Annotated in this window: 50 protein-coding genes and 3 tRNA genes (1 of these 53 cut by a window edge); 32 read left to right on the top strand and 21 right to left on the bottom strand. The window is 73.6% G+C overall.

Annotation, left to right across the window (positions count from 1 at the left end; genetic code table 11):
- Window positions 1–165: 165 nt before the first annotated feature.
- Window positions 166–384 (bottom strand): hypothetical protein, encoded by a 219-nt coding sequence (locus ACFY7E_RS08035; RefSeq protein WP_389481975.1) that lies wholly within the window; start codon window positions 382–384, stop codon window positions 166–168.
- Between the two features lie 495 nt (window positions 385–879).
- On the opposite strand from ACFY7E_RS08035, the gene ACFY7E_RS08030 reads away from it, so the two are divergent.
- Genes ACFY7E_RS08030 through ACFY7E_RS08020 form a run of 3 tightly spaced genes read left to right on the top strand, consistent with a single transcriptional unit; the run spans window position 880 to window position 4,886 of the window.
- The gene (locus tag ACFY7E_RS08030) at window positions 880–3,027 is read left to right on the top strand and encodes a helix-turn-helix transcriptional regulator (protein ID WP_389481973.1); all 2,148 of its coding nucleotides are present in this window, start codon (window positions 880–882) and stop codon (window positions 3,025–3,027) included.
- Between the two features lie 3 nt (window positions 3,028–3,030).
- On the top strand, window positions 3,031–4,026 hold the full coding sequence (locus ACFY7E_RS08025; RefSeq protein WP_389481971.1) for a hypothetical protein: 996 nt from the start codon (window positions 3,031–3,033) through the stop codon (window positions 4,024–4,026).
- On the top strand, window positions 4,023–4,886 hold the full coding sequence (locus tag ACFY7E_RS08020) for a DUF6339 family protein (RefSeq protein WP_389481969.1): 864 nt from the start codon (window positions 4,023–4,025) through the stop codon (window positions 4,884–4,886). The genes ACFY7E_RS08025 and ACFY7E_RS08020 overlap by 4 nt, the downstream gene beginning before the upstream one ends.
- 15 nt (window positions 4,887–4,901) lie before the next feature.
- Here ACFY7E_RS08020 and ACFY7E_RS08015 read toward each other — a convergent pair whose 3' ends face one another.
- The 5 genes from ACFY7E_RS08015 to ACFY7E_RS07995 all read right to left on the bottom strand — a co-directional run bounded on the left by ACFY7E_RS08015 (window position 4,902) and on the right by ACFY7E_RS07995 (window position 10,577).
- Window positions 4,902–6,494 carry a DNA cytosine methyltransferase gene (locus ACFY7E_RS08015; protein ID WP_389481966.1) on the bottom strand — a complete coding sequence of 531 codons (1,593 nt, stop codon included), beginning with the start codon at window positions 6,492–6,494 and terminating at the stop codon, window positions 4,902–4,904.
- A 46-nt stretch (window positions 6,495–6,540) separates the two neighbouring features.
- The gene (locus ACFY7E_RS08010) at window positions 6,541–7,527 is read right to left on the bottom strand and encodes a DNA cytosine methyltransferase (protein ID WP_389481964.1); all 987 of its coding nucleotides are present in this window, start codon (window positions 7,525–7,527) and stop codon (window positions 6,541–6,543) included.
- Window positions 7,520–7,966: a very short patch repair endonuclease gene (locus ACFY7E_RS08005; RefSeq protein ID WP_389482238.1), complete on the bottom strand. Its 447-nt coding sequence runs from the start codon at window positions 7,964–7,966 to the stop codon at window positions 7,520–7,522. The genes ACFY7E_RS08010 and ACFY7E_RS08005 overlap by 8 nt, the downstream gene beginning before the upstream one ends.
- A 70-nt stretch (window positions 7,967–8,036) precedes the next feature.
- Entirely contained in the window at window positions 8,037–9,035 is a 999-nt protein-coding gene (locus tag ACFY7E_RS08000) for an SEC-C metal-binding domain-containing protein (protein WP_389481962.1), read from the bottom strand.
- 135 nt (window positions 9,036–9,170) lie between these two features.
- On the bottom strand, window positions 9,171–10,577 hold the full coding sequence (locus ACFY7E_RS07995) for an MFS transporter (RefSeq protein WP_389481959.1): 1,407 nt from the start codon (window positions 10,575–10,577) through the stop codon (window positions 9,171–9,173).
- Window positions 10,578–10,677: 100 nt separating this feature from the next.
- On the opposite strand from ACFY7E_RS07995, the gene ACFY7E_RS07990 reads away from it, so the two are divergent.
- The 5 genes from ACFY7E_RS07990 to ACFY7E_RS07970 all read left to right on the top strand — a co-directional run bounded on the left by ACFY7E_RS07990 (window position 10,678) and on the right by ACFY7E_RS07970 (window position 15,443).
- The gene (locus ACFY7E_RS07990) at window positions 10,678–11,202 is read left to right on the top strand and encodes a winged helix-turn-helix transcriptional regulator (protein WP_389481957.1); all 525 of its coding nucleotides are present in this window, start codon (window positions 10,678–10,680) and stop codon (window positions 11,200–11,202) included.
- Between the two features lie 85 nt (window positions 11,203–11,287).
- Window positions 11,288–11,602, top strand: a complete 315-nt coding sequence (locus tag ACFY7E_RS07985; RefSeq protein ID WP_389481954.1) for a DUF6412 domain-containing protein — start codon at window positions 11,288–11,290, stop codon at window positions 11,600–11,602.
- A 120-nt stretch (window positions 11,603–11,722) separates the two neighbouring features.
- Window positions 11,723–12,463 carry a YidC/Oxa1 family membrane protein insertase gene (locus ACFY7E_RS07980; RefSeq protein ID WP_389481951.1) on the top strand — a complete coding sequence of 247 codons (741 nt, stop codon included), beginning with the start codon at window positions 11,723–11,725 and terminating at the stop codon, window positions 12,461–12,463.
- Between the two features lie 137 nt (window positions 12,464–12,600).
- Window positions 12,601–13,458 (top strand): fumarylacetoacetate hydrolase family protein, encoded by an 858-nt coding sequence (locus ACFY7E_RS07975; protein WP_383433416.1) that lies wholly within the window; start codon window positions 12,601–12,603, stop codon window positions 13,456–13,458.
- 221 nt (window positions 13,459–13,679) lie between these two features.
- Entirely contained in the window at window positions 13,680–15,443 is a 1,764-nt protein-coding gene (locus ACFY7E_RS07970) for a choice-of-anchor A family protein (protein ID WP_389481948.1), read from the top strand.
- On the opposite strand, the gene ACFY7E_RS07965 is transcribed toward ACFY7E_RS07970, so the two are convergent.
- Together ACFY7E_RS07965 and ACFY7E_RS07960 are read right to left on the bottom strand one after the other, a co-directional pair.
- On the bottom strand, window positions 15,415–15,879 hold the full coding sequence (locus ACFY7E_RS07965; protein ID WP_383433588.1) for a heme-degrading domain-containing protein: 465 nt from the start codon (window positions 15,877–15,879) through the stop codon (window positions 15,415–15,417). The genes ACFY7E_RS07970 and ACFY7E_RS07965 overlap by 29 nt on opposite strands.
- Window positions 15,880–15,893: 14 nt before the next feature.
- The gene (locus tag ACFY7E_RS07960; RefSeq protein WP_389481945.1) at window positions 15,894–16,985 is read right to left on the bottom strand and encodes a Gfo/Idh/MocA family oxidoreductase; all 1,092 of its coding nucleotides are present in this window, start codon (window positions 16,983–16,985) and stop codon (window positions 15,894–15,896) included.
- Between the two features lie 167 nt (window positions 16,986–17,152).
- On the opposite strand from ACFY7E_RS07960, the gene ACFY7E_RS07955 reads away from it, so the two are divergent.
- From ACFY7E_RS07955 to ACFY7E_RS07895, 13 genes are all read left to right on the top strand, one after another.
- Window positions 17,153–18,202 carry an ROK family protein gene (locus ACFY7E_RS07955; protein ID WP_389481943.1) on the top strand — a complete coding sequence of 350 codons (1,050 nt, stop codon included), beginning with the start codon at window positions 17,153–17,155 and terminating at the stop codon, window positions 18,200–18,202.
- Window positions 18,203–18,389: 187 nt separating this feature from the next.
- Window positions 18,390–19,622, top strand: coding sequence for a hypothetical protein (locus tag ACFY7E_RS07950; RefSeq protein WP_389481941.1), 1,233 nt, complete (start codon window positions 18,390–18,392; stop codon window positions 19,620–19,622).
- 107 nt (window positions 19,623–19,729) lie between these two features.
- Window positions 19,730–20,488: a GntR family transcriptional regulator gene (locus ACFY7E_RS07945; protein WP_389481939.1), complete on the top strand. Its 759-nt coding sequence runs from the start codon at window positions 19,730–19,732 to the stop codon at window positions 20,486–20,488.
- Window positions 20,489–20,623: 135 nt separating this feature from the next.
- The gene (locus tag ACFY7E_RS07940; protein ID WP_389481937.1) at window positions 20,624–21,745 is read left to right on the top strand and encodes a TIGR03364 family FAD-dependent oxidoreductase; all 1,122 of its coding nucleotides are present in this window, start codon (window positions 20,624–20,626) and stop codon (window positions 21,743–21,745) included.
- Between the two features lie 5 nt (window positions 21,746–21,750).
- Window positions 21,751–22,434: a phosphonatase-like hydrolase gene (locus tag ACFY7E_RS07935; protein WP_389481935.1), complete on the top strand. Its 684-nt coding sequence runs from the start codon at window positions 21,751–21,753 to the stop codon at window positions 22,432–22,434.
- Window positions 22,431–23,483 carry an ABC transporter ATP-binding protein gene (locus ACFY7E_RS07930; RefSeq protein WP_389481933.1) on the top strand — a complete coding sequence of 351 codons (1,053 nt, stop codon included), beginning with the start codon at window positions 22,431–22,433 and terminating at the stop codon, window positions 23,481–23,483. Before ACFY7E_RS07935 ends, ACFY7E_RS07930 begins: the two co-directional genes overlap by 4 nt.
- Window positions 23,476–24,330, top strand: coding sequence for a 2-aminoethylphosphonate ABC transporter permease subunit (locus tag ACFY7E_RS07925; RefSeq protein ID WP_389481931.1), 855 nt, complete (start codon window positions 23,476–23,478; stop codon window positions 24,328–24,330). The genes ACFY7E_RS07930 and ACFY7E_RS07925 overlap by 8 nt, the downstream gene beginning before the upstream one ends.
- On the top strand, window positions 24,317–25,114 hold the full coding sequence (locus ACFY7E_RS07920; RefSeq protein ID WP_389481930.1) for an ABC transporter permease: 798 nt from the start codon (window positions 24,317–24,319) through the stop codon (window positions 25,112–25,114). Before ACFY7E_RS07925 ends, ACFY7E_RS07920 begins: the two co-directional genes overlap by 14 nt.
- Window positions 25,115–25,158: 44 nt before the next feature.
- Window positions 25,159–26,217, top strand: coding sequence for a 2-aminoethylphosphonate ABC transporter substrate-binding protein (locus tag ACFY7E_RS07915; protein ID WP_389481927.1), 1,059 nt, complete (start codon window positions 25,159–25,161; stop codon window positions 26,215–26,217).
- A 133-nt stretch (window positions 26,218–26,350) separates the two neighbouring features.
- Complete coding sequence (locus ACFY7E_RS07910) at window positions 26,351–27,895, top strand: alkaline phosphatase family protein (RefSeq protein WP_389481925.1); 1,545 nt, start codon at window positions 26,351–26,353, stop codon at window positions 27,893–27,895.
- An 81-nt stretch (window positions 27,896–27,976) separates the two neighbouring features.
- The gene (locus ACFY7E_RS07905; RefSeq protein WP_383433380.1) at window positions 27,977–28,756 is read left to right on the top strand and encodes an HAD-IIA family hydrolase; all 780 of its coding nucleotides are present in this window, start codon (window positions 27,977–27,979) and stop codon (window positions 28,754–28,756) included.
- 110 nt (window positions 28,757–28,866) lie between these two features.
- Window positions 28,867–29,490 (top strand): hypothetical protein, encoded by a 624-nt coding sequence (locus tag ACFY7E_RS07900; protein ID WP_389481922.1) that lies wholly within the window; start codon window positions 28,867–28,869, stop codon window positions 29,488–29,490.
- 2 nt (window positions 29,491–29,492) lie between these two features.
- Window positions 29,493–30,152 (top strand): class F sortase, encoded by a 660-nt coding sequence (locus tag ACFY7E_RS07895; protein WP_389481920.1) that lies wholly within the window; start codon window positions 29,493–29,495, stop codon window positions 30,150–30,152.
- An 84-nt stretch (window positions 30,153–30,236) separates the two neighbouring features.
- Here ACFY7E_RS07895 and ACFY7E_RS07890 read toward each other — a convergent pair.
- Window positions 30,237–30,310 (bottom strand) — tRNA-Lys (locus tag ACFY7E_RS07890).
- Window positions 30,311–30,495: 185 nt separating this feature from the next.
- Between ACFY7E_RS07890 and ACFY7E_RS07885 the strand changes: the two genes are divergently transcribed.
- The 5 genes from ACFY7E_RS07885 to ACFY7E_RS07865 all read left to right on the top strand — a co-directional run bounded on the left by ACFY7E_RS07885 (window position 30,496) and on the right by ACFY7E_RS07865 (window position 36,852).
- Entirely contained in the window at window positions 30,496–31,887 is a 1,392-nt protein-coding gene (locus ACFY7E_RS07885; RefSeq protein WP_389481918.1) for a peptidoglycan-binding protein, read from the top strand.
- A 26-nt stretch (window positions 31,888–31,913) separates the two neighbouring features.
- Window positions 31,914–33,995, top strand: a complete 2,082-nt coding sequence (locus ACFY7E_RS07880; protein ID WP_389481915.1) for an SPFH domain-containing protein — start codon at window positions 31,914–31,916, stop codon at window positions 33,993–33,995.
- A 165-nt stretch (window positions 33,996–34,160) separates the two neighbouring features.
- Window positions 34,161–34,754 carry a lytic polysaccharide monooxygenase gene (locus ACFY7E_RS07875; protein WP_383433367.1) on the top strand — a complete coding sequence of 198 codons (594 nt, stop codon included), beginning with the start codon at window positions 34,161–34,163 and terminating at the stop codon, window positions 34,752–34,754.
- Window positions 34,755–34,957: 203 nt separating this feature from the next.
- Window positions 34,958–36,259: a sensor histidine kinase gene (locus ACFY7E_RS07870; RefSeq protein WP_389481913.1), complete on the top strand. Its 1,302-nt coding sequence runs from the start codon at window positions 34,958–34,960 to the stop codon at window positions 36,257–36,259.
- Window positions 36,175–36,852, top strand: coding sequence for a response regulator (locus ACFY7E_RS07865; protein WP_383433362.1), 678 nt, complete (start codon window positions 36,175–36,177; stop codon window positions 36,850–36,852). Before ACFY7E_RS07870 ends, ACFY7E_RS07865 begins: the two co-directional genes overlap by 85 nt.
- A gap of 58 nt (window positions 36,853–36,910) precedes the next feature.
- Here ACFY7E_RS07865 and ACFY7E_RS07860 read toward each other — a convergent pair.
- Together ACFY7E_RS07860 and ACFY7E_RS07855 are read right to left on the bottom strand one after the other, a co-directional pair.
- A tRNA-Lys gene (locus ACFY7E_RS07860) sits at window positions 36,911–36,984 on the bottom strand.
- A gap of 88 nt (window positions 36,985–37,072) precedes the next feature.
- On the bottom strand, window positions 37,073–37,831 hold the full coding sequence (locus ACFY7E_RS07855; RefSeq protein ID WP_389481910.1) for an IclR family transcriptional regulator: 759 nt from the start codon (window positions 37,829–37,831) through the stop codon (window positions 37,073–37,075).
- A 509-nt stretch (window positions 37,832–38,340) separates the two neighbouring features.
- Here ACFY7E_RS07855 and ACFY7E_RS07850 point away from each other — a divergent pair.
- On the top strand, window positions 38,341–39,411 hold the full coding sequence (locus tag ACFY7E_RS07850; protein ID WP_389481908.1) for an LLM class flavin-dependent oxidoreductase: 1,071 nt from the start codon (window positions 38,341–38,343) through the stop codon (window positions 39,409–39,411).
- 254 nt (window positions 39,412–39,665) lie between these two features.
- Window positions 39,666–41,363: a glycosyl hydrolase family 18 protein gene (locus ACFY7E_RS07845; RefSeq protein WP_389481906.1), complete on the top strand. Its 1,698-nt coding sequence runs from the start codon at window positions 39,666–39,668 to the stop codon at window positions 41,361–41,363.
- Window positions 41,364–41,550: 187 nt separating this feature from the next.
- Here ACFY7E_RS07845 and ACFY7E_RS07840 read toward each other — a convergent pair whose 3' ends face one another.
- Entirely contained in the window at window positions 41,551–43,416 is a 1,866-nt protein-coding gene (locus tag ACFY7E_RS07840) for a putative bifunctional diguanylate cyclase/phosphodiesterase (protein WP_389481904.1), read from the bottom strand.
- A gap of 326 nt (window positions 43,417–43,742) precedes the next feature.
- Here ACFY7E_RS07840 and ACFY7E_RS07835 point away from each other — a divergent pair, with 326 nt between their 5' ends.
- On the top strand, window positions 43,743–45,026 hold the full coding sequence (locus tag ACFY7E_RS07835; protein ID WP_389481902.1) for a M6 family metalloprotease domain-containing protein: 1,284 nt from the start codon (window positions 43,743–43,745) through the stop codon (window positions 45,024–45,026).
- Between the two features lie 79 nt (window positions 45,027–45,105).
- Here the strand turns inward: ACFY7E_RS07835 and ACFY7E_RS07830 are convergent.
- From ACFY7E_RS07830 to ACFY7E_RS07800, 7 genes are all read right to left on the bottom strand, one after another.
- A tRNA-Lys gene (locus ACFY7E_RS07830) sits at window positions 45,106–45,179 on the bottom strand.
- Window positions 45,170–45,793: a hypothetical protein gene (locus tag ACFY7E_RS07825; RefSeq protein WP_389481900.1), complete on the bottom strand. Its 624-nt coding sequence runs from the start codon at window positions 45,791–45,793 to the stop codon at window positions 45,170–45,172. Before ACFY7E_RS07825 ends, ACFY7E_RS07830 begins: the two co-directional genes overlap by 10 nt.
- 251 nt (window positions 45,794–46,044) lie before the next feature.
- Window positions 46,045–46,401, bottom strand: coding sequence for a hypothetical protein (locus tag ACFY7E_RS07820; protein WP_389481898.1), 357 nt, complete (start codon window positions 46,399–46,401; stop codon window positions 46,045–46,047).
- Between the two features lie 132 nt (window positions 46,402–46,533).
- On the bottom strand, window positions 46,534–47,865 hold the full coding sequence (locus ACFY7E_RS07815; RefSeq protein ID WP_389481895.1) for an AAA domain-containing protein: 1,332 nt from the start codon (window positions 47,863–47,865) through the stop codon (window positions 46,534–46,536).
- Between the two features lie 72 nt (window positions 47,866–47,937).
- Window positions 47,938–49,527 carry a hypothetical protein gene (locus ACFY7E_RS07810; RefSeq protein WP_389481893.1) on the bottom strand — a complete coding sequence of 530 codons (1,590 nt, stop codon included), beginning with the start codon at window positions 49,525–49,527 and terminating at the stop codon, window positions 47,938–47,940.
- Between the two features lie 37 nt (window positions 49,528–49,564).
- Window positions 49,565–50,716 carry a hypothetical protein gene (locus tag ACFY7E_RS07805; RefSeq protein WP_389481890.1) on the bottom strand — a complete coding sequence of 384 codons (1,152 nt, stop codon included), beginning with the start codon at window positions 50,714–50,716 and terminating at the stop codon, window positions 49,565–49,567.
- Window positions 50,649–51,521, bottom strand: a complete 873-nt coding sequence (locus tag ACFY7E_RS07800) for a phosphatase PAP2 family protein (protein ID WP_389481888.1) — start codon at window positions 51,519–51,521, stop codon at window positions 50,649–50,651. The genes ACFY7E_RS07805 and ACFY7E_RS07800 overlap by 68 nt, the downstream gene beginning before the upstream one ends.
- Window positions 51,522–51,665: 144 nt before the next feature.
- Here ACFY7E_RS07800 and ACFY7E_RS07795 point away from each other — a divergent pair, with 144 nt between their 5' ends.
- On the top strand, window positions 51,666–52,262 hold the full coding sequence (locus ACFY7E_RS07795) for a histidine phosphatase family protein (protein WP_389481885.1): 597 nt from the start codon (window positions 51,666–51,668) through the stop codon (window positions 52,260–52,262).
- Window positions 52,263–52,304: 42 nt separating this feature from the next.
- On the opposite strand, the gene ACFY7E_RS07790 is transcribed toward ACFY7E_RS07795, so the two are convergent.
- Window positions 52,305–53,603, bottom strand: coding sequence for a tetratricopeptide repeat protein (locus ACFY7E_RS07790; RefSeq protein ID WP_389481883.1), 1,299 nt, complete (start codon window positions 53,601–53,603; stop codon window positions 52,305–52,307).
- 224 nt (window positions 53,604–53,827) lie between these two features.
- Here ACFY7E_RS07790 and ACFY7E_RS07785 point away from each other — a divergent pair, with 224 nt between their 5' ends.
- Window positions 53,828–54,289 carry a hypothetical protein gene (locus ACFY7E_RS07785; protein WP_389481881.1) on the top strand — a complete coding sequence of 154 codons (462 nt, stop codon included), beginning with the start codon at window positions 53,828–53,830 and terminating at the stop codon, window positions 54,287–54,289.
- Window positions 54,290–54,354: 65 nt separating this feature from the next.
- Complete coding sequence (locus ACFY7E_RS07780; RefSeq protein WP_389481879.1) at window positions 54,355–55,218, top strand: spermidine synthase; 864 nt, start codon at window positions 54,355–54,357, stop codon at window positions 55,216–55,218.
- Between the two features lie 17 nt (window positions 55,219–55,235).
- Here the strand turns inward: ACFY7E_RS07780 and ACFY7E_RS07775 are convergent, their stop codons facing one another.
- Window positions 55,236–55,727 carry the 3' portion of a hypothetical protein gene (locus tag ACFY7E_RS07775; RefSeq protein ID WP_389481877.1) on the bottom strand. 138 nt of this gene lie beyond the right edge of the window, so 492 of the gene's 630 nt are visible here — the last part of the coding sequence; its start codon lies off the right edge, out of view; its stop codon occupies window positions 55,236–55,238.

The raw sequence follows: 55,727 nt of genomic DNA, 5'->3' as shown, positions 1-55,727 counted from the left end.
CCCCCCGGGGGGGGGGGGGGGGGCCGGGGGGGGGGGGGGGGCGCCGGGGGGCGGGGGGGGGGGGGGGGGGGGGGGGGGGGGGGGGGGGGGGGGGGCCCCCCCCCGCGGGGGGGGGCCCCCCCCCCCCCCCCGCCCCACCGTCCCTGCTGCGTGGAGGGGGACGGTTCAGTCGTGCTCGTCGGTTCCGAGAAGGAGGTCGTCGAACCCGTAGAGCTCCTTGAGCTCCTTGCGCGTCGTCTCCCACTCTTCGATGATTCGTGTCCTTTCCTTGTCGTTGCACGCCTGCGCCAGTTCCGAGGAAAGGGCGCTCAGCTCACGTCCGGACAACGAAAGGTTCGAGGTGGCACACTTGTGCGACTCCGTGTCCCCCGGGTCTTCTTCCACGGGTCGATCACCGTCCTGTTCTTTCCGCCTGCATCGGTCGTCACGAACGACGCATAATTTGCGTGGGCGCGTTCGATCGTCACCCATTTTCCGGGGCCGAGACCTCGGGTCGATTCGTGATCAACGTTAGGGGATTCAACCTCGGCGGCGCCACCCGGAATCATGGATTCCTTTTGTGAATCCTGCGGAAGAACTGTCGGACGGGGAAAATCTTCTTGTTGACGGCAGAGCTCTCCCCTTGCGTCGGCTTCTCGCCCTGCTGCACTTTAGGGGGAACCCTCGGTTCAGGCAAGCCTCTTTTCCGTTTCCGGACAAAGGCCCCGAAGGGCTCGAAATATAACCGAAACAGGACGAAGCAGGAAGATAATGCGACGGGGGTGGTGAGACATAGGGAGATGTCGGCGGGATAACGTCAAGCAGCAATTGACCAGGCCGGATGTGTCAAATTAGTCTGTCCACGTCTGCAGGAACAGCGGAGAAGTGGGTGGTCGTCGCATGGAGACCGGTGAGGAGTTCGGGCCCTGGCTGGCCCGTCAGCTCAGGCTCGCGGGGAAGACACAGGCGGAGCTGGCGGAAGAGCTGGGACTGACCCGCGCCGCGGTCTCGGCCTGGATCACCAAGCGGTCCGTCCCTCGGCCGACCGTGATGGAGGAGATCGCCAAGGCGCTCGGCACGGACATCGGCACGGTGCACACGCGCACCACCGACACGCAGGCGGGTCTTCCCGTCACCTGGTACCACCGGCCCGGCTATCCCGATGGTGGTCGTGACGGCGGCAACGCCGCCGCCTTCGCGTTCGACGCCGATGTCCAGGTGCTTGCCCGGGAGACCTGCCAGAACAGTCTCGACGAGCGGCTCACGGAGAACGGCCGCCCGGTCCGGGTGCGCTACACCATCCACGAGCTGATCGGTGAGGCGCTGGAGGCCTTTCGCAAGGCCGTCCTCTGGGACGACCTCCACCCTCACTACACCGCGGTCTCGGAGTCGGCCTCCCACCAGAAGGTCGGCCGGGTGGTGGACGCGGGGGTCCGAGACATGTTCGAGAAGGGCCGGCTGGTCCTGCTCCGGATCGATGACTACAACGCCTCCGGTCTCACCGGGGACGACTACGACGACGGCAAGTTCGCGGCCGTCGTCCGCCGTCAGTTGGAGAGCCTCAAGTCGGGTCGTGGAGCCGGTGGTTCGTTCGGTCTGGGCAAGGCGACGCTCTGGGCGACCAGCGCACTCGGCATGGTCCTGATCAACTCCACGCTCTCGGTCCCCCACGAGGGGCGGACCGAGCGCCGCCTCATCGGACGACTCGAACTGCCCTGGCGTTCCGTCGACGGTGAGTCGTACGCGGGCCCCGCCTGGTTGGGGCGCCCCGACCCGGACAGTCCGGGGGCCCAGGTGGCTCGCTCGTGGTGGGCGGACGAGGAGACGGTCGAACGCCTCTACCTGACCCGCGACAACGACGAGCCGGGCACCTCCTTCCTCATCGTCGGCGCCCACGACGTGGCGAGCCTCGACCAGAGCGCTCCCGACCGCGATGTCGACGACGAGGACGGGGACGGCATCGACGACGACGGGACCCGCGACATCAGGGCCATGCATCGACGGTTGGTCGAAGCGCTGGAGAGGGACTTCTGGGCGGCCATGACCGGAGGCGGAAGCAGGCTCCCGCTCCTGGAGACCTCGGTTCGCACGCTACGCAACGGACAGGTGGTCCTGGAGGAGGAGAAGGTCGATCCCATCCGATCCCAGCCCTCCCGCACCAGGGCGCTGCGCTCCTTCTACGAGGGAACGACCGTGGACCGGCTCACCGAGGCCGGTCAAGTCGCCCTCCGTCATGTTCCGTTCAAGCTTCCATTGACCGGCGGGCGCCGTGGCACGCTCGGCACGCATCCCGCCGTACTCCTCGTCACGGAGGCCGAGGACGAGGACGGCGTCCCGAACCAGGTCCACTCGCTGCGCGGCAACCGGATGACCATCAAGAAGTCCGGTGTCGCCGGCCTTCCCCTGGGTGTCAATTCCTTCCAGGCCGTCCTTCTGACGGGGCACGCGGCCGGGGAGACGGTTCCCTTCGCGGAGGAGGCCGAGGAGTTCCTGCGGGCGGCCGAGCCGCCCGAGCACGACCGCTGGGGTCAGACGGAAGAACTCACCCTGCGCTGGTCGCACACCGCACACCACCGCATCGCCCGGCTGACCACCGAGGTCAACTCGGCGGTGAAAGAACTGGTCGCCAAGCCGAAGCGAGCAGGTGGCGAAGGGGGCGCGAAGCTCCGGAAGGCGCTCACCGTCGCCCGCAAGGCCGCGCCCAGGCGCGGCACCGGAACGACCCTGCCGGAGTTGGACGGGCTGAACGCCTCCATCGGCGAGGCGGGGGAGTGGCGGATCACTGCGGAGGTGAAACTGCCCCGTGCGGACGAACTGCCGGCCATGACACCGGTGGTCCTGCTAGACGTGAGGTCGGGCGGCCGCCCCCGACTCGACTGGGCGGAACTCGTCGCGGTGGAGGGCTGCGAGGTCGAGGACGGTGTGCTCCGCTTCTCCCCCGGCGCTCGGCGAGCCGTCTTCAGCGGCGCCACCGATGTCACCAGTCATCCGGTCCGCACTGCGCTCACCCGACTCGTTCTCGAACTACGCACCGGCAAGGGGGAATGAGACATGAAGTTCTACCCGTACAAGCGGCTCAATCGTCCGATCACCCTTCGGGTGACCTCGGCCTCGCTCAAACTGCCCGACGGCACGCGCGACCACTTGGACACGTCGGCGTACTCCACCCAGCAGCGAACCGTTGCCCTCGGTGTGGCACAGCACGAGGACTGGGTGTCGGCCAGGATCGGTCTCTCCGCCACCCTGCCGCCCGGTGCGAACGTCCCCGACGCCCCGTGGAGCGAGCTGCGTGTCCTGGCGGTGCTCACCGACGGCGAGACCAATGTGCACACCGCCTTCGACCTCAAGCAGGACACCCCGGAGGGCAAGGAGTGGTCCGGGGTTGTCGAGGTCTTCCGTGACGACCACGTCGGTCGCGCCAGGCTCGCCGTCCAGGCCGTCGCCACGATCGACGACGTGCGGGGCCGGTCGCTGGCGGAGACCGACGACGACTGGACCGTCGACGTGGTCGCGGAGGAACCGCTCGGTGGTTTGGGCCTCGACGTGAAGCAGGTGAGCTTCTCGAAGACTTCACGGGAGTGGCTGCACGCCTACTCCGACGCTCCCTGGATAGTGGACGCCTCGGGTCGTCTGCCGGCGGTTCTGGTCAACTCCGACATCGAGGGCTTCTCGGACCTCCTCGGCGCCGAGAGCGGAGGCATCGAGAGCAAGGTCCACGAGATGCTCGTCTCCCAGATGGCCACCGACGTGTGGACCGCGGTGTTCCACAGTGCCGTGGGCGACCTGGAGGTGGAGCCCGACGGATCACCGGTCTTTCCCACCGACTGGCAGGGCGAGGTGCTCCGCGAGATGCTCCCCGACGTGATTCCGGACGTCCGCCCGGAGGAGGCGCTCCGCCGGGTCCACCGCCGGCGCACCGGTGACGCGGGATGGGTGGAACTCCAGACCCGCATCCACTACGCGGCCGTGCGGCGCGCCGGCGCGAACAAGGCACTCACCAACGCCCTGCGCGGGCTTCAGCAGCTGAATCGAGGGGACAAGGCATGACGATCGGGAAACCGCACCACGTTCCCCAGCGGCTCGGTCTGCTGTCCGCGACGGCGGCCGACCCCTTCCTGACGGAGGACCTGCTCACTGGGGTCCGGGGCCACGAGGGCGTGAACCTCGCCAAGGTCGTCGAACCGTTGGCGGAGGACGACACCCGCTGGGAGGTCGAACCGCTCCGGAGCCTGCTGGAGGACGCGATGCACGAGTTTGGTGGCAGCAAGACCCGGGCCGACGGCTGGCTGGCGCCCCGACTGCATGCGACGCTCCGCCTCACCCGGCGGGAGGCGGCGGACCGCAGGCTGTGGACCCACTTCGCCCTCGCCGTCGCCCCGGACTATGTGGCCTGGCGGCACGCCTCCACGAGCACGTCGAAGATCAACTCGGAACGCTTCAAGGGCGCCCCCGACCGGCAGTGCTTCTCACGGCTGTGGTGGGCGGCGGAGATGTTCCGCAACGGAAGCGACTACTCTCCGGTCGAGACGGCCTGCGGCACCCAGGAACTGATCCACTCCGCGCTGCGGCGGGGTCTCGTCGACCACCGACCCACCGCCCAGGCCCTGGTGGGAGTCCTGAAGCGGGGAATCGCCACCGGCCGTGAGATCGAGGGCCTCATGGTGGCGATCAGCGCTGCCGGAGCGACTCTCGTCTACGACGCTCTGGCCGAGGACGAGCCGCGTGACCCCGAGGCGTTGCGCCAGTGGATCGCGGAGGCAGAGAAGGCACCCTCGGTCCCGCGACACACTCTGCCCAAGGGGCCCCAGGAGGAGCCCGTCTCGGAGGAGACGGTGCGGAGACTCACCGACTACTTCGTCGAGCTCTTCGAGACGGCTCCGGTCAGGGGCCGAGCGCCTCAGGCCTGACGGAGACCGAAGGGGTCACCTGCCGGTGAGCGGGTGACCCTTGAGGTCGGAATGCTCCAGAGGTTTCACCGGTTGCCGGGGCTTCCAGTTCTCCAGCTTCTCGATTCTCCGGTTCATCCTCTCCCGGGCCTTCTTCTCGTCCGGTTCGTATTCCAGCACGTGCAGCAGTATGTGCAGGGCGAGCCGGGGGGGCACCGCGTTGCCGATCTGCTGGGACACGTCGTTCCCGCTCCAGGGGTACGCCCAGGGGAACGTCTGGAGCACCCCCGCCTCGGCAGTGTTGAAACGGCCGAGCTTGCCGTCGAGATCCTTGTCCGTCCCCTTGTGGACCACGCGATTCCGCGACACCTTTCCCGTGATTGTGGAGGAGGGGGTGTCGTGGTCACGCCGGCCACGGGCCTCCGGCACGCCTCCGGTTCCGTAGTTGGAGACGACACTGAAGGCGGGGCGCCGGTGCACCTTGCCGCCCGAGCGCTTCTCCACGTGATTCAAGGCGGCCTCCATGGAGATCCAGTGCTCCCGTTCCTCCCCGGGCTCCTCGTCACAGGCGGCCGGTTCCGCCGAGAACAGCGGGTCCATCTGATCCACCTTCGACAGGCGGACGAAGGAGCCCCGCCGATGGTAGAGCTCGTGGGTCTCACGCACCTTCGGCAGGCTGCCGGGCTCGGGCCCCTCAGGGAGGCCGGGGCGATCGAGGCGAGCCATCAGCACCGCACGCCGTCGGGTCTGGGGGACGCCGAACGCCTCGGTGTGCATGAGCTGCGTCGCGGTTCGGTAGTGAAGGGAGGCCAGGACCTCGACGTACCGCTCCCACACCAGCATCACCGCCGGTACCTGTTCGAGGACGACGGCCTCGTACGGGTTCGATCCGGGTCGCCGGCACCGCTCGATGATCCACCACAAGGGCTGAAGAACGAGCCCCGTCCGCTCGTCGCCCAGTTTCTCCAGTTTGTCCTTGAGCTCGGAGAGCTGATGGTCCAGGTCGCCGAAGACCTTGAGCAGATTCCTCAGCTCGCCGTCCGTGAGCTCGAAGGCCTGCGGCTCCTTCAGCTTCTTCAGGAACTGCTTGATCTCCTCCGCCGAGTTCCCCAATTGCTCCAGCCGGTTCCTGATGGCTTTGCGCGCCCCGACCCTGAGCCGCTCCACGCCGTGCTTCTCGTCCCTGACGGCCTGGGCCTCGAGCTCCTTGCGCCGGAGCTCCTCGTGGATCTTCCGCCAGGTCCGAAAGACCTGCAACCAGGCCTCCGGGTCGCCGGAACGCCCCTCGGTGGCACGTACGACCTCGTGCAGCCGCCCGATGTATTCCAACACCTGGTCCAGAGCCCTACGACCCGCGCCGTGCCCGGCGACGGTGAACGTCTGGCAGGGAGGTCCTCCGGTCAGCACCTGGGCGCGCGGGAAGAAGGCGGCACGGTACGTGCGGACGTCACCGTGGAAGGTGTCCATACCGGCCGCGCCGCGGGTGGCGCACGCTCCCGCGTCCCATTCGATGCCGGTCACCCGGTATCCCAGAGCGTCTGCCGCCACATCCAGCCCCCCCGGGCCCGCGAAGAGGTCCAGGATATGGAAATCCGCAGGTGGGGAGTCTTCCGTTTCGATGTGGCTCATGGGCCTGAAGTCTAGCCGGCGCGCAGAGGTGGACGGGACGCCTCGTCTACAGCCTGTGGACAAAGCCCAGAGCGGTCGCCAAGGACGCGCCGAGTGCCCGACCCACCGGTGGAGGAGTGGCGTGGCCGATCTGTCGGTACCGGGCCGTCTTCCGCCCCGTGATGCGCCAGTCCTGTGGAAAGGACTGCAGAAGGGCCGCCTGGTCGACCGTGATCTTCACCATCCGCGCCGGATCGTCCGACCGGGGCCATGCGTACTCCGCCCCCGGCACCTCGTCCGCCGGTGCCCCGGCGTTCACCCCCATGCGGGCCCAGGCGCGCTTCGTGCCGGACGGGCCGAGGTCGGCCCCGCCACGATTCTCCGAGCCTCCGACCAGGGTGGGTGCCACGACCGACGCCTGGAACGCCCAGGCGTCGGCGTCGCGCCAGCCCCGGGACCGCATGGAAGGAAGGAGTGCCCGACCGACCGGGACGTGCTCGTCCACCGTCGGCTCCGGCGGGGCGAACGCGTGGAACCACTCGTCCTTGAGTGCCACGAGGATGCCCTGCCTGCGTTCCTGGGGCACGCCGAAGTCCGCCGCGTTCAGCACGAACCAGTGGAAGCGGTAGCCGAGGTGGGTCAGCTCGGCCTCGACGAACTTCCGGATGTCCGCGTAGGTCGGCGAGTCGACGAGGGCGGGCAGGTTCTCCAGCAACAGGGCCCGCGGTTGGATCGAGTGGAGCAGGAGGATCGTAGCGGTGAGGAGTCGCAGTTCCTGGTCGCTGTGCGCGCGTCCCACGGCGGCCGAGGCCTTCACCCGTGGCAGGCCGGCCGACAGGAGGTCGACGTCGAGGGCCTCCGGGTGCTCGTCCGGAAGGAAATCGACGAGATCCTCGCAGACCACGTTCCAGTGCGGTCTGTTGGCCAGGAGCGTCTCGCACGCCTGGGGCTTGTTGTCGAGGAGGAGGACGGGGGAGAAGCCCGCCCCCTCCAGCCCCGACGCCAGTCCGCCGGCGCCGGAGCAGACATCTACGAAGCGGAGTCGATCAGCCATCGGTCGCCCTCTCGGTCCCTCGAAGGTCCTGTAAGAGTGCCTTCCGACTCGACCGGACCCGGCCGCTCTTCTTCCGGTCCACCGCCGCGCGCACCGTCGTCGAGATCTCCTCCGTCGGCGCGTGTTCCCAGAACCGCAGCACCGTCCACCCCAGCGCTTCGAGGTGCTGCGTCGTCTCGCGGTCGCGGGCCATGTTCTTGTCGAGCTTCGCCCGCCACCATTCGGCGTTGGACTTCGGCTGTGTCGCGTGCTGGGGGCAGCCGTGCCAGAAGCAGCCGTCCAGGAAGACGGCGACCCGGGTCGGGCCGAAGACGATGTCGATCGTGCGGCGGGGCATGCCCGGGACCGGGACGTTGACGCGGTAGCGCAGGCCGGAGGCGTGCAGGAGTCGGCGTACCGCCAGTTCCTGGGCGGTGTCGCGGGAGCCCTGGCGGCTCATGCGGGCCGAGACTGCGGGGGAGGACGGAACGGCTTCGGTCACACCCGCATTCTGCCGGACCGGTCCGGCGTCACTCCGACCCGTGACACTTCCCGTACGTCTCCCCCGACCCGCACCAGCACTCCGCCCCCCGCGCCGGCGGCCAGGCCGTGGCTCGGCCCCGGGCTGCCAGGGTGGTGGCGTACTGGGGGAGGAGGTCGGCGTTCGAGGGATGGGTGGACTCCGAGGCGGCGAAGGCCTCGTAGGAGGGGACCGTGGCGCGGACGATGCCCAGGTTGGGGGTGCCGGCGGTCGCCAGTTCGCGCAGGGACGCCTCGATGTCCGTCAGGTGTGCCTCGTAGGTCGGGTACTCCGTCTCCAGCTCCGGGTACGACGCGAGGAGCTCGTCCAGTTCCCGTTCCGGCCAGTGGAGGACCGCGACCGGGAAGGGGCGGGAGAGGGCCGTGCGGTAGGTGCCCAGCTCGGAACGGAGGCGGGCGATCTCGGCCTGGAGTTCCGCCGGGTCCTCCGAGCCCAGGGCCCAGAGGCGCTTCGGGTCGTGCAGCTCGTCCAGCGGGACCGCCGCCGTGTGGAGCCGGTCCGCCAGGGCGTCCCAGTCGTCGTGCGGCAGCGCCAGCATGCGGCGGATCCGGTGCCGGGTCGTGATCAGGGACCGGGTCGCGTGGGGGAGGTCGTCCGAAGGGACGGCCAGGAGTCTCGCCGCTTCCGTCAGGGTCGCCTCCGCCTCCTCCAGCTCGTCGTGGGCCTCCAGCGTCTCCGCCGCGATCTCCCACGGCGCCGCGTCCGACGGCCGGGTGGCCCGGAGTCCCTCGATGATCGCCCGGGCCTCGGCCTCGTGCCCGTACTCCCACAGGTTCGCCGCCTTCAGCGCCCTGATCAGGTGCGGGTCCGCGGGCTCGGACGACAGGAGGTCGTCGTAGAGGGCCGTCGCGCCCGGGCGGTCGCCCGCCAGCTCCAGGTGGGCCGCCGCCCGGAGGCAGAGGGGCTCCCGGTCGCCCGGGTACTGCGCGGCGGTGCGCAGCAGGCGCTCGGCTTCGGTGATGTGGGCTGCAGGCGTGTCGGGGCGCATGCGTCCCACCGTACTGCTGGGCGGCCCCGGAGAGTTGGTGCGTCCGTGCTTGTCGTGCCCTGGGGGAGGGGCGGGGGGCGTGGCGTTGTTCCGTTCCGCCCGTTTCCGCCCGCGGGCCGTCGTTCCTTCCAGGGGCTACTTTCTCGCCAGTACGAGCGTCAGCGCCGCCCCCGTCAGCGCCAGCGCCGCCGACGCCGCGAGTGCCGCGTCCGGGCCCGCCGTCGCCAGGGCGAGCGTCAGGGCCACCCCGGCCGAGGAGCCGATGTAGCGGGCGGTGTTGTTGGCGCCCGAGCCCATCGCCGCCCGTTCCGGCGGTACGGAGTCGACCGCGAGGCGGGGGAGTGCCGCGTTCAGGAGGCCGCTGCCCGCGCCCGCCACCAGCAGGCCCGGGAGGAGGCGCCACGCGGTCGCGTGGTCCTCCAGGGCTCCCAGGAACGTCAGTACTCCCGCCGCCGACAGGGCGAACCCCAGGGTCAGTTGGTGCGCGGCGGAGAGCCGGGCGGCGAGGCGGCGGGTCTGGAGGGCCGCCACGAACGACGTCCCCGACCAGAGCAGGAACAGCCACGCCGTGCCCAGCGGTGACATCCCGGCGCCGGTCTGGAGCAGCGTCGGCACCACGCTGAACAGGCCGATCACCGCCAGGCCCGTGAAGAGCGCCCCCAGCGTCGACGCCAGGAACGCCGGCCGCCGCAGCAGCGCCAGGTCGATCATGGGGTTCCTCCGCCAGGTCTCCACCGCCGCGAACAGGGCCGTCAGGGCCGCCGAGGCCAGGAGCAGGAGGCCCACCGGCGCGCGCAGCCAGCCCTCCCTGCCCAGGGTGAGCGCCGTCAGCAGGGCCGCCAGGGCGAGGCCGAGCGTCAGTGCCCCCACGACGTCCGGGCGGGGCGTCGCGGCGTTCACCGCTTCCGCCCTCCCCGGCAGCAGGCGCGCGCCCGCCGCCGCCGTCACCAGGGCTCCCGCCCCGAGCACCCCGTACGCCAGTCGCCAGTCCACCGGGCTCAGCGCGCCCGCCAGGAGGGGGCCCAGGGCGATGCCGCCGCTCACCGACGCGCCCCAGATTCCCGTCGCCCTGATCCGGTCCCGGCCCGCCGGGTACGCGTGGGCGAGGAGCCCCAGGCTGCCCGCGAGGACGGCCGCGCTCGCCGCTCCCTGGGCGATCCGGGCCGCCGTGAAGGTGATCGTGGAGCCCGCGAGGGCGCCGAGCGCGGTGGTGAGGCCGAGGGCGAGCGTGCCGAGGAGGAAGACCCGGCGCCGCCCGTACGCGTCGGCCAGGCCGCCGGCCACCAGGAGGAGGGCGGCGAGGCCGAGCGGGGTGCCGTTGAGCAGCCAGGCCTGGGCGGAGGGCGGCGTTCCGAAGGCGGCCGCCACGGCGGGGAGGGTGGGCATCGGGGCCGTGTAGTTCATCAGCGCGACGGCGGTCGCGGTCGCCGTCACCGAGAGCACGGCGCCCGGACGCGCCTCCCGGGGCGGAGACGGGGACGGGGAGGGAGAGGGAGAAGGAGGGGGAGTGAGGGCTCGGAGTGAGGGCGTTCGGCGTGGCACGGCGGGTCCTCCACCTGTCGGCAGCTCTGTCGGTTCAATGAGCGAACTCAAGGTAGCAGTTCAGTTCGTTCAATGAACCCGCTTCGGTACGATGGGTCCCATGGCCCTCGGCAAGGACTACGCCCAGCAGCAGTGCTCCATCGCCCGCGCCCTCGAAGTGGTCGGTGAGCGCTGGACCCTCCTCGTCGTGCGCGACGCCTTCTACGGAGTCCGGCGCTACAGCGACTTCCTCGCCCACCTCGGCGCCCCCCGCGCCGTCCTCGCCGCCCGCCTCCAGGCCCTCGTCGAGATAGGCGTCCTCGAACGGCGGCGGTACCGGGAGTCGCCCCCGCGCGACGAGTACGTCCTCACCGAACGCGGCCTCGCCCTCTGGCCCGTCCTCTGGACGCTCGGCTCCTGGGCCCGGACCGAACTCCCCGGCACCCTGCCGATGCGCCACTTCCACCACGCCGTCTGCGGCACCGAACTCGGCCCCGGCGGCGCCTGCCCCGCCTGCGGCCTCCCCGTCCCGCCCGCCGACGTCGAGATGCGGCCCGGCGCCGGGCTCGACCCGGACCCCGCCGACCCCGTCGGCCGCGCCCTCCTGCGGCCCCGGCGCCTCCTCGTACCCCTGGAGACCACCTGAATCACGGAGGCGGGGGCGCGGGAACTTCCCCCTCCCGCCGCGCGTCTTCACGGAGAGGAACCGGCGGTACGGAGGAGGTGACGGGATGACGGACAAGGCCTCGGCCCCGCGGGTCGTCGCGCCGCTGTTCTTCCTGCTCGCCCTCGCCGGACTGCTCCTGTCCGACGGGGCCGGTGCCCTCGCCGGAGCCGGTGTCTCCGCCGCCGTCGCCCTCGCCGCGGCCTCCCTCGTCCGCGCCCTGTCCGGCGCCCGTACGGCTCCGGCCGTGCCGCCCGCCGCCGTCCGCACCGCCATGCGCGAGCGCGAGCGGCGCACCGCCTTCCTGCCGCAGCGCGACCCCGACGCCGCGGGCCGCCGCAGACCCCGGGCTCCCGGCCGTCCCCTCCCGACGGCCGCGTAGGGAGCCTCGCGCACCTCCGGTACCTCTCCCGGTACCTCCCCCGACCTCCCTCGCGGATCCGTCATGCCGAGAAAACGCACCTCTCCCCGGCACGACGAGACCCCCCCGGAGGGCTCCCCCATGTCCGCGCTCATGTCCCTTTTCGCCGCCCTGGTCGAGCGGCTCGCCGAGCTGCTCCAGCCGCTCTTCGCCACCACCGCCACCGCCGCCGCGATCGTCCTCTTCACCGCGCTCGTACGGCTCGCCGTCCACCCGCTCTCCCGGGCCGCCGCCCGCGGCCAGAAGGCCCGCACCCGCATCGCCCCGCAGCTCGCCGCGCTCCGGAAGAAGCACGCCGAGAACCCCGAGCGGCTCAAGAAGGCGGTCCTGGAGCTGCACGCGAAGGAGAAGGTCTCGCCCTTCGCCGGCATCATGCCGAGCCTGCTCCAGGCGCCCGCCTTCCTCCTCATGTACCACCTGTTCGCCGGCGACCGGATGGCCGGGCACGCCCTCCTCGCCGCCCCGCTCGGCGACCGCTGGGCCGACGCCCTCTCCCACGGCGGCCCGTTCGGCCCGGCCGGGCAGGTCTACCTCGTCCTGTTCGCGATCGTCACCGCCGTCGCCGCCTTCGGCTACCGCCACACCAAGCGGCAGCTCGCCGCCCAGCCCCTGGACCTCGGGCAGCCCACCCCCGGCGCCGGTGCGATCACCAGGATCATGCCGCTCCTCTCCTTCGCCACCCTCGTCACGGTCGCCGTCGTCCCGCTCGCCGCCGCCCTCTACGTCGTCACCAGCACCGCCTGGACCGTCGTCGAGCGCGCCTTCCTCCACCGCCTGCCTCAGGAAGAGGCGTCCGGCGCCGCCGTTGCTACTCGCCCGTAAGGGTCCACTGCGTGGGCGGGGGCTTGCCGAGCGGCCCTTTCTCTTGGAGGATCGACCAATCCTCCGATGGCCGCACTCCATCGGCCGGGGCACCTCGGGGCCCTCCCCGGGCCCACCTCGACCACAGGGAGAAGACCATGAAGCTGCTGCGTGTCGGCCCGCCCGGAGCCGAACGGCCCGCCCTCCTCGACCAGGGCGGAACCCTCCGCGACCTTTCCGCCCTCGTCGACGACGTCGACGGCGGCCTGCTCGCCGACGCCGCGGCCCTCGACCGGATCCGCGCCGCGGCCGGAGCCGGGGTGCTGCCCCCGCTCGACGCCACCGGACTGCGCGTCGGCCCGCCCGTCGGCCGGATCGGCAAGGTCGTGTGCATCGGCCTCAACTACCACGACCACGCCGCCGAGACCGGCCAGGCCACTCCCGCCGAGCCCGTCGTCTTCCTCAAGGCCGCCGACACCGTCGTCGGCCCGGACGACACCGTGCTCGTACCGCGCGGCTCGGTGAAGACCGACTGGGAGGTGGAGCTGGCCGTCGTCATCGGCCGCACCGCCCGCTACCTGGAGACCGACGAGGAGGCCCTCGCCCACGTCGCCGGGTACGCGGTCGCCCACGACGTCTCCGAGCGCGAGTTCCAGATCGAGCGCGGCGGCACCTGGGACAAGGGCAAGAACTGCGAGACCTTCAACCCGCTCGGCCCCTGGCTCGTCACCGCGGACGAGGTGCCCGACCCGCAGGCGCTCTCCCTCCGGCTCTGGGTCAACGGCGAGCTCAAACAGGACGGCCGCACCTCCGACCAGATCTTCCCCGTCGCGGAGGTCGTCCGGTACGTCAGCCGGTTCATGACCCTGTACCCGGGCGACGTCATCAACACCGGCACGCCCGCCGGCGTCGCCATGGGGCAGCCGGAGCCCAAGCCGTACCTGCGCCCCGGCGACGTGGTCGAGCTGGAGGTCGAGGGGCTCGGCCGGCAGCGCCAGGAGCTCAAGGGGGCCTGAGGCCGGCGGGGGAGGGGCGGCGCTCCCGGCCCGCCCCTCCCCGATCCCTGATCCCCGATCCCCGATCCCTGATCCCTGATCCCCGACTCCCGACCCCCGGTCGGCCTCATGGCGTCACTGACCCGTCGTCAGGCCGCCGCTCTGGGCCCTTCCGTTGTGAAAATCGCGGCGCCCCGCGTGGGGTGTCGCGATTTTCATACGTATTTTGCATATTGCCCGATATGGAACGAATTTCGCACGCGCGGAGTCGGGACCGGCGCCGTCTCGCCCTCATCGCCGCGTCCACGGTCGCGGCCACCGCCCTCGTCGGCACCCTGGCCGTCAGCGGCCACGCCGACCCGCTGCCGGGCGGTCTCGGGCCCTGTCTGCCGGGCAACTGCCCCGCCACGTACCCCGACCTCAACAGCGGCCCCGTCCAGTACCGCGACAACAACATCAACATCTTCGTCGGCGGTGACTTCCTCGTCCGCGAGGCCGCGGCCGAGGCCGAGGGCAAGGTCGTGGTCCTGGGTGACTTCGACATGAACAAGCGCGTGGGCGCCTCCGCCGTCTACAACGTCGGCATCGTGGGCGGCGGCTCGCGCGTCCCGCCCGACAACGGCACCGACTTCCTCACCGTCGGCGAGGACGTGACGGTCGCCGCCGGGCAGCGCCTGCTCACCGAGGAGGGCTCGGTCAGCGGCGTCACGCGGTACGGGGGCACCCGCTCCGGCACGGTGAACCCGGACCCGGTGCAGGACGACGACGCGGCCGCCCCGTACCTCTCGCTCCGCGACCAGCTCACGGACGCGAGCCAGTGCTACGCCTACGTCGGCGGCGCCCACCGCGCCACCACCGGCACCGCCGTCAACAGCGGCATGGAGACCCTCTTCACGGGCGACGGCTCCTCGGAGCTCCAGGTCTTCGACGTCGACTTCGACCTGGAGTCCGCGAGCGGCGGGCAGCAGAACATCCGCTTCGAGGGCGTCCCGGCCGGAGCGACCGTCCTCGTCAACGTCTACGGCGCCGACCGCACCGTCGACACGTACATCAACCAGCTGCCGAACGGCCTGCGCGAGCGGGTCCTGTGGAACTTCCCGGACGCCGCGGCGGTGACGTTCGAGGGGACGGCCCAGTTCGCGGGCAGCGTCCTGATCGGCAACCAGGCCAGCACGGCGACCGTGACCATGCCGGGCACGAACGGCCGCTTCTTCACCACCGGCAACCTGACGCACGCGTCGGAGACGACCGGCGGCGGCGGGCAGGAGATGCACGCCTATCCGTTCAACGGGGACCTGCCGTCCTGTGCGGATCCGACGCCGACTCCTACGCCTACGGATCCGACGCCCACCCCTACGCCGACGCCGACGGATCCCACTCCGACGCCCACGGAGCCGACTCCGACTCCGACGGATCCGACGCCGACTCCGACGGATCCCACTCCGACGCCTACGGATCCCACCCCCACGCCGACGGATCCCACTCCGACGCCTACGGACCCGACGCCGACGCCCACGGATCCCACCCCCACGCCGACGGATCCGACGCCGACGCCTACGGATCCCACCCCCACGCCGACGGATCCGACGCCGACCCCCACGGACCCGACGCCGACTCCGACCGAGCCGACCCCCACCCCCACCGACCACACGAGCGGTGGTTCGACGGACGGCGGTTACGGCGACGACACCGGCGGCTCCGGGAACTCCGGCGGTCACGGCGACTCCGGTGGCACCGGCGGTCCCGGCGGGCACGGCGACTCCGGCGGTTCCAACGGGTCCGGTGGCCACAGCACCTCGGGCGGTCACGGCACCTCCGGCGGGCACGGCAACACCGGTGGTTACGGGGACTCCGGCGGCGACCACGGTCCGCACGGGCCGAACGGCGAGCTCTCCGAGACCGGTGCCGGTACCGGGAAGATCGTCATGGGCGCCACCGCGATCGCCCTCGCCCTCGGCGGCGGCGTCCTCGTGATGATCAGCCGGCGTCGGCGCCGTACGCACTGAGCAACCGCTCCAGCGCCTCGACGACCAGGGCGTGATCCTCGGCCTGCGGCAGCCCCGAGACCGTGACCGAGCCGATCACCCCCGCGCCCTCGACCCCGATCGGGAACGACCCGCCATGGGCGGCGTACCGGTCGGGGTCGAGGCGCGAGGACGCCTCGAACGTCGTCCCCTTGGCCCGGAACCGGGCACCGACCAGGAAAGAGCTCTCGCCGTACCGTTCCACCACCCGCCGCTTGCGGTCGATCCACGCGTCGTTGTCCGCGCTGGACCCCGGCAGCGCGCAGTGGAACAGCTGCTGCGCCCCGCGCCGTACGTCGATCGCCACGGGCGCCTGCCGCTCCCGGGCCAGGGAGACCAGGAGCGTGCCGAGCGTCCAGGCGTCCTCGTACGTGAAGCGGGGGAGGACGAGCCGGGCCTCCTGGGCCGCCAGTTCCATGACCTCGGAGCTGCTCACAGTGTCACCGTGATCCCCTCGCGGGCCGACTTCCGCGCCGCCTCCAGGACGGCGAGGGCGTCGGCGGCCTCGAGTGCCGTGACCGGGTTCGGTCCGGTGCCGCGCAGGGCGGCGGCGACGGCCGCGTAGTACGCCGGGTAGGCGCCCGGCAGCGACTCGACCGGGTCGCCCCCGCCGGTCAGCGGCGACTCGCCGGCGCCGAGCCGGCCCCACAGCTCCTCCGGCTCCACGCCCCACGCCGAGCCGGGCTCCGGCCGCAGCCCGTCGCGCAGGGCGGCCTCCTGGGGGTCGAGTCCGTACTTCACGAAGCCCGCGCGCTGTCCGAGCACCCGGAACCGGGGGCCGAGCTGGGCGGTGGTGGCGCTCACGTACAGGTGGGAGCGGACCCCGTTCGCGTGGGTGAGCGCGAGGAAGGTGTCGTCGTCGGCCTCGGCGCCCGGCCGGCGCACGTCCGACTCGGCGTACACCGAGACCACCGGGCCGAAGAGGACGAGGGCCTGGTCGACGACGTGGCTGCCCAGGTCGTACAGGAGCCCGCCGATCTCCTCCGGCGCCCCGGACTCGCGCCAGCCGCCCTTCGGCTTCGGCCGCCACCGCTCGAAACGGGACTCGAAGCGCTGGACCTCGCCGAGCGCGTCCTCGTCCAGGAGCCGGCGCAGAGTGCGGAAGTCGCTGTCCCAGCGGCGGTTCTGGAAGACCGACAGGAGCAGGCCCCGCTCCTCGGCGAGGGCGGCGAGGCCGCGTGCCTCGGCGGCGGTCCCGGCGAGCGGCTTGTCCACGACGACCGGCAGGCCCGCCTCCAGGGCGGCCGTGGCGACCTCGACGTGCGTCTTGTTGGGGGAGGCGACTACGACCAGGTCCAGCTCCTCCGCCCCCGGCGCCCACAGCTCCTCGGGCCCCGCCGCCACCCGTACGCCCGGGTGGGCGGCGCGGGCCTCGGCGGCCCGCTCGGGGTTGCCGGTGGTGACGGCGGCGAGGACGAGGTCCTCGGAGGCGGCGATCAGCGGGGCGTGGAAGACGGAGCCCGCGAGGCCGTAGCCGACGAGTCCGACGCGGAGGGGGGTGCGGGGGGAGTCGGTGCCAGTCATGCTCCTCACTTAAGCAACGCCGTTGCCAAAGTGCAAGCGACCCTGACAATGGGGGTGTGAAGAAGGACCAGGATGGAGCGAACGCACCGGAGTCGGAGTCGGCGTCGGGACCCGTACCTGTGCCGACGCCGGGCCCCGTACCTGCGTCGACGCCGGGACCCGTACCCGTGCCGGTGCCGGGACCCGCGCCCGCGCCGCGCAGCCGCAACGCCGCGCTCGTGCTCGATCTGCTGCGCACGGCGGGGGAGCGCGGGATCAGCCGTCTGGAGCTGGCCGAGCGGACCGGGCTCACCCCGCAGGCCGTCAGCAAGATCACCGCGCGGTTGCGGGCCGAGGGCCTCGCGACGGAGGCGGGCCACCGGGCCTCGACCGGCGGCAAGCCCCGTACGGTCCTGCGCCTGGTGCCCTCCGCCGCGCACGCCGTCGGCGTCCACCTCGACCGCGACGAGCTGACGGTCCTCCTGACCGACCTCGCGGGCACGGCCGTGGCCCTCCGCCGCCGCCCGGTGGACCTGGGCGCGGGGGCCGGACCGGTCCTGGACGCGGTGACGGAGGAGGTGCGGGCGGTCCTGGGGGAGGGCGGGCGTGTCCTCGGTGCCGGGGTCGCCATGCCCGGCCCCCTGGACCGCCGGGCCGGGGTGCCCGGCCGGGTCACGGGCTTCCCCGAGTGGGCCGGCCACCCGGTCCGCGAGGAGCTGGCCCGCCGCCTCGGCCTCCCCGTCGTCCTCGACAAGGACACCAACGCCGCCGCCCTCGGCCTGGCCCTGCGGCCCGGCGCCCCCGGCTCCTTCGCCTACGTCCACCTCGGTACGGGCCTCGGCGCCGGCCTCGTCCTCGGCGGCGCGCCGCTGCGCGGGGACAGGACCGGGGCGGGCGAGCTGGGCCACCAGACCGTCCAGCTCGACGGGCCGCCGTGCGGCTGCGGCGGGCGCGGCTGCCTGGAGGTCCTGTGCCTGGCGGCGGTCGCGCGCGGCGAACGCGCCGGGGCCGCGCGGATCCTGGGGGCCGGCGCCGCCAATCTCGTACGGCTCCTCGACATCGACCAGGTCCTCCTGGGCGGCCGGGCGGTGCTCGCCGCGCCGGAGGTGTTCGCGGACGGGGTACGGGAGGTCCTCGCCGGCCTCGGTCTGACGGCCCCGGTGGGCGTCGTCGCGGAACGGGACGCGGTGGCGGAGGGCGCGGCGTGGCTGGTCCTGGCGCCGGTCTTCGGGAAGTAGGCGGCCCCCCCCGCCCCCGCCCCCTCGGTCCGGTCGATCGGATGGTCGGACTGTCGGAAAGTAGGCTGATCGGGCGGATTCCCGGCCCTTCCGGAGGAGCCTCCGGCGTCGCTGCCGACCCGCCCGCTCCCCGTGTGGCAGCGTCGCGGACGTCCCCCTGCCCGCGAGCAGCAAAGGCACCGGCACCATGGCATCCGCACCCCTGCGCCTGCGCGGCGTCCGCGCCGTGACCGTGGCGACCGCCGTGGCCGCCCCCTTCGCGCTCGCGGCCTCCGCACCGGCGACGGCCGTTCCCGAACCGGGGGCGACGGCGGCCGTTCCCGCTCCGGTGGCGACGGCCCCGGGCCCGGGCGCGGGGGCGGCCGCCCCCGAACCGCCCGCCGCCCCGCCGCCCCCCGTCGCGCCCCTCATCCCCGCCCCCGACCCGCTCACCCCCGGCTGCGGCACCCCGGACGACGGCGCCTTCCCGCTCGACACCCGGATCCACGGCGGCCCGGCCGACTACGCGGCGGGCGGGCCCTTCCAGGACTGGCGGCTCGATCTCACGAACACCACCGGGTCGCCCTGCTCCGGCGTCCACCCGGTGCTCGTCCTCACCGACCGCGACCGGGTCCTGCGACCGGAACAGATCCGCTTCGAGTTCTACGACGCCGGGGCCGCGCGCTGGCACCCCGTGGCCTTCGAGGAGACCTCGGAGGCCGAGAACGTGGGCGTGTTCACCGACTTCGGCGGCTTCGCCGTCCCGGCGGGCGAGACCCTCACCGTCCCCGTACGCCTGGCCTTCGGCGCGGGGGCGGCCCCCGGCGAGGTCGTGGTCAACGCGGCGATCGTCCAGCGCCGGGGCGCGGACGGGGACTGGATCGGGGACTCCGGCGACTACCGCCTGACCGTCGGCCCGCCCGACCCGGACGCCCCGACCGAGCCCCCCGGCCCCACCGCGCCGCCCGCGACCACCGCCCCGGCCGAGCCCGCCGCACCGCCGACGGGCAAGGAGCGGCCGACGGGTACGGAGCCGCCGACGCGTACGGGGCCACCGAAGACGGCGGGGCCGTCGGAACCGGTCAGGTCCGCCGCACCGGCCGGATCGCCGTCCCCCGGCAGGCCGACCGGCTCCACCCCGCCCTCGGCGTCCACCGCTCCCGCCCCCTCCGCCGCCCCCACCCGACCGGCCTCGCCCGGAGAGACGCCGGAGGAGACGCCCGGAGAGACGCCGGAGGAGACGCCCGGGGAGGCACCGGGGGACGCCTCCGCCACCACACCCCCCGACGCCCCTGCCTCCGCCCCCGTCCCCGTACCCGAACTCGCCCACACCGGACGCGCGTCGGACGCGAGGGCGCGCGCCCTCGCCGCCTTCGCCGCCGCCCTGGTCCTCCTCGGCGCCGCCCTCGTCCGCGCGGGCCGCCGCCACCGGCGCTCCTGAACCGCGCTCCCGCGAACAACCACCACGAACCCCGTCGGAAGCCGCCCCCACCCCCGCGCCACCCTCCGTACACCTCCCCGTTCACCCCCGTCTGCGACCATCCCCCGGTGAACTACCAGAGCACTCCCGGCGCCCCCGTCCGCTCCGGCGTCCCCGAGCACGGGCGCGTCCCCAAGTACTACGCCGTCAAGGCGAAACTCGCCGTGATGGTGGACGAGTTGGGGGAGGGCGGGCTGCTGCCCACCGAGCGCGACCTCGCCGTCCGGTACGAGGTGTCCCGTGAGACCGTCCGGCAGGCGATCCGCGAACTCCTCCTGGAGGGGCGGCTGCGCCGCCAAGGCCGGGGCACGGTCGTCGCGGGCCCCAAGCTCGAACAGCCCCTCTCGCTCGCCAGCTACACGGAGGGCGTGCGCCGCCAGGGCCGCCGCCCCGGCCGCAGCCTGATCTCGCTCGACCGCTTCCCCTGCCCGGAGGCGCTCGCCCCCGAGGTCGGCGCCGGGCCCGGCGAACCCGTCTGGCACATGGAGCGGGTGCTGCTCGCCGACGACGAGCGGGTCGGCCTGGAGAGCACGTACGTCTCCGAGGCCCGCGCCCCGCGCCTGGACACCGACTTCGACCCGGACTCGTCCTTCTACGCCTACCTCCACGACCGGCTCGGCATCGTGTTCGGCGACGCCGACGAGCGCATCGAGACCGTGCTCGCGACCCCGCGCGAGGCCCTGCTCGTCGGCACCCCGCCCGCCCTCCCGATGCTGCTGATCCACCGCGTCTCCCGGGACACCGCCGGGCGGCCCCTGGAGCGGGTGCGCACCCTCTACCGGGGCGACCGCTTCAGCTTCACCACCCACCTGGGCCGCCAGGAATGACGACGGAGCCCCTCGTCCCGGAATCCCGCCACATCACAGAACGATAACGGGTCTGGTCCAAGTTTGGCGGCCCGTTCACCGTCCCGTCGTCCACCGGCCCCGTCCGGGCCACCCGCCCCCGCGACCGTCGTCGGCATGAAGGTGATCGTCGTAGGAGCCGGCGTGGTGGGAACCATGCACGCCTGGCACGCAGTGGAACGCGGCCACGAGGTCGTACACATCGAGCGCGAGGCCGAGGCGCGCGGCGCCTCCCTCCGCAACTTCGGGCAGATCTGGGTGAGCGGTCGCGCCGGCGGGGAGGAGCTCGACACCGCCCTGCGCGCCCGCGAACTCTGGGAGGGCATCGGCGCCCGCGTCCCCGGACTCGGCTTCCGGGCCATCGGCTCCCTCACCCCCGTGCGGAACGCGCTCGAACTCGCCGTCGCCGAGGCCGCCCTGGCCCGCCCCGACGCCGCCGCCCGGGGCTACGAGCTGCTCACGGCCGACGAGGCCCGCGCGCTCAACCCGGTCCTGCGCGGGAAGTTCGAGGCCGCGCTCCGGTGCGAGCGGGACGCCGCCGTCGAGCCCCGCACCGCGCAGCTCGCCCTCCGCGAGGCCCTCCTCGCCACCGGCAGGTACACCTTCCTGCCGAACAGGGAGGTCCGCGACGTCGTCGGCGAGCACGCCGTCCGCGACGACCGGGGCGAGGTCCACAGCGGCGACGCCGTCGTCCTCTGCACCGGCGCCTGGCTCTCCGGCCTCGTCCGCGAGGTCGCCGGCGAGGTCCCGGTCCGCCGGGTCCGCCTCCAGATGATGCAGACCGACCCGCTCGGCGAACCGCTCACGACCTCCGTCGCGGACGCCGACTCCTTCCGCTACTACCCGGCCTACGCCTCCGGCGCCCTCGACGCGCTGAACGCGGGCCAGGCGCAGGACCCCACCGCCGCCGCCCACCGGATGCAGCTCCTCATGGTGCAGCGCCTCGACGGCGGACTGACCATCGGCGACACCCACGAGTACGAGCACCCCTTCGCCTTCGACACCCTCGAAGACCCCTACGAGCACCTCACCCGCGTCGTCGAGTCCTTCCTCGGCCGCCCGCTGCCGAAGATCAGGCGCCGCTGGGCCGGGGTGTACGCGCAGTGCGCCGACACCACCCGGGTCGTGCACCGCCAGAAGGTCCGCGACGGCGTGTGGCTGGTGACCGGGCCCGGCGGCCGGGGCATGACCTGCTCGCCCGCCATCGCCGAGACGACCGCGAACGAACTGGGCTGGTGAACCCCATGAGCACACACCTGATGAACCTCGTCGTCCTCGACATGGCCGGCACCACCGTCGCCGACGACGGCCTCGTCGAGCAGGCCTTCACCGTCGCCGCCGAACGCCTCGGCGAGGACCCGGCCGCGATGATCGGCCACGTCCGCGCCACCATGGGCGAATCGAAGATCTCCGTCTTCCGCCACCTCCTCGGCGGCGACGAGCGGCGCGCCCAGGAGGCCAACCTCGCCTTCGAGCAGGCGTACGAAGAGCTCGTCGCCGACGGCAGGATCGCCCCGATCCCCGGCGCCGCCGAGACCATCGCCGCCCTCCGGGACCAGGGCAGGACCGTCGTCCTCACCACCGGCTTCGCCCGGATCACCCAGGACGCCATCCTCGACGCCCTCGGCTGGCGCGACCTCGTCCCCCTCACCCTCTGCCCGGCCGACACCGGCGGCCGGGGCCGCCCGTACCCCGACATGGTCCTCGGCGCCTTCCTGCGCACCGGCGCCGTCGACGACGTGCGCCGGACCGTGGTCGCCGGCGACACCTCGTACGACATGCTCTCCGGCGTCCGCGCCGGCGCCGGGATCGTGGCGGGCGTCCTGACCGGCGCCCACGGCGAGACCGCGCTGAAGGAGCACGGCGCCACCCGCGTCCTCGCCTCCGTCGCCGAACTCCCCGAGCTGATAAGGGAGTACGAGGCGTGACCAGCGGCATCCGCTTCGACGCCGTCTCCGTCGCCTACGGCTCCACCACCGTCCTGGACTCCCTGGACCTGACGGTGGAGCCCGGCGAGGTCATGGCCCTCCTCGGGCCCTCCGGCTCCGGCAAGACGACCGCGCTCCGGGCCGTCGCCGGGTTCGTCCGGCCGGTCTCCGGGCGGGTGTTCATCGGGGACCGGGACGTCACCGACCTGCCGCCGTACCGGCGCGGGATCGGCATGGTCGTCCAGCAGTACGCCCTCTTCCCCCACCTCAGGGTGGACGCCAACGTCGCCTTCGGCCTCAAGGCCCGCAAGGTGCCCAGGGCCGAGATCCCCGAGCGGGTCGCGGAGGCCTTGGAGATGACCGGCATGGCCGACTACGCCCGCCGCCACCCCCGGGAGCTCTCCGGCGGGCAGCAGCAGCGCGTCGCCATCGCCCGCGCCCTCGCCGTACGCCCCGACGTCCTCCTCCTCGACGAACCGCTGTCGGCGCTCGACGCGCAGCTGCGCTCCGGAATGCTGGCCGAACTGGCCCGGCTCCACCGCGAACTGCCCGACGTGTCGATCCTGTACGTCACCCACGACCAGGTCGAGGCGCTGACCCTGGCCGACCGGATCGCCGTCATGGACCGGGCCCGGCTCCGGGACTGCGGCACCCCGCAGGACCTGTACCGCAGGCCCCGCACCGAGTTCACGGCCTCCTTCGTCGGCAACGCCAACCTGTTGCCGGTGACGGTGGACGCGGACGGCGTGACCCTGGGCGGGACCGCGCTGAAGGTGGAGACCGGGGGAGCGGCGCCGGGCGCCGGGGCCACCCTCTGCGTCCGCCCCCACCTCGTCGGCCTCGGCGACGGCCCGAACGCGCTCCGGGGCCGGATCGCCGAGGTCCAGTGGCGCGGCTCCACCCACCGCCTGTACGTGGAGGTGGCGGGCCACCGGATGAAGGCGGACGTCCGCGAACTGCGGGAGACGCCCCCGCTCGGGACCGAGGTCACCCTGCACTTCGCGCCCGAGGACGCGGTGCTGCTCACGGCGGGGGTGACCGATGGCTAGCGCCGTCACCACGGCCGCCCCGGCCGCGCCCCGTGCGCGAAAGGCGCGCACCGCCCCCGCCTGGGTCTGGGCCCTGCCCCCCGTCGCCGTCCTCGGCCTCGTCTTCCTCTACCCGCTCGCCCTCGTCGTCCGGGAGTCGCTGGCCCCCGGCGCGTACGCCGCCGTCCTCGGCTCCGCCTCCTTCTGCGAGGCCCTCGTCACCACCGTGTGGATCGCCGTCGCGGCCACCGCCGGCTGTCTGGTCCTCGGCTTCGCCCTCGCGCTCGTGATCGCGTTCGTGCCCTTCCCCGGCGCGAAGGCGGTGGCGAAGTTCATCGACGTCTTCCTCTCCTTCCCGTCCTTCCTGATCACGCTCGCCCTGCTGTTCCTCTACGGCACGGTCGGCATGGCCAACGGCATCTGGACCGACGCCACCGGCGCCGCCACCGGGCCCTTCCGATTCCTGACCACCCCGTGGGGCGTGCTCCTCGCCGAGATCACGTACTTCACCCCGTTCGTGATGCGCCCGCTGCTCGCCGCCTTCTCGCAGATGGAGACGGCCCAGCTGGAGGTGGCGTCCTCGCTCGGCGCCCGGCCGCCGCGGATCGTCCGGCAGGTGATCCTGCCCGAGGCGCTGCCCGCGCTCGCCGCCGGCGGCAGCCTCGTCCTCGTCCTGTGCCTCAACGAGTTCGGGATCGTCCTCTTCACCGGCGCCAAGGGCGTCACGACCCTCCCGATGCTCGTCTACGGCAAGGCGATCCTGGAGTCCGACTACGCCGCCGCCTGTGTCGTCGCCGTCGTCAACGTCGCCCTCTCCACCGGCCTCTACGCCCTCTACCGGGGGGTGAGCCGCCGTGCTGGTGCATAGCCGTGCGGGCCGGTGGACGGCCTGGGCCCTGTTCGCCGTCCTCTTCGTGCCGCTCTTCGCCCTGCCGCTCCTCGTCGTCCTCGCCGCCTCGTTCTCCACGCACTGGTCCGGCGCCTTCCCCTCCGGACCGACCACCGCCCACTACGCGGCGGCCGTGCGCGGCGAGTCCCTCCAGGCCCTGACCACCAGCCTGGTCACGGCCGTCACCGCCAGCCTGATCGCGCTGACCGCCGGCACCTGGGCGGCGCTCGCCTCGGCGGCCCTGGGGAAGCGGGGCCGCCGGATCGTGGACGCCCTCTTCATGCTGCCGGTCGCCGTGCCGTCGGTGGTGGTCGGCCTCGCCGTCCTCGTCGCCTTCTCGCAGCCGCCGGTGCTCCTCAACGGCACCCGCTGGATCGTGGTCCTGGCCCACACCGTGCTCGTCACCGCCTTCGCCCACCAGTCGGTCTCGGCCGCGATCCGGCGCCTGGACCCGATGTACGAGCAGGCGGCGGCCGGACTGGGCGCCCGCCCCTCGTACGTCCTGCTCCGGGTGAAGCTCCCGCTCCTGCTGCCGTCCCTGAACGCGGCCGCCGGGCTCTGCTTCGCCCTCTCCATGGGCGAGCTGAGCGCCACGATGATGCTCTACCCGCCGGACTGGCTGCCGCTGCCGGTGCTCATCTTCACCGCCACCGACCGCGGCTCCCTCTTCACCGGCTCGGCGCTCGCCGTGGTCCTCATGGCCACGACGCTGCTCGCCCTGCTCGCCGTCTCCCGCGTCCGCACCGAAGCCTCGTACCGCTGAGCCCCGTACCGCCGAGCCCCTCACCATCAGGAGAGAACAACGCCATGCTTACGCACGTCAGGCCGTTCGCCGCCGTCACCGGCGCCCTCGTCCTCGCCGCCTCCCTCACCGCCTGCGGCGGCTCCACCGCCGCCTCCGACGAGAAGGTCGTCACCGTCTACAGCGCCGACGGCCTCAAGGGCGAGGCGGGCGACGGCTGGTACGACAAGGTCTTCGAGGACTTCGAGAAGCAGACCGGCATCAAGGTGAAGTACGTCGAGGGCGGCTCCGGCGAGATGGTGCAGCGCGCCCTCCGCGAGAAGAGCAACACCCAGGCCGACGTCCTCGTCACCCTGCCGCCCTTCATCCAGCAGGCCGGCTCCAAGGGGCTGCTGCAGGCGTACGCGCCGCAGGGCTCCGACCGGGTGGACGGCGCCGACAAGGCGGCCGACGGCACCTGGACCTCCGTCGTCAACAACTACTTCGGCTTCGTCCACAACAAGAAGGAGCTGCCGACCGCCCCCAGGACCTGGGAGGAGCTGCTCGACAGGAAGTACGAGAACCGGCTCCAGTACTCCACCCCCGGCGTCGCGGGCGACGGCACCGCCGTGCTCATCAAGGCGATGCACGACTTCGGCGGACGCGAACCGGCCATGGAGTACCTGAAGAAGCTCCAGGCCAACAACGTCGGCCCCTCCTCCTCCACCTCCAAGCTCGCCCCCAAGGTGGACAAGGGCGAGCTCCTCGTCGCCAACGGCGACGTCCAGATGAACTTCGCCCAGTCCAAGTCCATGCCGAACCTCGGCATCTGGTTCCCGGCCAAGGGCAACGGGAAGCCCACCACCTTCGCCCTGCCGTACGCCGCCGGCCTGGTGAACGAGGCCCCGCACGCCGAGAACGGCAGGAAGCTCCTCGACTTCCTGCTGAGCGAGGGCGCCCAGCGCCAGGTCAGCGCCGTCGGCGGCGGCTTCCCGGCCCGCGAGGACGTCAGGCCCACCGACGCCAACGCCCTCGCCCTCGCCAAGCTCCTGGAGGGCGTCGAGGTCTTCGAACCGGACTGGGCCGACATCGACGCGAACCTGACGGCGTACGTCGACGCGTGGAAGTCCGCCACCGGAAGCTGAGAGTTCACCGCACGGCCCTGGAACACCTCCGCAGATCGCGGAAGGATAACGGGTACGGACCCAACGCCCCTGAGACGTCAGGGGCGTCGAGTCGTCCCGACTCCCTTCCGCCCCTTCCACGGAGGACCCCGACATGCCGCTCACCGGCATCTCCCGCCGCACCGTGCTCGCCGCCGCCGGCGCCACCGCGGCCGTCGCCGCCACCGGACTCGCCACCGCCCCCGCCGCCTCGGCCGCCACGACCGCCGCCCCGACGCTCCCCGAGGGCACCAGCAAGGACAAGGTGCTCGTCGTCGGCATGGACGGCCTGCGGTACGACCGGATCGACGCCGCCCAGGCCCCCACGCTCAAGTCCCTGATGGCGAACGGCACCTACGGCCGCTCCCTGCTCTACGCCAACCCGATGGCCGCCACCTCCTCCGGCCCCGGCTGGTCCACCATCTCCACCGGCGTCTGGCCCGACAAGCACGGCGTGAAGGACAACACCTTCACCGGCAAGAACTACGGCACGTACCCCGGCTTCCTCGCCCGCCTGAACCAGGTCCGCCCCGGCCTCTCCCTCTTCGCCGCCGTCGACTGGCCCGAACTCGACACCCACGGCACCGTCACCCCCGGCGCCGACGCCAAGCTGGTCTACAACAACAACTACGTCGTCAACGACAAGGTGATCACCGACATCACCGAGGACGTCCTGCGCAACCAGAACCCCGACGTCCTCTTCGTCTACTTCGGCGAGACCGACGAGATCGGCCACAACTACGGCGCCGCGCACGCCAAGTACCTCGAAGCCATCGACGTCCAGGACGCCTACCTCGGCCGGCTCCTCGCCGCGATCGAGGCCCGCCCGTCGTACGCCACGGAGCGCTGGACGGTCATCGTCGCCACCGACCACGGCCACACCGACGCCGGCGGCCACGGCGGCTCCAGCGTCGAGGAGCGGCGCACCTTCGTCCTCGCCCGGGGCCCCGGCATCGCCGCCGGCGCCCGCCCCATCGACACGCGCCTGGTCGACGTCGCCGCCACCGTCTTCCGCCAGCTCGGCATCGTCCCCGACCCGTCCTGGGGCCTGGACGGCAAGCCGGTCCAGGAGCGCTCCACCGACCCCTTCGACACCCTGTACGGGTCGCTGACCGGCCGCGTCGACGAGACCGGCATCCCCGCCGGGGTCCTCGGCTTCACCCGCACCGCACCCAGCGGCTGGTCCGTCATCAACAACGCGATGGGCACCGGCGGCGTGACCGAGTGGCGCGGCTGGTCCTTCGCCACCGACGAGTTCTGGTCCCGCTCCCAGCGCGACCAGTCCCGCGAGCTGAACGTGCGGGCCCGGGGCGTCTTCGCCGTCGCCGACTCCGACGAGTGGGCCGACACGACCTTCTCGGGGACGTACGACTCCACCCTGGTCACGCCCGCGCACGACGTCTCCGGCGCGTCCTCGGTCACCCTCGGCTTCACCACCCTCTACCGCCAGGAGGGCTCCCAGACCGCCCAGGTCCTGGCGAGCTTCAACGGCGGCACCCCGACCGTCGTCAAGAGCTACACCGCCGACGTCCTCTCCCAGCCCCAGTCCCTCACGGTCCCGGTCCCCTCCGGCGCCTCCACCGTGAGCTTCCGCTTCCGCTACACCGGCTCCAACAACTGGTACTGGACGATCGACGGGGTCAAGATCACCGCATCCTGACTAGGCTGGGGGCGTCGCCACAGCGCAGTCGCGGCGCCCCCCAGCACCCCGCACGACATGCACGGCAGGAGTCCCGCACCCATGGCAGAGCGCAAGCCGATCGAATCCTGGCTCACCGACATGGACGGCGTCCTCATCCACGAGGGCGTGCCGATCCCCGGCGCCGACGCGTTCATCAGGAAGCTGCGGGAGACCGGGAAGCCCTTCCTGGTCCTCACCAACAACTCGATCTACACCGCCCGCGACCTGCACGCCCGCCTCGCCCGGATGGGCCTCGAAGTCCCCGTCGAGAACATCTGGACCTCCGCCCTCGCCACCGCCAAGTTCCTCGACGACCAGCGCCCCGGCGGCACCGCGTACGTCATCGGCGAGGCCGGCCTCACCACCGCGCTGCACGACATCGGCTACGTCCTCACCGACCACGACCCCGACTACGTGGTGCTCGGCGAGACCCGTACGTACTCCTTCGAGGCGATGACCAAGGCCGTCCGGCTCATCAACGCCGGCGCCCGCTTCATCTGCACCAACCCCGACGAGACCGGCCCGTCCCTGGAGGGCCCGCTGCCCGCCACCGGCTCGGTCGCCGCGCTCATCACCAAGGCCACCGGCAAGGAACCGTACTTCGCGGGCAAGCCGAACCCGCTGATGATGCGCACCGGGCTCAACGCGATCGGCGCCCACTCCGAGTCCAGCGCCATGATCGGCGACCGGATGGACACCGACATCCTGGCCGGCCTGGAGGCGGGCATGCAGACCTTCCTCGTCCTGACCGGTCTGACGACCACGGCGGAGGTGGACCGCTACCCGTTCCGCCCGTCCAGGATCGTCGACTCGATCGCCGACATCGTCGACCGCGTCTGACCGGCCGACCGCGTCCGACCGGCGGGAAAGGGCCCGCTCCGCACACCCGGTCGGACCCCTGCGGATGCGAGAAGCGCCGGAACGGGTGACCCTTCCACCAGGAGGTCACGATGCGTTCAGGTCCCATTGCTCTTCGTGCCGCAGGGGCGGCCTTGGTCCTCGTCCTCGCGCCCGCGGCCGGCGGCGCGTACGCCCACGACGGGGTGCGCGTCACCGTCACCCCGTCCACCGCCTCGCCCGGCGACGACGTGGACGTCCGGGTCGAGGGCTGCGAGGGCACCACCGGTGCCGCGAAGTCCCGGGCGTTCACCGCCGACGCGAAGCTCGTCGGCCGGGACGGCGGGAAGCACCCGTTGCACGGCGACGCCGCCCTCCGGTCCGGGCTCGACAGCGGTACGTACGAGGTGAGCGTGGTCTGCGACGGCCACGTGCACCACGACGCCGGCAGTGTCCGGGTCGAGCGCCACGGGCCGACGCACCGGCCCACCCACGAGCCGTCCCACCACGCGACCCCGGTCGCCCCGGTCCGCGCGGGCGGGGGAGGCACCGCCGCCTTCGCCGCGCCCGCCGCCCCCGGCGTCGCCCAGACGGCCGGCGAGGACGGCCTCGGCACCCCGTACACCGTGCTCGGCCTCGCCATGGCCGGCGTCGCCGCCGTGGCGGTCGCCGTCCGCAGCACCCGCCGGCGCGACGAGGGCTCCTCCGGCACGGGTACGCACACGGGCACGGAGTGACGGTGTCGTCCGGCACCCGCCCGGCGGGCGCCGGGCGACTGATCACCGGCCCGGCCTGGGCCCTGCTCTTCCTCGGGTTCTGGCTCTGGGGCGGCGGGGCGGTCGGGGGCTCCCCGGGCGGCCCGGGGCCGACCACCGGCGACATCGCCGCCGTCGGCCGCCCGGCCGGGTCGGAGCTGCCCCCGGCCCGCGCGCCCCTCGCGCCCGCCGCGCCCCGGCGGGTCGAGGTCCCCTCCCTCGGCGTCGACGCGCCCGTCGTGGCGCGCGGCCTGGACGACACGGGCGCCATCGACCCGCCGCCCTTCGAGACGCCGAACGCGGTGGGCTGGTTCGGCTCCGGCACCCGGCCGGGCACGGCCGGGGCGGCGCTCTTCGTCGGCCACGTCGACACCGAGACCCGCCCGGCCGTCTTCTACGGCCTGAGCGCGGCCCGCCCCGGCGCGAAGGTCCTCGTCACCCGGACGGACGGCTCGGTCGCCGAGTTCACGGTCGACGACGTGCGGGTCTTCCCCCGCGAGGGCTTCGACGCGACGAAGGCCTACGGCCCCCGGGAGCCCGGCCGCGCCGAACTCCGCCTGATCACCTGCGGCGGCACCTTCGACCGCGAGACGGGCGCCTACACGGCGAACGTGGTGGTGTCGGCGTACCTCACGGGAGGCTGAGAACCCTCTCGACGACGAGCTCGACAACGGACTCTCGACAACGATCAAGGCCCCTCACCATCGGTGAGGGGCCTTGACTGTGCGTGCGCCGCCAGGGACTCGAACCCCGGACCCGCTGATTAAGAGTCAGCTGCTCTAACCAACTGAGCTAGCGGCGCCTGCTGACAGAGAGAACTCTACCCGACGCGAAGACGTGCTCCTGACCAATAACGGCCGTCCCCGGCCTGTCGGACGGTCGTATCGGTCCTTCGATCCGTCAAAATGTTATTTATACGGACAGTTGCCGCACGGACGCCCCAAACGACGGTCGAAAAGATCTTTCACGAGTGTGGAGGGGAATCGCATGAGCGTGCCGGTCTTCGAAGAGTTCGAGCCAGCGGCCGACTGCGCCTGCCCGGGCTGCGCCCGACAGCGGCGTGACCTCGCCCTCGGCCTGCCGGTCCGGGCCGGCGGCCACCCGGCGGCCCACGGCGCCCGCCGCGCCCTGGTCCTGGTGACGGCGGCGGGCGTGGTCCTGGGCGGCGGCGGGACCGGCGCGGCGACTGTGCTCTCCCGCGCGCCGGACGCGCCGGGGGACACGGGGATCCCGGCACCGGCGGGCGGGACGGCGGAGCCCGGCCCCGACCCCGCCTCCGCCGTCGACACCGACACGCCGCAGGGCGGGTGGGGGCCGCTGCACGGCGCGCCGGGCCCCGGATCCCAGCCCGTACCGGCCGCCACCCCGACGACCGGCCAGGTCGCGACCGACACGCTGCGGCCGACGACCCGCACCGAGATCGTCAACCGCGCCAAGCTGTGGGTCGACGCGCGGGTCCCGTACTCCATGGAGAAGTACTGGACGGACGGCTACCGGCAGGACTGCTCCGGCTACATCTCCATGGCCTGGAACCTGCGCGCCAACGAGTGGACCGGCAGCCTCGACCGCTTCGGCGAGAAGATCGACCGGGCCGACCTCCAGCCCGGCGACATCCTGCTCTTCCACAACCCGGCCGACCCGACCCGGGGCTCGCACGTCACGATCTTCGGCGGCTGGACCGACCACACCCGCACCTCCTACACCGCGTACGAGCAGACCAAGCCGCAGACGCGGAAGAAGACCACGCCGATGGCGTACTGGGAGAACTCCGACCGGTACGTGGCCTACCGCTACAAGGGCGTGGTGAGCGGCGACGGCACCGGCGCCGGGGGCGGGGAGACGGCCGGGGTGCCGCCGTTCCCCGGCGCGGCGCAGTTCGGGCCGGGCAGGAAGAACACGCACGTCACCCGGCTCGGCCGGCTGCTCGTCGCGCGCGGCGGCAAGAAGTTCTACGCCGTGGGACCCGGTCCGAAGTGGACCGAGGCGGACCGGCGGGCGACCCGGGCGTTCCAGGAGGCGCAGGGCTGGCGGGGCAGGGAGGCGGACGGCATCCCGGGGCCCGACACGTGGGAGCTGCTCGTGACCGGGAAGGGCCGGAGCATCGGCGGTTCGAGTGGTTCGGGCGGGCCGAGCGCGCATGCGACGCCCTTTCCCGGGCGTGGCTCCTTCCGTCCGGGCCGATCCAACGCATATGTGGAGAAGCTGGGCGAACAACTGGTGAAGCGGGGCTTCGGCAAGCACTACCTGTCGGGACCCGGTCCGCGCTGGACGGAGGCGGACCGCCGCAACGTCGAGGCGTTCCAGCGGGCACAGGGCTGGCGCGGCGGAGCGGCCGACGGCTACCCGGGCCCGGAGACCTGGCGGCGCTTGTTCCGATGACCCCGAGAGCATGAGGTGGATCCCGAATGACGGCACCGACCCCGACCCCCGCGGACTCCGGCGCGGCGGCCTCGCGCGACGCGGCCCGCACGGCGAGACGCCTGACGGACGGCACCCTCCCCCGCACGTCCCCACCCCGCACCCCACCGGGCGACCTCTTGACGCCGCCCGCGCCCGCGCCCGCGCCCTCGACCTCGACCCCGGCACCGGACGAGGCGGCGGCCCGGGTGCCGGAGCCCCCGGCCGCCCCGGTCGCCGACGCCTCACCGAACTGGGACCCCGAAGCACTGGCGACCACCGCCCCGGCTGAGCCGGACGCCCCGGCGACGGACACCTCGCCGGACCGGGCGGCCGGTGCTCCGGCGAATCCGGTGGCGGGTACTCCGGTGAGTCCGACGGCGGACGAGCCGACGCCCCCGGTGGTCGGCGTCTCACTGGTACGGGCGACCGCCGCTCCGGTGGCGGAGGCCCCTTCGGAGCCGAGGGGAGGCGCTCCGGAGAGCCGGACGGTCGATGCTCCGGCGGCCCCGACGCCCGACGCCCCGGCGGTGCGGGTGACCGTCGCCCCGGTGGCGGCCCCGACCGCCGTCGCCGCGCGGGAGAAGACCCCTGCCTCCCCGCAGGAAGCGGTCACCCCGGTCGCCCCAGTCGCTCCGGCGACCAAGGCCCCCACCCCCACGAAGGCACCCGCACAGGCCGGTACGACCCCGGCACCGACCAAAGCACCGGCCCCGGCCCCGGCCCCGGCCAAAGCACCGGCACCGGAACCGGCCCCCACCCCCACCTCCACCCCCGACCCCCCCGGCGGGACCACCGTTCCCGACTTCGGGCGGATCAAGGGTGCCCGGGTCGCCGTCGTCGCCCTGCCCGTCGCCGGCGTGGTGCGGGTGGCACGGCGGAGGAACGTGATCGGGGCCGAGACCACCGGCTCCATCCCGGTGCACCTGCTCTTCCGGGACGAGCCGGAGACCGGCGCCCCCGGCGCCCCCGGCGCGAAGGACGACGACGGGGGACCCGACACCGTCGCCATGGCCCCGCCCACCGCTCCGGGGAAGGCCCGGGGGCCCGGCGTCCCGGGCCCGGCGAAGACCCCGGCCCCGGGCCGTACCGAGCGGGCGCCCGCGCCCCGGCCCCGTGCGGTGGCGAAGAGCAGGGCCAGGCACGCGGCCCCGCCCCCCTCCTCCCGTCCGGCCCCCACCGCCGACCCCGCTCTCGTCGAGCGTCCCGGGGCGGTGCTGCCCGGATGGGTCGGGGTGGTCGGCGGGGCCCTGGCGCTCGCCTGGTGCGCGGTGGTCGTGTGGTGGACGGGCGCGGTGCCCGACGAGGCGGCGCGGATGCTGCGGCTGCCGGTCCGCCCGTACCACGGCGTCCACCTCGGCCAGTGGGCCCTGCTCGCCCTCGGGATCGTGGCCGTCCTCTTCGCGCTCGGCGGCCTCGGCCGCGGCCGGGTCGGCTACGCCTGGGTCCTGACGCTGTTCGGGGACTACCGCGGCACGGTCCGCCGCACCGGTCTGATCTGGGTCAGCCCGCTGCTGCTGCGCCGCCGGGTGGACGTACGGCTCCGGCACTGGCGCAGCGAGCCGCTGCCGGCCGTGGACGCGCGGGGCACGGCGCTCGACGTGGTCGTCCTGGTGGTCTGGCGGGTGCGGGACACGGTCCGGGCGTCGCTCGGGATCGACGGCCACGAGGAGTACCTGCGGGAACAGGTGGAGGCGGCGATGGCCCGGGTGCTCTCGCAGCTCCCGGCGGACGCGTTCCACGAGGACGCCCCGACGCTCCGGGACGCGGAGGCGGTCGGCGAGGCCCTGACGCGGATGCTGTCGGCGGAGTGCGCGCCGGTCGGCCTGGACGTCTTCTCGGCGCAGCCGACGCGGATCGAGTACGCCCCCGAGGTCGCGACGGCGATGCGGCGCAGCCGGATCGCGGCGCTCGACGCGAAGCACCGGGACAGCGTCCTGACGTCGGTCGTGGACGCGGTGGACGACGTGGTCCACCGGCTGACCAGTCGTGGTCTGGTGGAGCTGGACGACTACGAGCGCAAGGCGCTGGTCAAGGACCTGACGGTGGCGTTCTACACGGGAAGGGCGTCTTCCGCCGAGGGGGCCTGAGGGGATGGACAGGGCCAAGTTAGGTCCATACCTTGTTACTTGGTCCAGACCAAAATGCGTCATCGCCGTACGGCAAAGAACAGGGAAACACCCGCACCACCCGCACCACACGCACGCGTGCAGCACGACCGACGGAACTCCCCCACGTTCTCCTGGAGCGACAGCATGCGCAAGAAATCGATAGGGGCGACGCTGGTGGCGCTCGGCGTCGCCGGCGTCACCCTCCTCGGCACCGGCAGCGCCGGCAGCCACGGCTACACCGACTCGCCGATCAGCCGTCAGAAGCTCTGCGCCAACGGCACCGTGTCCAACTGCGGCAACATCCAGTGGGAGCCGCAGTCGGTCGAGGGGCTCAAGGGCTTCCCGGCCGCCGGACCCGCCGACGGAAAGATCTGTGCCGGCGGGAACGCCCCGTTCGCCCAGCTCGACGACCCCCGGGGCGGCACCTGGCCGGCGACGAGCGTCACGGCGGGGCAGAGCTACAACTTCCGCTGGCAGTTCACGGCCCGCCACCGCACCACCGACTTCAAGTACTACATCACCAGGAACGGGTGGAACCCGAGCCAGCCGCTCACCCGGGCGGCCCTCGACCCCCAGCCGTTCCTGACCGTCCCCTACAACAACCAGCAGCCGCCGTCGACCCTCTCGCACTCCGGGAACCTCCCGGCGGGCAAGACGGGCCGCCACCTCATCCTGGCGGTGTGGACGGTCGCGGACACCGCGAACGCCTTCTACGCCTGCTCGGACGTGAAGTTCTGACGGCCCGGCGGACGTAGGACGGATCCACGGGAGCACGGCCTCCGCGCCCCCGTGGATCCGGCACCCCGGGCGCCGCCCCGGGGCCGGGGCGCGAGCCGCACCCCGGCCCCGGAGGCGGACCCGACCCCACCCCCGGCCCTGCCCCCCTCCCACCCCCCGACCCCATGGCCCCGCCCCCGCCGCCCCGCCTACCGTGGGTGCCCATGGAACCCCGTACGCCCTGGCAGGCGCTCGCCCGGCCCCGCCTCCTCCTCGGCCCCTGGCCGTGGCGGGCCGTCGCGTACCTGGCCACCGGCGCGCTCGCCGGGGCCGCCGCCGGTCTCGCCCTGCTCGTCCTCGGCGTCTTCTCGCTGGTCCTCGTCGGGCTGCCCCCGCTCCTGCTCTCCGGCCCCGTCCTCGGCGCGCTCGAACGGTTCCGGCTCCGGCTCGTGGACCGCGACCCGGCCCCCGACCCGCACCGCGTCCCCGCCGCTCCCGGCCTCGCCGCCTGGCTCCGGCTGCGGGCGGGGGAGCCGGCGACCTGGCGGGAGTTCGCGTACGCCCTGCTGCTCGCCACCGTCCTGTGGCCGTTCGACCTGGTCGTCCTCGCCGTCGGCGCCGGCCTGCCCCTGGCCCTGATGTGCGTCCCCGTCCAGTTCGCCGCCGACGGCCACGAGGTCAAGGTCGTCAAGGCGTACCTGGTCACCTCCTGGCCCGGGGCCCTCGCCACCGCGGTCCTCCTCGTGGCCCTCGCGTATCCGCTCACCGCCGCCGCCGGGGCCCGCGCCGCCCTCGCCCGCGCCCTGCTCGCCCCGCGCGACGCCCCGGCGGGCGGGATCGGCGAGGTCATCGCCTCCCGGGCCCGGCTCGTCGACGCCTTCGAGGCCGAGCGGCGCCGCATCGAGCGCGACCTCCACGACGGGGCCCAGCAGCGCCTGGTCGCCCTCACCATGACCCTCGGCCTCGCCCGCCTCGACGCCCCGCCGGGTCCGCTCGCCGACCGGCTCGCGAAGGCCCACGCGGAGGCCGGGCGGGTCCTGACCGAGCTGCGCGAGCTGATCCACGGCATCCACCCCCAAGTCCTCACCGACTACGGTCTCGGCCCCGCCCTCGCCGACGCCGCCGATCGCTCCGCCGTCCCCGTGGACACCGACGCCGAGCTGCCCCGGCTGCCCCGGGCCGTGGAGAGCGCCGGCTACTTCGCGGCCTGTGAGGCGCTCGCCAACGTCGGCCGGCACAGCGGCGCCGGCCGGGCCCGGATCACCGCCCGGCACGCGCACGGCGTCCTGCGGCTCGACGTCGAGGACGACGGGCGGGGCGGGGCGGACCCGGCCCGGGGGAGCGGCCTCACCGGCCTCGCCGACCGCGTCGCCGTCCTCGATGGCACACTCGTGATCACGAGCCCGCCGGGCGGACCGACCCTCCTCCGAGTGGAGATCCCATGTTCAGCACCGATCGGCCCGGCGCGGGACGCCGGCTCCGCGTCGTCCTCGCCGAGGACGGCGTCCTCCTCCGGGAGGGGCTGATCGGGCTCCTGGCCCGCTTCGGCCACGAGGTCGTCGCCGCCGTCGGGGACGCCGACGCCCTGCGGGAGGCGGTCGCCGCCCACGACCCGGACGTCGTGGTGACCGACGTGCGGATGCCGCCCGGCTTCCAGGACGAGGGGCTGCGCGCGGCGGTCGCGCTCCGCGCCGAGCGGCCCGCCCTGCCGGTCCTCGTCCTCAGCCAGTACGTGCAGCGCAGCTACGCCGCCGACCTCCTCGACGCGGGCGACGGCACCGGCGTCGGCTACCTCCTGAAGGACCGGGTCGGGCAGGTCGAGGAGTTCCTGGACGCGCTGGTCCGGGTCGCGGACGGCGGCACGGTCGTCGACCCCGAGGTCGTACGGCAGCTGCTGCGGCGCCACCGGGACCCGCTGGCGGCGCTCACCCCGCGCGAGCGCGAGGTCCTGGGCCTGGTCGCGGAGGGGCACTCCAACGGGGCGGTCGCCCGCCGGCTCGTGGTGACCGAGGCCGCCGTCGGCAAGCACATCGGCAACATCCTCGCCAAGCTGGACCTGCCCCCGGCCGAGGACACCCACCGGCGCGTCCTCGCCGTCCTGACCTACCTGAAGGCGTAGAGACGGGTCCGGGCGCACGAAGAAGCCCCCCGCTTCCGCGAGGGGCTTCTTCTGTCGGTGCGCCGCCAGGGACTCGAACCCCGGACCCGCTGATTAAGAGTCAGCTGCTCTAACCAACTGAGCTAGCGGCGCCTGCTGACAGAGAAAATACTACCCGGTCCCACGGAGTGCTCGTGACCGCCGGTCCGGCGGCCCCGCCGGCCGTCCCCCGGGAGCGGTGTCAGATGGCCAGCGAGAGCACCACCGGGGCGGCCCTGCGGTTGAGCGTGTCGGCCGCCGCGCGCAGCCGGTGGGCGTGTTCGATCGGCAGGGAGAGCGCCAGGCAGCCCACGGACGCGCCCGCCGTCAGCGGCACGGCGGCGCAGACCGTGCCCACCGCGTACTCCTGGAGGTCGAGCACGGGGACGGTGGCCGGCTGGCTGTCGAGCTTGGAGAAGAGGATCCGCTCGCTGGTGATGGTCCGGGAGGTCAGCCGGGCGATCTTGTGGCGGGAGAGGTGGTCCCGCCGTCCGTTCTGGTCGAGCTGGGTGAGCAGGCACTTGCCGACGGCGCTGGCGTGGGCCGCCGAGCGGAAGTCCACCCACTCGTTGACCTTGGGCGTGCGCGGGCCGTCGGCGAACTGGGTGATCCTGACCTCGCCGTCGATGTACCGGCTGATGTAGACGGCCGCGCCGACGGAGTCGCGCAGCTCGGTCAGGGTCTCCTGGAGCTTGGCCTCCAGGGCTTCGCGGCGGGTCAGGCCGGAGCCGAGGAGGACCAGGGAGTCCCCGACCACGTAGGCGCCGTCGGCGACCTGCTCGACGTACCCCTCGCGGCGGAGCATCAGGAGCAGCGAGGAGAGGTGGGTGACGGGAAGGCCGGTCTCGCGGGCGATCTGGACGTCCGTCACTCCGCCGCCGTGCCGTGAGACCGTCTCCAGGACGCGCAGGGCGTACTGCACCGAGTGGAACGGCGCGGTGGGCTCGGGCTTCAGCGCCACGGTTTCCCCCTACCAGGTTGTGACCGCAAGCTTTCGTACCACGATAACCGCCAAGGACCTTCCGCGGGGCGGCTGTTGGCGAGAATGATGCGGAAGGCCCGGGCCCTCATCTGGGACGCACCCCTGTGGCATATGCCAATGTCACGCGTGTTCCGCAGAGTCTCAGGTCAGGGACGTGCGGGCTTGTCCTCGCGCGTACGTTCGGGCCGGTGGCGACGGGAGATTTCTCACGGGGAAGCGGACTCCGCGGACCCCCTTCCGGTGGCCGATAACGCACGGAAGACGGGTGGCGGGAACACGTCGGCGCACCGAGGGGGCGCGCGAAGGAGTGCGCGGGGAGCGCCGAGGGGGCGCAGAGAGGGGAGTACGCGGAGGGCGCCGAGGGACGCGCGCGGGAGTGCGGGAGGGGGTGCGGGAGAGGCGCGCGAAGGGGGCGTACGGAATAAACGGAGACCCCCTCCTGTTCTCCTCTCCATGTATTCGCACGTGTGCCGAGGAGGGTCCCGACGGTGACCGACACCATTCGAGGAGAGGCGCGGGGCACCGCGCCCGTACCGCTGTCCGTACTGGACCTGGTGACCGTCGGCAGCGGAGGGACCGCGTCCGGGGCCCTCGCCACCAGCGTCGAGCTGTCCCGGCTCGCCGAGCGGCGCGGCTTCCACCGGCACTGGGTGGCCGAGCACCACTCCATGCCCGGGGTCGCCTCCTCCTCCCCGGCGGTCATCCTCGCCCACCTCGCCGCCCACACCCGGCGCATCCGGCTCGGCTCGGGCGGCGTCATGCTGCCCAACCACGCCCCGCTCGTCGTCGCCGAGCAGTTCGGCACCCTGGAGGCCCTCGCCCCGGGCCGGGTCGACCTCGGCCTCGGGCGCGCGCCCGGCACCGACGGCGCCACGGCCGCCGCCCTGCGCCGCACCGACCGGCTGAACGAGGGCGTCGACGACTTTCCCGAGCAGCTCGCGGAGCTGACCCGGTTCCTGGACGACGACTTCCCGGACGGGCACCCGTACGCCCGGATCCACGCCGTGCCCGGTCCGGTGCAGGGGCCGAAGGGGCGCCCGCCGATCTGGCTGCTCGGATCCTCCGGCTTCAGCGCCCGGCTGGCCGGCGTGCTCGGGCTGCCCTTCGCCTTCGCCCACCACTTCTCGGCCAGGAACACGATCCCGGCGCTCGACCTCTACCGGGACTCCTTCCGCCCCTCGGAGGTGCTCGACGCCCCGTACGCGCTGATCGGCGTCTCGGCGCTCGCCGCCGACGAGGCGGCGCAGGCCCGCCGCCAGGTCCTCGCCGGAGCCCTCGCGATGCTGCGGCTGCGCACCGGCCGGCCCGGTCTGGTGCCGACGCCGGAGGAGGCGGAGGCGTACTCCTTCAGCCCCGCCGAGCGGGAGTTCGCGGACGGCTGGCTCGCGAACGTCGTCTACGGCACCCCGGACGAGGTCCGCACGGGCCTGGACGACCTGCGCAAGCGGACGGGCGCCGACGAGCTGATGATCACGGCCAACGTGCACGGCGGGGAGGCGCGGCTGCGGAGCTACGAACTGATCGCGGACGCGTACGACCTGCCGGAGCTCGCCGGGTAAAACCTGGATTTCCGAAGCCGGCTGGTTCACGGTCGAACGAACACCGGGCCTTCCCTAAGCGAACCTTAAACCGCTCGTCACCGATGGTGGCGGGCGGTTCCGTTTTGTGCTGCACGTCTCTGACAAGGGCTTTCTTCCGTCAATTGGTCTAGTCCTCAATCTGGTTCAGACCATTGACTCACCGTTCGCGCGGCGGTTATCACTGCTCCAGCTCCTGTACGGCACCACCCTGTACCCCCCTCCGGAGGCCGCACGTGCACCCCCGTAAGTCATTGATCGCCGCGCTCCTGAGCTCGGCCCTCGCCGCCGGCGCGCTCGCCGCGACCGCCGGACTCGGCTCGGCCCAGGCGGCCCCCGCGTCGACCACCGCCTCCGCGGGCAACGTGCGCATCGCGTACTACGACCAGTGGAGCGTCTACGGCAACGCGTTCTACCCCAAGCACCTCGACACCCGGGGCATCGCGGGCCAGCTGGACGTCCTGAACTACTCGTTCGGCAACATCCACCCCACCAACCTCACCTGTTTCCAGGCCAACAAGGCCGCGGGCGATGACAACAACCCCAACGCGGGTGACGGCGCGGGCGACTCGTACGCCGACTACCAGAAGTCCTTCAGCGCGGCGGACAGCGTCGACGGCGTCGCCGACAAGTGGGACCAGCCGATCGTGGGCGTCTTCAACCAGTTCAAGGAGCTGAAGGCGAAGTACCCCCACCTGAAGATCAACATCTCGCTGGGCGGCTGGACCTACTCCAAGTACTTCCACGACGCGGCGAAGACGGACGCGAGCCGCAAGAAGCTCGTCTCCTCCTGCATCGACCAGTACCTCAAGGGCAACCTGCCGGTCGAGGGCGGCTACGGCGGCGCGGGCACGGCGGCCGGCATCTTCGACGGCATCGACGTCGACTGGGAGTACCCGGGCTCCTCCGGCGGCCACCTGGGCAACCACTACGGCCCCGAGGACAAGCAGAACTTCACCCTCCTGCTCGCCGAGTTCCGCAAGCAGCTCGACGAGTACGGCGCGGCCAACGGCGGCAAGAAGTACCTCCTGACCGCCGCCCTCCCGGCCGGCCAGGACAAGATCAAGTACATCGAGACGGACAAGATCGGCGCGTACCTCGACTACGCGAACATCATGACGTACGACATGCACGGCGCCTGGGACGGCGACGGGCCGACGTACCACCAGTCCCCGCTGTACCCCTCGCCGAACGACCCGACCGACCCGATCGCGCCGGGCACCGAGAAGTACACGATCGACTCCGCCATCGACTCCTGGATCGACGGCAACCCGACCTACGGCATCACGGGCGGCTTCCCCGCCAACAAGCTGACCCTGGGCTACGAGTTCTACTACCGCGGCTGGAAGGGCGTCCCGGCCGGGACCACCAACGGCCTCGCGCAGACCGCCACCGGCGGCTCCAACGTCCGCCCGCTCAGCCAGCAGGCCGGCATCGCGCACTACAAGGAGCTCGGCGGCATCGTCGACAACCCGTCGACCACCTTCTGGGACGACCAGTCGAAGTCCTCGTACTTCTACAAGGACGGCGAGTTCTTCACCGGCCTCAACCAGAAGTCCATCCAGGCCCGCGTGGACTACGGCAAGCAGCGCGGCCTGGCCGGCGCGATGATGTACTCCCTGCTCGGCCTGGACGAGAACGCCACCCTGCTGAAGCAGATCAACACCGCGCTCGGCTCCACCACCACGCCGCCCACCACCCCGCCGACGACGCCTCCCACGACGCCGCCGACCACCCCGCCCACCACGCCCCCGACGACGCCGCCGGCCACCGGCTGCGGCTCGGTCCCGGCGTACAAGGCCGGCACGGTCTACAACACGGGCAACGAGGTCTCCCACAACGGCCGCAAGTACAAGGCCAAGTGGTGGACCCAGAACGAGGTCCCCGGCACCACCGGCGAGTGGGGCGTCTGGCAGGACCTCGGCGCCTGCTGAGTGCCCGACCCCCGCTGAACCGCCCATGATCACTGCCCCCGCCCGGAATGTCCCTCCGGCCGGGGGCAGTTCCATGCGCGGGGGCGGTCCTCCCCCCCGCGCGGGGGTACGACTCCGAGGGCGTGAGCACGCCTCCGGACGCGGCGGTACGGCTCCGGGCGCGGTCGTACGGCCCGGCGCGCGCGGCTCAGACCGGCAGCGGCTCCGCGCCGATCAGCTCCGCGATCCGCTCCGGGGCCACCGCCCGCGAGTACAGCCAGCCCTGCCCCGTGTCGCAGCCGATCCGCCGCAGCCGGCCGGCCTGCCCGGCGGTCTCGACGCACTCGGCGGTGACCGTGAGCCCGAGCCGGTGCGCGAGCTGCACGAGCGCCTCGACGATCAGCTCGTCGGCCGGGTTGGCGTGCTCCTCGTCCTGGAAGCCGCGCACGAAGGAGCCGTCCAGCTTGAGCACGGAGACCGGGAGCCGGCTCAGGTAGGCGAGGTTCGAGTAGCCGGTGCCGAAGTCGTCGATCGCGATCCGCACCCCCATGTCGCTCAGCGCCTGGAGCGCCTGGAGCGGCCGGCCGGCCGAACCCATCACGGCGGACTCGGTCAGCTCCAGCTGGAGCAGGTGCGGGGCGAGCCCGGTCTCCGCGAGGATCCCGGCCACGTCCGCGACCAGGTCGGAGTCCCAGACCTGCCGGACCGCCACGTTGACGCTCACGAAGAGCGGGCGCTCGCGCGGGTGGTCCTTCTGCCACTGCCGGGCCTGGTGGCAGGCGGTGCGCAGGATCCAGCGGCCCAGCTCCACGATGGAGCCGTCCTCCTCGGCGATCCCGATGAACCGATTCGGCGCGAGCGGGCCGAACTGCGGATGGTGCCAGCGCACCAGCGCCTCCACCCCGCGCACGGCCCCGTCCGCCAGGTCCACGAGCGGCTGGTACTCCAGGGCGAACTCCCCGCCCTCCACGGCCGGCCGCAGGGTGGAGGAGAGCGACTGCCGGGTCATCCGGTGGGCGTTGCGCTCGGGGTCGAAGAGGGTCCAGCGGGCCTTGCCGTCCGCCTTCGCCCAGTACAGCGTGGTGTCGGCGGCCTGCATCAGGGCGGTCGGCGTCGTCCCGTGCCCGGAGCGCTCGACCACGCCGATGGAGGCGGAGACCGAGAGTCGCTGCCCGGCCAGGTCGAAGGGCGCCTGGAGGGCGTCGAGGACCGAGCGCGCCAGGTCGGCCATCTGCTCGGTGCCGCTGGAGTCCTCGACCAGGATCGCGAACTCGTCCCCGCCGAGCCGCGCCACGAGGTGGCCGCCGCTGCGGGTGTAGCCGTCGCTGTCCGCGCATGCGGTCAACCGCCCGGCGACGGCGGCCAGGAGCCGGTCCCCGACCCGGTGGCCGAGGGTGTCGTTGACCGCCTTGAAGCCGTCGAGATCGAGGTAGCAGAGACCGATCCGCCCTGTTCTGCCATGCCCGTACGACTCGTACGACTCGTACGACCCGGGTGACCCGTGCGGCACCCCGGACAGCTCCCCGGCGGCGTCCAGGGCGGCCGAGAGGCGCTCGAAGAAGAGCGCGCGGTTGGGCAGCCGGGTCACCGGGTCGTGCATCCGGAGGTGGCGCAGGCGCGCCTGGAGCTCGCGCTTCTCGCCGATGTCCGCGATCGACATCAGGACCCGCCGGCTGCCGGGCACGGGGGTGACGGTGACCTCGGCCCACAGCGAGCGCCCGTCGGGGTGCTTGAGGCGGCGGGTGCAGCGGAAGCGGGAGCGCCGGCCGCCGAGCACCTCGTGGTACGCCTCCCGGGTGCGCCCGTCGGAGGCGAGGTCGACGAGGTCGGCGGCGGCCTGTTCGCGGAGCGCCCCGGCCCCGGTGCCGAGGAGGTCGCCGAGGGAGTCGTTGGCCGCGACGACCACGCCGTCCGGGTCGACGAGGGCCATGGCGAGCCGGGCGACCCGGAAGGCGGCGCGGTAGTCGCGGAGTTCGGCCCCCCGGCGTCCGTCGTGACGCTCCGTGAGGGCGGGCTCGGCCGGCCGTGTCTCCGCCGGTCCTGAGGGCACCGGCCCTTCGGGGGTTCCGCTCACCGCTCGCTCCCGTAGTGCAGTCGGGCCGGTCGCACGGGGACGGGACGGTCGGCCGAGGAAGAGTGAGCCGATCATAGGGCCAGGCCGGTCGGCCGTTCCAGCTCTGGACCGCCGTCGGGGGCCGTCCGGCGCTGTGAGGACGCCCACCGGACCACCCTGCCCGATCGTTTCTGCCCGGCTCTGACACGGGTCGATGAAGAGGTGATCGATGGTGACTTTCCGTGAACGCATTCATGTCCGTGTCGCGTCGACACGGCGGCGCGCACTCACCCGACCGGGGCAGTCGAAACGTGCGAATGTAAGCAAATCATCACAAGGTGGGTGGGGTGTCCCGCTTTCGTGATCCGGAGGTCGATGTGAGGGGTCAGCAGCCACCCGGAGGAGGGGGGCGGCGCCCGCGGCTGCGCGCCGGCGCGGCCGCCTTCACCTCCCTCGCCGCCCTGGCCGCCACCGGGCTCGTCGCCGGCCCCGCCGTCGGCGTGCCCGCCGCGGACCCCTGCGCCCTGCCCCGCACCGGGGTCCACCACTCGCTCGGGCTCGACACCTGGAACGGCTCGTACCCGCGCCCCGACCGGGCCCTCGACGCGGTCATGATCTTCCTGTCCTTCCCGGACTCCGAGCCGCTCGTCCCGCCCGCCGAACTCGCCGCCGACCACTTCCCCGGCACCAGCGAGTTCTTCGCACGCGCCTCCTACGGGCGCTTCACCCTGACCCCGCACACCCGCACGACGTGGACCCCGATGCCGCGCGAGTCGGGCGCGTACGACATACGGCGGGACTGGGACGCCGGGAAGCGGGCCGAGTACCTCCGCGACGCGATCGCCGCCGCCGACGCGGACGTCGACTTCTCGCGGTACGACGTCGTCTACCTGGTCGCGGACCCGGACGCGCCGGGCGTGGACTCCGACGCGACCAAGGTCGTCAACCTGGAACGCCCGCTGGAGGCCGACGGCACCGAGATCGAGCGGGTCGTCACGGTCTTCGAGCGGCACCCGCCCGACCGCAACGTCCTGGCCCACGAGACCGGCCACGTCTTCGACCTGCCGGACCTCTACCACCGGCCGGAGGACGGCAAGGGCGACTGGGACACCCACGTGGGCGACTGGGACGTCATGGGGAGCCAGTTCGGGCTCTCCCCGGACCTCTTCGCCTGGCACAAGTGGAAGCTCGGCTGGCTCTCCCGCGCGCAGGTGGCCTGCGTCCAGGGCCCGGCGTCCCGGGTGGTCGCCCTGGAGCCGGCCGACGCCCCGGCCGGGGACGGCGCCACGCTCGGCACCCGGCTCGCGGTCGTCCGCACCGGCCCCGACAGCGTGCTCGCGATCGAGGCCAGGAGCGACGCCGGGAACGACACCGAGACCTGCGCGGAGGGCGTGCTCGTCTACCGGGTGCGCGGCGGCACGGCCTCCGGGAACGGCCCGGTCGAGGTCGTGGACGCGCACCCGCGCACCGAGGCCTGCTGGGAGCGCTCGGTGTACCCGCCGCTCGCGGACGCCCCGCTGGAGGAGGGCGAGACCTTCACCGTGCCCGGGACGGGCGTCCGGGTCGAGGTCATGGACCGGTCGGCGTCGGACGTCTGGACGGTCAGGGTGACCCCGACGGGAGGGGACTGAACCCCTCGCCCCCGGCGTACGGAAAAGCTCCGGACGAACGAAGAAGCCCCCCGCTTCCGCGAGGGGCTTCTTCCGTCGGTGCGCCGCCAGGGACTCGAACCCCGGACCCGCTGATTAAGAGTCAGCTGCTCTAACCAACTGAGCTAGCGGCGCCTGCTGACGTCGTAGACATTAGCACCCGGATCGGCGGGAGGAAAAATCGATACCCGCACGTCGGCGGAGGCCGCCCGGACGGCCCGCACGCAGGCCCAGAGCACGACCTCGGGGCCGGGCAGCCACGGATGGCGGGTGTCGGGGGCCACCAGCCAGCGGGGCCCGGCGGAGCCGGAGGGCGCGAGCGGCGGCACGGTCACCGCGTCCCCGAGCCCGTGACAGAGCGGCCGGGGCACCGCGTCGCCCCACTCCTCCCAGTCGAGCAGGGCGGGCAGCCGCTGGGCCGTGCCGGGCGCGGCGAACAGCATGGTCCGGCCCCGGTGGACCGCGACGGGCCCCGACCCCGGGCCCTCCGTCCACAGCTTGTCCAGCATCCGGCGCCCGAAGACCGGGTCCACGTTGACGACGTCGAAGGCCGTCCCGCAGGGCAGCGTGGCGGGCGAGGCCGGCCGGGCCTCCCAACGGGCGAGCGCGGACCCCCGCCCGCCGGCGGCCGAGGCCAGCCAGGCGGCCCCGTCGGCGGTCACCCGGGCCGTCTGGTGCCGCCCCTCGTCACCCTCCCGGAGGAAGCGGAACATGTCGTGCGGGGTCTCTTCGCGCAGCCACGTCGTCATGCGTCCAGATGTACCGGGAGTGACGGAACGGTTTCCAAGAGTTCGCGGAATTCCGGACAGGAGGGACGGGGGAGGGGTATCGTGCGCCCTCGGCATATGCCAGGGGTGGTTTTTCAGTCACTCCGCACGCCTCCGGCCATGCGCGCCCCCGCATCGCGCCCCCGCGCTCCAGAACGACGCCCGCGCGCCCCCGCAAGCCCCCGGGCCTCGGATCCCTGACCCCGGGCCCCGGGCCCCGCCCCCGGACCGGCTCAGTCCTCCGGGGGCCGTCCGTCCGCCCGGATGAGGCCGCGGCCGAACTCGATCATCTTGCGGGCGTAGTCCTCGGTCCACTGGGCCCGCTCGGCGACGTCGGCCACCGTGAGCCGGTCGAACCGGCGCGGATCGGCCAGCTGCGCCGCCGCGATCGCCTGGAACTCGATCGCCCGGTCCGTCGCCGCCCGGAACGCCAGCGTCAGCTCCGTCGCCCGGGCCAGCAGCTCCCGCGGGTCCTCCAGGGACTCCAGGTCGAAGAAGTGCTCCGGATCGGCGGACGCCTCGGCAGGCTCGAAGATCAGCGGCGCCGGCCGAAGCCTCCGCTGCCCGCTCCGCTCCGCGGATTCCGCCATCGTCGTTCTCCTCTTTCGTACGGGCACGGTTCTTCGCACGGACACGGCCCGGAACCCCGGGCCGTCCTCCATTGTCCCGCGCCCCGCAAGAGCGCGAACGCCCGGCCGCGCGCCCCCGGCCCCGCCCGGCGGCTACGGCGTCCAGACCACCCGGTGTTCCTCCAGGTGGGAGAGGACCGCGTGGTTCGCCTCCCAGCCGTCGGGGAACGACACCGCCGCGCCCAGCCGGACCGGTTCCGTCGACGGGTGCTCGTCCAGGAGGTCCGCCACGCCCGCGCGGCACACCACCACGCACGCGTGCCGGTGCCGGGAGGCGAGCACGCACAGCCGGCCCGTCTCCAGGTGGAAGGCGGTCGCGTCCGGCCGGCCGGACAGCGGGTGGAGGACCACCGTCACGTCGTACTCGCGCCCCTGGAGCCGGTTCGCGGTGTCCACCGTCACCCCGGCCACGCCCAGGTCCGCGAGCGCCGACCGGACCGCCGCCGCCTGGTCGCGGTGGGCGGTGCCGACCGCGATCCGGTCGGGCGTCAAGGGCACGGGGTGCTCCGCGCGCTCCGAGACCGCCGCGCCGCCCCGGTCCAGGAGCCGCCGCACCACCAGGGCGATCGCGCCCACCGCCTCCGGGTCGGTGCGCGGGGTGTGCCGGGCCGGGAGTTCCAGCAGGCCCCAGCCCGACTCGGCCGCCTCGTCCAGGACCCGGTCCGGGCCCGAACCGTCCGACGGCACCCCGAAGGACAGCTTCCGGTCCCCGTGCCCGGTGCCGCTGCGGAACGGCGTGTACGGGTAGAACGCGTCCGACACCAGCGGCGCCGCCGACGCGGGCAGTCGCCAGGACACCGGAAGGCGGTGCTGCGGCAGCTCCGGGTTGTGCGCGAGCAGGGTGGAGACCGCGCTCGCCGACGGGTCGTACGTCAGCCCCGCCCACTGCTCCGCGCCCACCACCGAGAACGGGTCGAGCTGCCCCGGGTCGCCCACGAAGAGCGCCCGCTCGAAGAGCCCCGCCACCGCGAGCAGCGCGTCCGAGCGCATCTGGTACGCCTCGTCCACGATCGCGTGCGCCCACGGCTCGGCGTTCTTCACGTGCCCCCACTTGGCGGCCGTGGAGATCACCACCGGAAGCCCGGCGAGATCGCCCGCCTTCGCCGACTTCCGTACGTTCTCCAGGTCGTCCAGCGCCTTGTCGTACGGGTCGGAGTCGCTGGAGTGCAGCCGGCCCACCGCCAGGTCCGGCTCCTTCTCGGCGAGCCGCAGCACCAGGTCGTCCACCTGCGCGTTCGTCTGCGCGACCACCATCAGGGGGCGCCCGGCGGCGGCCAGTTCGAGGGCGGCCCGCACCACGAGCGTCGACTTGCCCGCGCCCGGCGGGGAGTCCACGACCACGCCCCGCGAGGTGCCGTGGAGGGTGTCCGCCAGGATCGCGGCCGTCGCGCGCCCGGCCTCGGCGGAGGGGTCGAACACGGTCACGGCACGTCCTCGGGGATCACGGGGTCGAACACGGTCACAGGACGTCCTCGGAGGTCAGGGGGTCGAACACGGTCACAGGACGTCCTCGGAGGTCACGGGGTCCGGCAGTTCCACGGCGTCCGTCCGGGGCGGGCCGCCGTGCGTCCAGGGCGTCTCCTCCGGGTCCGGCAGCGCCGGCCCGACCCGCTGGTCGTGCTCGAAGAGCGTCCAGGCGATCCGCTCGCCCTTCTCCGGCACCGAACCCTCCGCCGGCTCCTTCGACCGGCCCATCCGGTCCAGGACCCGGAGCACGAGCGAGCCGTCCTCCTCGTACCGCACGAACTCCGCCGCCTGCGGCTTCCCGTCGAGCGAGCGGTACGCCCTCACCCGCTCGTCCAGGTGCGGCCGGTCGTCCGTGCGGACCGTGAGCAGCGGCCGGGGCGCGGGCCGCTTCGACTCCGTCCACGCCATCGTCACCTCCACCACCTCCGCCGCGAACGCCTCGCCCGCCAGCCGCCGCCCCGCCAGGACCAGCGGGTCGTCCAGGGCCTCCTGCGCCTCCAGCTGGCCCTGCGCCTGCTCGCGGGCCGCGAGCTTCCGCGCCGCCGTCACCGCGTCGTCCCGGCGCGGCTGCGGCGGCTCACCGGCCGCGACCCGGTCCCGGTGGGCGGTGAAGGACCAGCGGTCCCGGGTCCAGCGGTCCTCGACCCTGGCCCCCTCCGGCAGCTCCCGCAGCAGGCCGACCGCCCGCCACACCGCGTCCCACGTCGGCTTCAGCTGCGAGGCGACGAGCCGGCGCACCTCCCGCTCGGCCGCGTGCAGTTCGCCCAGGGCCCGGTCGGCCGCCTCGGGGTCCTCGGCCGCGCCGGACGCCTGCCGGGCCCGGTCGTACCGCTCGATCGCGGGCGCGAGCAGCCGGTTGTCGAAGGCCGGGTCCGTGGCGGGTCCGGCGGGCGGGCAGAAGAGCTGCCCCCGCTCGTCCCGGCCCGCCTCGGCGCGCAGCGCCCCCTCCCGGCCCGGCACCCCGTCCGCCGGGTCGATCCAGGCGAGCAGCGCGCCCAGGTGCTGGTCCTCCAGGGAGGACTGGCCGGTCGCCCAGTGCCGGTTGAGCAGGTCGGTCGCCGCGAGCAGCAGCGAGGAGCCGGGCACCCGGGCCCGCTCCCCGAAGTGCGTCAGCCAGCGCCCCAGCAGGGGTACGCGCGGCGGCGCGGGGAACGGCGTCTCCGGGTCCTGCTCGGCCGTCCGCCGGAACCGCGTCGACCGCCCGAGCAGCCGCACGTACTCGACGCCCGCCCGGCTCGGCACGATCAACTGCGGCGCGTCCGCGCACAGTTCGACCTCGACACGCACCTTCTTGCCGGTCTCGGCGTCCGTCTCGTTGCGCTCGACCAGCTCGACGACGTCCGTGAACGCGTCGACGTACGGCAGGACCTCCTCGGCCAGGTCCGCCAGGAACGCGAACCGCAGGTCCCGGTCGCGGGGCTGGGGCACCACCAGGAGCCGGGGTTCCTCGGGGTCGGTGCCGACGAGCGCGCCCAGCGGGGCGCCCGCCTCACCGGCCGTGGTCAACGGCACGAGCACCAGGGGCCGTTCGGAGACCCGCCGGTGCCGCACGGTGGCGAGCGGCTGCGCCCGCCCCGACTCGACGGCCTCCATCCGGGCCAGCGTGGAGATCAGCGACATGCGAGGGCCTCCCGGGGCGCGGCACAGGAAAGGGGCGTCAGCAGGGGCATTCGACGTGCTCCCGGGAAGTGCGGGCGGGCGCCGACGCCAGCGCCTCCTCGCGCAGGGCCCTGGCCCGCCGCAGGGCCGCCACCGCCGGGTCGTCCGGGTCGCCGGACTCGCCGCGCGCCGCCGCCAGGACCGCGCCGACCGTCGTCAGGCCGCCCAGCTCGCCCCGTACCGAACGGCCCAGGGTCTCCACCGCGCCCGCCTCCCGCGACCGCGCCCGGCAGTGGAAGGCCAGCTCGCAGGCGGCCAGGCACTCCGGCGCGTACTGGTGGGGCACGGACTCCACGGACGCCGTCAGCTCCTCCGGCGAGCGCTCGGCCACGTCGAAGCTGACGCCCTCCGGCAGGGCGTCCGCGATCTCGTCGATCCTGGTGAGCCTGGCCAGTTGACGCCGGGTCACCGACCGCTGCTTGCGCACGTCCACGACCGAGGCCGTCGGCACGTTCGAGAAGTCCTTCGGGCAGACGAGGAGCACCGAGTGCGCCACCCGCGCGCCCTCCGTGACCGCCGCCACCCGTTCGAGCGCCAGCACGTACACGGCGGCCTGGCGGGCCGCCGCGCCCACCTTCGCCGCGTCGGCCGAACCGTCGACCGTCGGGAAGGACTTGATCTCGACCACCGTCCACCCGCCGTCGGGGCGGACCACCACCGCGTCCGGTTCCAGGTGGACCGGGGAGCCCGCCACCTCCAGGGCGAGCAGCGGATGGTCGAGCAGCGTCCACGCCCCGGCCCCGGTCGCCTCCCGCAGCGCGAGCGCCGTACGGGCCACCCGGCCCTCGGGTCCGGCGGCCGACAGGTCGGGCACGGACACCTCGCCGGGCTCCTCCACCCCGAGCAGCCGCAGCAGTTCGCGGCCGCCGTCCGCCTTCACCTTCGCCTCGAAGGAGTTGCCCCGCACGATCGCGAACTGCGACTGCCCGAACGGGGCCGGGGAGCCGAGCTTCGCGGCGAGCGCGGACTTGTCGACCCCGGCGCCGTCGAGCAGGGCCCGCCGCCGGCAGCCGGGGTTGGCGGCGAGCGCCGCGAGCGCCCGCGCGTCCAGCGGACGCGGTGCGACCCCCGGTCCGCGCAGCTCAGCGAGCAGGTGTCGACGTGTCGTCTGCGGCGGTCGCGACGGACCGCTGTCCGGGGATGTGCTCACCCGCGAAAGTCTCGCATCCCCCACTGACAACCGGAGGGGCTTCCCCCGTTCCGGCCCCCGCCCCCGCCGTCCGGGCCGCCCCCGCGCGCAGCCGGTCGACCGCCCGCAGCGCGTGCGGCGCGAGCAGGAACCCGGCCCCCATCACGGCCGCCCCCGCGACCGCGTCGAGCAGGTAGTGGTTGGCCGTGCCCATCACCACCACCGTCGTGAGCAGCGGATACGCCACCCCGAGCGCCTTCGTGGGCGGAGTCCGCCCGTACCGCCACAGCATCACCCCGCACCACAGCGCCCACCCCACGTGCAGACTGGGCATCGCCGCGTACTGGTTGGTCATCCCGCCCAGGCCGCGCGGCGCGCTCGCCTCGCCGCCCCACCAGCCGTACGCGCTGAAGTGGGCCATCGTGTCGGTGAATCCGTGCGCCGCGTCGAGCAGCCGGGGCGGACAGGTGGGCAGCAGCGTGAAGCCGACGAGCCCGAGCAGGGTGGCCGCCATCAGCCGGGCGCGGGCCGCCCGGTAGTGCGCGGGCCGCCGCCGGAACAGCCACACCAGGACCGCCGGGGTGACGAGGTAGTGCAGCGAGGCGTACGCGAAGTCCGCCGGGATCCCGAGCGCGGGGACGTCCGTGAACAGCCGGTTGAGGGGCCGCTCAGCGTCGATCCCCAGCAGCCCCTCCAGGCGCAGGATCGCGAGCCCGTGGTCGACGGCCGAGGCCTCGTCGCCCCGCACGAGCAGCCGCCCGCCCGTGTAGGCCGCGTACACGACGCCGATCAGCGACAGCTCGGCCCACCAGCGTGGCTTGCGCATGGACAAGGTCCCTCCCGTGAGGCGTACGGCCCGGGGGAGGGGACGCCGGACGGCGCCCGGAGGTTGCCCGCGTGTCGCCCCGGATTCGGGTGGGTGATGATGGAAGGAGCACGCCCGCACCGCGAACCTCTGGAGAGCCTTCCCATGGCACCGCGCATCCTGCTCGCCCGGCACGGCCAGACCGAGTGGTCGCTCCTCGGCCGGCACACCGGCAGGACCGACATACCGCTGCTCGAAGAGGGGCGGCGCGGCGCGAAGCTGCTCGGCGAGCGCCTGCACCGCGGCCCCTGGCAGGGCCTGCCCGGCGTGGAGGTGCGCACCAGCCCCCTGGTCCGGGCGAGCGAGACCTGCGCCCTCGCCGGCTTCGGCGACCGGGCCGAGCCCTGGGACGCCCTGATGGAGTGGGACTACGGGGCGTACGAGGGGCTCACCCCGCCGCAGATCAAGGAGCGGCAGGCCGACTGGTTCATCTGGCGCGACGGCGTCCCGGACGGCGAGACCCTGGCGCAGCTGTCGGACCGCGCCGACGAGGTCGTGGAGTGGGCCCGCTCCGCCGACCGGGACGTCCTGGTCTTCGCCCACGGGCACATCCTGCGCTCCATCGGCGCCCGCTGGCTCGGCGAGGACGTCTCCTTCGCCGCCCGCATCCGCCTCGACCCGACGAGCCTCTCGGTCCTGGGCTGGGCGTACGACGCCCCGGCGATCGAGCGCTGGAACGACACGGGGCACCTGGAGCAGTAAGTCCCCGCACGACCCGGCACTCGGGGCAGTGGTCCCCGCGCCTCAGTGGACGGCCGCCAGCACCCGGCCCGTCTCCGCGAGGAGTTCGCGGATGCGGGCCGAGGCGATGCCGTCGAGGGAGTCCACCACCCGCCGCGCCTCCGCCGCCGCCTCGTCCGGACGGCCCGCGCGCGCCAGGTCCCTGGCGAGCTGGGCGCGGTAGAGCGCGAGGTTCCGGGCGAAGTGCGGGTTCTGCAGGACCGTGGCCCGGTGGGCGTGGCGGGCGGCCCGGCCCCAGTCGCCGAGCGCCGCCCGGCACTGGGCCTCCTGCGCCTCCCGTTCCGGCTCCCCGAAGAAGGACATCCACTCCGGGTCGTCCTCGTGCGGGCCCCGGTCGAAGAAGGCGTGGGCGCGGCCGAGGGCCCGCTCGCAGGCGGACCGGTCGCCGAGCCCCGCCCACGCGCACGCCTCCCGCAGCGAGAGCAGCGACAGCAGCCGGGCCGACCCCAGGGGCCGCGCGGCCCGCAGCCCGGCCTGCGCCGCCCGGACCGCCTCCCGGTACCGGCCGGTGTCCCGGGCCAGGAACGACGTGTTGCAGAAGGCGTGCGCCTCCAGGGCCGCGTTCCCCGAGCTCCCCGCCACGCGCGCGGTGGCGAGCGCCTCGGCGTAGTGCGAGCGCGCGTCCTCGTGCCGCCCCGAGTCGTGCGCCAGCCAGCCGACGGAGAGGGAGAGTTCGCCCGCGCCCGCGTGCAGCCGGTCCTCGGTGGAGCGGCGGGCCGTGGTGCCGGCGTCGAGCAGCGCGTACGCGGTACGGAGCGGCTGGGCGGCCACCTTGTAGAGCCCGTCGGCGCCGTGCCGGTCGTCGAGCAGCCGGATCCGCCGCACGGCGTCCTCGACGGCCCGCACCTCGGTCTCGCCGATCCGGTGGGTCCCGCGGGGGCTGGGGATCGCGACGGCGGGGCCGCCGAGTCCCAGCGAGGCGGCCGCCAGGGCGGCGGAGCCGCTCGTCATGAATGCGCGACGCAGCACGTCGCTCTCCTCATCGTTCCGGGTCGTGGAGGCGGCGGGGGACGACACCCCGGCCGGGACGGTCTGCCGCCGGCCGCGCACCGTCTCCCGCGCGGAGAACCCCAGGTCGGAGAGGCCGAGTCCGGGGAACATGTGCAGGAAGACCCGCTCGTACGCGTAGTTCGGGCAGCGGATCTCGCCCGCCTCCACGCGCCCGATGTAACGGGCGTCGCACGCGACCTGTTCGCCGATCTCCCGCGCCGCCCGGCGGACGGCCGCGGCGAACTCCGCCGGCGACTGCTGTCCGCGGAGCCTGCGGAAGGCGAGGTTGGGAACTGCCCGTGACATCGCCATGGCCGAGCCCTCTCCTGGTGCTGCCGGGTGGTCCGGCGGCAGAAACGTACCGGCTGTGACCGAACGCCTACGCAGAGTTTGGCCACAAACCGGATATCTCGCCTGCGATCTGCCATGAACTGCCATCCTTTGCGGCGGGAAACCGCCGTAGCCGTTGACGCGCACGGACGTTGAACCGTAGGGAGAGACGAAACGTGTCTCCTCATGGAGCGAGGAGGGGTCCCATGTCGGAGATCGGTTCACAGTCGGCCGCTCGGCCCGCGCCCGCCCCGGGCACCGCCGGGGCCGAGTCCGCCGCCGAGGCCTGGGACCTGGTCACCGTGCCGGTCCGCCAGGGACTGGAGGCCGTCGACATCCTGCGCCGCGCGGGGGCCCCCGCCGTCGGCCCGGTGGTGCACGACGGCACCTGCGACACCCTGGGCTTCCTGGTGCCGCCCGGCACCGCCGCCGGCTGGGACATGCCGGGCAGCGCCTGTACGCGCACCTCGGGGCGGGGCCTGCGCCTCCCCGAGCTGCCGGAACTGCCCGAGCTGCCGGAGCCGGCGGAGTCGGCCGGTGGCGCCTCCCGCCCGGCCGGCTGGCTGCTGCCCCCCGGCGACACCGACCCGGTCACCGACCCCGTCGTCCTGCGCGAGGCGCTCGGCGAGGCGGCCCGGCTCATCGAGGCCGCCGACGGCTGTCGCTGAGCCCCCGGGGCCCGCCCGGGGCCCCGAGCACACCGGTCGCGGCCCGATCGTCCGATAATGGACCGATGGCCAGGAACAAGCAGCGCGACCGGGCGGCGGCGGCCCCCCTCTCCGAGACCGTCGACGGCGGCCTCGCCGAACTCGTACCCGACCGGGAGCGCCCGCGCGCCTGGACGCTGCTCCTCGACGGCGCCCCGCAGTCGCACGTCGACCTGGACGACCCGTCGTACCTCTCCTTCGAATACCAGCGGCGCCTCGGCCACGTCGTGGACCTCGCCGCCCCGCCGAACCGCCCGCTCCGGGCGGTGCACCTCGGCGGCGGCGCCCTCACCCTCGCCCGGTACGTCGCCGCCACCCGGCCCCGCTCCACGCAGCAGGTCGTGGAGCTCGACGAGCCCCTGGTCCGGTTCGTCCGCCGGGAACTGCCGCTCGACCCCGGCGCCCGCATACGGGTCCGCTCCGCCGACGCCCGCGCCGGCCTCGCCAAGGTCCAGGACGGCTGGGCGGACCTGATCGTCGCGGACGTCTTCGGCGGAGCCCGTACCCCCGCCCATCTGACCAGCACCGAGTTCCTCGCCGAGGTGCGGCGGGCGCTGCGGCCCGGCGGCCTCTACGCGGCGAACCTGGCCGACGGCCCGCCGCTGGCCCATCTGCGCGGCCAGATCGCCACGGCCGCCGCCGTCTTCCCCGAGCTGGCGCTGACCGCCGACCCGACCGTGCTGCGCGGCCGACGCTTCGGCAACGCGGTCCTGCTCGCCTCCGACCGGGAGCTCCCGGTCGCCGAACTGACCCGCAGGGTCGCCACCGACCCGCACCCGGGGCGGGTCGAACACGGGCGCGCCCTCGCCGACTTCGCCGGGGGAGCGGCCCCGGTCACCGACGCGGACGCCAAGCCGTCACCGGCCCCGCCCGCCTCCGTCTTCCGCTGACCCTCCGGGGCCCGTCGTCAGATCGCGCGCTCGTCGATCTCCACGCGGGGCGCGGTGTCGTGCCACACGCAGAAGACCGACAGCTCGCGGTCGTCGCGCGTGAAGGTCACCCGGATCCAGGTCGTCTGCTTCCACACCTGCATCTGCCAGCCCGCGGCGGGCGTCGCGGAGACCAGTTCGGCCGAGGTCTCCCCGAGGTCGAAGGCGACCCGGCCGCCGTCCACGGCGTAGCTCTTCACGCTCCCGCCCGAGCCGGCGCCGGAGTCCGGATCCGAGCCCGGGCCCGGACTCGGATCCGCCTTCGGCGACGGGGCCGAGGAGGACGCCGCCGGGCTCTCCGCCGTCGGCTCCGGCCGCCGCGACGGGGTGGCGGACGGGGCGGCGGAGGGCGTGGGGCCGTCGCCCGGCGCGGTCTCCGGAGCGGTGGGCGCGGGGGTCCCGCCGGGCCCGGGATACCGGGTCGAGGAGGTCGCCGGGCCGTCGCCGGAGCCCTGCGTCCCGTCCGCGGC

It is taken from the genome of Streptomyces sp. NPDC012825 (genome assembly GCF_042900925.1).
Lineage (GTDB): Bacteria > Actinomycetota > Actinomycetes > Streptomycetales > Streptomycetaceae > Streptomyces.
This window is presented reverse-complemented; position numbering and strand designations above follow the sequence as displayed.

What these genes read in the sequence shown, in the direction of transcription:
- ACFY7E_RS08030 (WP_389481973.1), top strand. Translation starts at nt 880, where the DNA reads ATGGAGACCGGTGAGGAGTTCGGGCCCTGGCTGGCCCGTCAGCTCAGG.
- ACFY7E_RS08025 (WP_389481971.1), top strand. Translation starts at nt 3,031, where the DNA reads ATGAAGTTCTACCCGTACAAGCGGCTCAATCGTCCGATCACCCTTCGG.
- ACFY7E_RS08020 (WP_389481969.1), top strand. Translation starts at nt 4,023, where the DNA reads ATGACGATCGGGAAACCGCACCACGTTCCCCAGCGGCTCGGTCTGCTG.
- ACFY7E_RS08015 (WP_389481966.1), bottom strand. Translation starts at nt 6,494, where the DNA reads ATGAGCCACATCGAAACGGAAGACTCCCCACCTGCGGATTTCCATATC.
- ACFY7E_RS08010 (WP_389481964.1), bottom strand. Translation starts at nt 7,527, where the DNA reads ATGGCTGATCGACTCCGCTTCGTAGATGTCTGCTCCGGCGCCGGCGGA.
- ACFY7E_RS08005 (WP_389482238.1), bottom strand. Translation starts at nt 7,966, where the DNA reads ATGAGCCGCCAGGGCTCCCGCGACACCGCCCAGGAACTGGCGGTACGC.
- ACFY7E_RS08000 (WP_389481962.1), bottom strand. Translation starts at nt 9,035, where the DNA reads ATGCGCCCCGACACGCCTGCAGCCCACATCACCGAAGCCGAGCGCCTG.
- ACFY7E_RS07990 (WP_389481957.1), top strand. Translation starts at nt 10,678, where the DNA reads ATGGCCCTCGGCAAGGACTACGCCCAGCAGCAGTGCTCCATCGCCCGC.
- ACFY7E_RS07985 (WP_389481954.1), top strand. Translation starts at nt 11,288, where the DNA reads ATGACGGACAAGGCCTCGGCCCCGCGGGTCGTCGCGCCGCTGTTCTTC.
- ACFY7E_RS07980 (WP_389481951.1), top strand. Translation starts at nt 11,723, where the DNA reads ATGTCCGCGCTCATGTCCCTTTTCGCCGCCCTGGTCGAGCGGCTCGCC.
- ACFY7E_RS07975 (WP_383433416.1), top strand. Translation starts at nt 12,601, where the DNA reads ATGAAGCTGCTGCGTGTCGGCCCGCCCGGAGCCGAACGGCCCGCCCTC.
- ACFY7E_RS07970 (WP_389481948.1), top strand. Translation starts at nt 13,680, where the DNA reads ATGGAACGAATTTCGCACGCGCGGAGTCGGGACCGGCGCCGTCTCGCC.
- ACFY7E_RS07965 (WP_383433588.1), bottom strand. Translation starts at nt 15,879, where the DNA reads ATGGAACTGGCGGCCCAGGAGGCCCGGCTCGTCCTCCCCCGCTTCACG.
- ACFY7E_RS07960 (WP_389481945.1), bottom strand. Translation starts at nt 16,985, where the DNA reads ATGACTGGCACCGACTCCCCCCGCACCCCCCTCCGCGTCGGACTCGTC.
- ACFY7E_RS07950 (WP_389481941.1), top strand. Translation starts at nt 18,390, where the DNA reads ATGGCATCCGCACCCCTGCGCCTGCGCGGCGTCCGCGCCGTGACCGTG.
- ACFY7E_RS07940 (WP_389481937.1), top strand. Translation starts at nt 20,624, where the DNA reads ATGAAGGTGATCGTCGTAGGAGCCGGCGTGGTGGGAACCATGCACGCC.
- ACFY7E_RS07935 (WP_389481935.1), top strand. Translation starts at nt 21,751, where the DNA reads ATGAGCACACACCTGATGAACCTCGTCGTCCTCGACATGGCCGGCACC.
- ACFY7E_RS07925 (WP_389481931.1), top strand. Translation starts at nt 23,476, where the DNA reads ATGGCTAGCGCCGTCACCACGGCCGCCCCGGCCGCGCCCCGTGCGCGA.
- ACFY7E_RS07915 (WP_389481927.1), top strand. Translation starts at nt 25,159, where the DNA reads ATGCTTACGCACGTCAGGCCGTTCGCCGCCGTCACCGGCGCCCTCGTC.
- ACFY7E_RS07910 (WP_389481925.1), top strand. Translation starts at nt 26,351, where the DNA reads ATGCCGCTCACCGGCATCTCCCGCCGCACCGTGCTCGCCGCCGCCGGC.
- ACFY7E_RS07905 (WP_383433380.1), top strand. Translation starts at nt 27,977, where the DNA reads ATGGCAGAGCGCAAGCCGATCGAATCCTGGCTCACCGACATGGACGGC.
- ACFY7E_RS07900 (WP_389481922.1), top strand. Translation starts at nt 28,867, where the DNA reads ATGCGTTCAGGTCCCATTGCTCTTCGTGCCGCAGGGGCGGCCTTGGTC.
- ACFY7E_RS07885 (WP_389481918.1), top strand. Translation starts at nt 30,496, where the DNA reads ATGAGCGTGCCGGTCTTCGAAGAGTTCGAGCCAGCGGCCGACTGCGCC.
- ACFY7E_RS07880 (WP_389481915.1), top strand. Translation starts at nt 31,914, where the DNA reads ATGACGGCACCGACCCCGACCCCCGCGGACTCCGGCGCGGCGGCCTCG.
- ACFY7E_RS07875 (WP_383433367.1), top strand. Translation starts at nt 34,161, where the DNA reads ATGCGCAAGAAATCGATAGGGGCGACGCTGGTGGCGCTCGGCGTCGCC.
- ACFY7E_RS07870 (WP_389481913.1), top strand. Translation starts at nt 34,958, where the DNA reads ATGGAACCCCGTACGCCCTGGCAGGCGCTCGCCCGGCCCCGCCTCCTC.
- ACFY7E_RS07865 (WP_383433362.1), top strand. Translation starts at nt 36,175, where the DNA reads ATGTTCAGCACCGATCGGCCCGGCGCGGGACGCCGGCTCCGCGTCGTC.
- ACFY7E_RS07825 (WP_389481900.1), bottom strand. Translation starts at nt 45,793, where the DNA reads ATGACGACGTGGCTGCGCGAAGAGACCCCGCACGACATGTTCCGCTTC.
- ACFY7E_RS07820 (WP_389481898.1), bottom strand. Translation starts at nt 46,401, where the DNA reads ATGGCGGAATCCGCGGAGCGGAGCGGGCAGCGGAGGCTTCGGCCGGCG.
- ACFY7E_RS07810 (WP_389481893.1), bottom strand. Translation starts at nt 49,527, where the DNA reads ATGTCGCTGATCTCCACGCTGGCCCGGATGGAGGCCGTCGAGTCGGGG.
- ACFY7E_RS07800 (WP_389481888.1), bottom strand. Translation starts at nt 51,521, where the DNA reads ATGCGCAAGCCACGCTGGTGGGCCGAGCTGTCGCTGATCGGCGTCGTG.
- ACFY7E_RS07795 (WP_389481885.1), top strand. Translation starts at nt 51,666, where the DNA reads ATGGCACCGCGCATCCTGCTCGCCCGGCACGGCCAGACCGAGTGGTCG.
- ACFY7E_RS07790 (WP_389481883.1), bottom strand. Translation starts at nt 53,603, where the DNA reads ATGGCGATGTCACGGGCAGTTCCCAACCTCGCCTTCCGCAGGCTCCGC.
- ACFY7E_RS07785 (WP_389481881.1), top strand. Translation starts at nt 53,828, where the DNA reads ATGTCGGAGATCGGTTCACAGTCGGCCGCTCGGCCCGCGCCCGCCCCG.
- ACFY7E_RS07780 (WP_389481879.1), top strand. Translation starts at nt 54,355, where the DNA reads ATGGCCAGGAACAAGCAGCGCGACCGGGCGGCGGCGGCCCCCCTCTCC.